Here is a 57,671-nt window from a genome sequence, read left to right as displayed (position 1 = left end):
ACAGGTAGTCGGCGTTGAACTCATAATTGTCGATGCGGATATCCTGTTGGTCGATGCAGTCGCCGGCCAGACGGGCGATCGGCGTGCCTTCCAACTGCTCGACGCTGAACAGGGTGACGCTGACTTCGCCCTGGGCGCAGGCGGACAGATCGCGCTGCAGGGTGCTGCGCACCGTTTCCCAATCGGCGAACGGCGTTTGGTTGAAGCTGTTGAGATACAGCTTGAAGCTTTTCGATTCGATCAGGTTCAGGCTGTCGGCATTGAGGCTGATCTCGCCGACCGCCACCTGCGGCAGCCCGTTGGCGTTCAGCCAGGAGAGTTCGTACAGCGTCCAGATGTCCGCGCCGTGGAAGGGCAGGTTGTCGGGATACAGCCCCAGCGGCTCGCGGTTCATGCTGCGCGGCACCGCCTGCAGCAGCGTGGCGTCGTAGCGATCGCGGTAGGCGGTGGGTTTGCCCAGCGTCAGCCCCGACAGGGCCTGGTGGTCTTGATATGAGGACATCTGCTGTCACCTCGGTCAGAGATAGGTACAATGGCCGTCAGTTTAACGTATGCGAGAAAGAATATGGACCATGATGTATCGCACGCCCTGCGTGAATTCACTCAACGCTATGTCGAGTTGTGGCAGCAAGAGCGCGGCCACGCGCCGGCCAGCGAGGCGCTGTACGGCGTGCCGTCGCCCTGCATCGTGGAGAATCGCGAGGACGACGTGCTGTGGTTGCCGCAGCCTTTCGAACCGGCGGCGACGCTGGAGAAGGTAGAGGCCGCGCTGGAGCTGCGTTTGCAGCCGGATGCGCATCGCTTCTACACGCAGCAATACGCGGGTGACATGAGCGCGCAATTTGGGGAACATCGCCTAAGCCTGCTGCAGGTCTGGAGCGAAGAGGATTTTATCCGTCTGCAGGAAAACCTCATCGGCCATTTAGTGACGCAAAAGCGCCTCAAATTGTCGCCGACCCTCTTCCTGGCGACCACCGAATCCGAGATGACGATGGTGTCGCTGTGCAACGTCAGCGGCAACGTGGTGCTGGAGCAGTTCGGCAGCGATAAGCGCACCTTGTTGGCGGCGACGCTCGGGAATTTCCTCGATGCGCTGCGCCCGGTGTTGGACTGAATCGCGACGGATTCGCCGTCGCCCGTGTGAGAGATCTCTCACACGGGCTGTGAGATATCGCTCTTAATTTTTCCCACCTTTTTCCAGGCTATGAGATTATTGTTATCCAGATCAATTGGTTAGAATTTCTTTAGGATAACTCTTAGTCTTAATTTAGTGTGAGACACCTCCCAAACCCTTGTGATTCCGGGGAATTTAAGCGATCTTATCGTTACCGGAACGGAACCGGCGGAGCAGGAAAGCATCAGGATGATGCAGCTTCAGGAAGAAGAAAGGGATGCGCTCAGGCACGAGCGAAGGATGGCGTCAGGAGATGCCCAGGATGTTTCAGGATAGAAACCAGGGACACCTCCAGGACGGAGATTGAGAGCCGGCACAGGACCGTCGGCGGGTCAGGAAGGCTGAGGAACCGCGTCAGGACGATGCTGCAGGATGATGCAAGGATCACTTGGTCAGGATGGCCGCAGGAAAAGTTTTCAAGGATTGAGCAGGGAGCACACTGTGTAGCGGGATAGCTATAAAACGAACCGGGGGCACTGTTAACGCAGTGCCCCCAACTTTTTGTTCTCTCCCGCCGTGCGTGCTCCTCTGCTTAATCCATCGCCAGCGTTAACCAATCGCGCCCAGCGTATCGCCTGCGCCCTGTTTTTTCGGCAGCAGGAACAGCGTGGCGTAGATATCCAGCAGGTAAATCGCCGCCAGCAGGCTGATGGCGGCGGTAAATGACACCTGCGTCACCAGCGCACCGATCACCAATGGCCCCAGGCCGCCGACGCCGCGCCCCAGATTGAACAGGATGTTTTGCGCGGTGGCGCGCGCCTGTACCGGGTAGGTATCGGAAATCAATGCGCCGTAGCCGCCGATCATGCCGTTGACGAACATGCCCATCACGGCGCCGGCGAACAGCATCAGCATCGGATCGCTCAACTGGGCGTAACCGATCACCATCACTACCGCGCCTACCTGATACAACACGAAAATCTTCCAGCGGGCGAAGCGATCGGCCAGAACGCCAAACAGCCAGATACCGAACGTCATGCCGACCACCGTCACCGCCGTCCACAGGCCGGACTTGGTGAGTGAGAAGCCGAAGTTTTTCGCCAGGTAAGTCGGCATCCAGATCATCAGCCCGTAGTAACCGAAGTTCTGCACCGAACAGAGAATGAAGATGCCGATGCTGGCCTTGCTGGTAGTGCGATCCTTAAACAGCAGGCGCAAACGCTGCAGGAAGGAGAGCGGCCGCCCGGCGTCTTTCTGCCGCACGAACGCCTCCGGCTCGCCCAGCGTGCGGCGGATCAGGAATGACGCCAGCGCCGGCAGCAGACCGACCAGGAACATACCGCGCCAGCCGATGTGTTCCAGCAGCAGCGGCGTCAGGAAGGCGGCTGCCAGCACGCCCAATTGCCAGCCCATGCCGACGTAAGCCGAAGCGCGGTTGCGTTTCTCCGCCGGCCAGGCTTCGGCGATCAGCGCCATGCCGATGCCGAATTCGCCGCCCAGCCCGATGCCTGCCAGGGTGCGATAGGCCAGCAGATCCCAATACCCTTGCGCCACGGCGCACAGGCCGGTGAACAGGGAAAACATCAGAATGGTGATGGTCAGCACCCGGATTCGGCCGAAACGATCGCTAAGGTGGCCGAAGATCACGCCGCCCAGCACCGCGCCGATCAGCGTCCAGGTGACCAGTGAACCGGCGGCCGATGAGGTTAATCCTAATTCGATGCTGATAGCCGGCAGCATAAAGCCGAGGATCAGCAGGTCAAACCCGTCCATGGCATACCCGGTGACCGAAGCCAGCATGGCTTTACCGGGCGTCGCGTGGTTTTTTTTCTCTGTTATTACGGACATGAATCTTTATCTGTGTGGTGAATTCGGTGGCCCTATTGTGCCGCGCGGCGGCGATCGCCACCAGATAAAAACGGCAGCCGGTCTCGGGCGCGCCAAATTTGGGCTATAAAAATGCTATGCTTTGCCGCCTTTCAGCCAGCGAGCTGAATACCATAATGAAAAGAGATCGGGAATGCAGATGAGTATACATAACCAGGTGCGCCGCAGTTTGCAGGCGATTGAACAATCCATGCGCGATCTGGCGCTGTGGCAGGCCGCGCCGCCTGAGCATGAGGCTTTTTCCAGCACCGAGCCGTTCTGTATCGACAGCATGTCGGCCGAAGCCTGGCTGCAGTGGGTGTTTCTGCCGCGCATGTATGCGCTGCTGGATGCCCAAGCGCCGCTGCCGACGCGCTTCGCCATCACGCCTTATTTCGAAGAGGCGCTGAAAGATCGTGAGCCGAGCAGCCTGCCGCTGCTGGTGCTGCTGCAACAGCTGGATTTGATGTTGAATAAAGAGCCGTAATCCGCCGGCGGCGCGCAGATTTTTGCCGTCCGGCAGTGTAGAGTACTCGCGCGGATGCCGGGCAGGAGAGCCGACGGTGTCTTTCGGCTCGGTTGAACCGCGACGGTTGACCGGGGGCTGCATTAGGATGATGAGGTGCTGCAATAATGGATTTATTAAGGTTTATCCTGCGTTTGCCTTTTACCCTGGTTAAGGGCGTTTGTCGCCTGCTGGGTGGGGCGTTGTCGCTGTTGGGACGGTTGCTGAGACCGCTGGTCGGCAACCTCAGCTGGCGCGCGCCGGCCTGGTGGGCTGCGCTGCCGCGCGGTTTTTTGCGGCTCGAAAGCGGCGTGGATAAACACCCGAAAGCGATCGGTCTGGGCCTGCTGCTGCTGGCGGGGGCCGCGGGCGGCGCGTTTTACGGTTGGCACTGGTGGCAAAATCGGCCCCAGCCCATCGAGCCGGCGCCGTTGGTGGTTCAGGAGATCAGTGCCGAGGTGGCCAACCCCGAGCCGATAGATTACGCCGCCGCCCGGCAGGCGCCGCAAACGGTGAGCCTGACCTTCAGCGGCTCGGTCGCGCCGATCGCCGTGGTGGGTAAAACCGTGAGCGCCGGTATCACCCTCAAACCGACGGCGGAAGGGCAGTGGGCGTGGAGCAATGAATCAACGCTGGTGTTCTCGCCGAAAAAACCGCTGCCGATGGGAGCGAAATATGAGGTGGCCCTGGAGCCCGCCACCTTGCTGGCGCCGCAGGTCAAGCTCGCCAAAACCCGCTATGCCTTCACCGTGCCCGCGTTCGATTACCGTCTGGGGCAGGCCGAGTATTACCGCGATCCACAGAATGCGCAGAAACGCAGCGCGATTTTCAATCTGCAGTTCAACGCGCCGGTCGACGTCGCCAGCTTTGAAAAACAGATTTCGCTGGGATTGAAGGAAGGCAGCACGTCCTCCGAGAAAAAGCTGAACTTCTCTCTGGTCTATGACGAGAAAAAACTGAACGCCTGGGTGCATTCCGAGCCTCTTCAGGCGCTGGATCAGGGCGGCGCGGTGCATCTGACCGTCGGTAAGGGCGTTAAATCGACGGCGGCCGGCAACGCTGTCGAAGAGGCGAAAAGCAACTGGGTCAAGGTACCCACCCTCTACAGCCTGGCGCTGAGTGACGCCAGCGCTCAGGTCGTGGACACCGACGGCGGCCAAGGGCAGCGTGCGCTGGTGGTCGGTTTCAGCGATGCGGTGAAGGATAAAGAGTTGGTGCGGGCCACCAAAGCCTGGCTGCTGCCGCAGCACGATCCGAGCGATGCCGAGGCCGCCAACGATGCCGAAGACTTCTATCAATGGACGGTCGACAGCGTCGGCAAAAACGTGCTGGCGCAGGCGACGCCACTGCCGTTGACGCTTAACGAGGCGGAAGAGGCCTATCAACCGCAGTTCAGCTTCCGTTTCGACGCTCCGGCGCACCGCTTTGTGTTGCTCGAGATAGACAACCAGCTGGTCTCTGTCGGCGGTTACAAGATGCCGAAGAAGGTTTATCGGGTGGTCGAAGTGCCGGAGTTCCCGAAATCGCTGCAGTTCATGTCGCAGGGCTCGCTGCTGTCGGTTAACGGCGACAAGCAGATCAGCGTGGCGGCGCGTAACGTGGCGGGCCTGCGGCTGGACATCAAACGGGTGATCCCGAGCCAGCTGCAGCACATTGTCTCCTTCAAAAGTCGGGACTACTCGTCCACGGAATTCAACCGTCTCAACGACGAATATTTCACCGAGCATTTCAAATACCAAACGGCGCTCAACAACGAGCGGCCGGGGGAAGTGAACTATCAGGGCATCGATCTCTCCCGTTATCTCTCCACCAACGCCAGCTCCCATCGCGGGGTATTCCTGCTGACGCTGTCCGAATGGCAGCCGAACCGAAAACCGGCGGCGGAAGAGGCGGGCACCGAGCAGGATCAGGAACAAGATGAAAGCGAAGGGGAAGAGCAGCCCGACGTCGGCGATTCGCGCTTTGTGGTGGTGACCGATCTGGGCATCGTCGCCAAGAGCTCGCAGGATAAGACGCGCGATGTCTTTGTGCAGTCGATCCAAAGCGGCGCACCGGTCAGCGGCGCCACCGTGTCGGTAGTGGCCAAAAACGGCGTGACGCTGCTCAGCCAAACCACCGGTGCCGACGGCCACGTGCGTTTCCCGGCGCTCGATGTATACACCAACGAGCGCCAGCCGGTGATGTTCCTGGTGGAAAAGGAAGGGGATGTCTCCTTCCTGCCGACCGGTAGCTATAACGATCGCGGGCTGGACTTCTCGCGCTTCGACGTCGCCGGTGAACAAACGCCGACCGATCCGCGCACCCTCAGCAGTTATCTATTCTCCGATCGCGGCGTTTATCGGCCGGGGGATACTTTCAATATTGGCCTGATCACCCGCGCCGCCGACTGGGGCGTTGGCCTGGCCGGCGTGCCGGTGCGTGCCGAAATTCGCGATCCGCGCGACAAGCTGATGTCCACCGTACCGCTGACGCTGGGCGCCAGCGGTTTCAACGAGCTGAGCTATACCACCGATGAAAACTCACCGACCGGCGAGTGGAACGTCTATCTGTATCTGATCGGCAAAAACAACGATACCTCCACGCTGCTCGGCCATACCGCGGTCAATGTGAAGGAGTTCGAACCGGATCAGCTGAAAGTGAAGCTGGCGTTGACGCCGGACCGCCAGCAAGGCTGGGTAAAACCGTCTGAGCTGAAGGCCAGCATCGACGTGCAGAACCTGTTCGGCACCCCGGCGCAAGATCGCCGCGTGACCACCAGGTTGACGCTGCGGCCGATGTATCCGAGCTTCGATCGCTTCCCGGATTATGCGTTCTACGAAAACCGGCAAAACAGCGACGGGTTCGAAACCGAGCTGGAAGATCGCACCACCGATGAGCATGGCGCGGCCGATATTCCGCTCGATCTGAAATCCTACGCCGACGCGACCTATCAGCTGCAGCTGTTGTCGGAGGCGTTCGTCGCCGGCGGCGGGCGTTCGGTGGCGGCTACCGCCCGTACGCTGGTTTCGCCTTACGATTATCTGATTGGGGTGAAGGCCGACGGCGATCTGGGCTACATCAATCGCGACGCGGAGCGGCATCTGAATGTGATCGCTATCGATCCGGCCCTGAAACAGATCGCCATGCCGAATCTGAAGCAGGTGCTGATCGAACAGAAATACATTTCGGTGCTGACCAAACAGGATTCGGGCGTTTACAAATACCAGTCGAAGATGAAGGAAGTGCAGCTGTCGGAACAGCCGCTGGCGCTGAGCGAGCAGGGCGCGGATCTGCGGCTGACGACTGATAAGCCGGGCGACTTCGTGCTGGTGATTGAAGATGCGCAGGGCAAGACGCTCAACCGCGTCGCCTACAGCGTGGCCGGCAACGCCAACCTGAGCCGTTCGCTGGATCGCAACGCTGAACTGAAGCTGAAACTGAACCAGGCGGAATACCAGCCGGGCGAGGAGATCGAGGTGGCGATTAACGCGCCCTATACCGGCAGCGGTTTGATCACCATCGAGAAGGACAAGGTTTACGCCTGGCAGTGGTTCCACAGCGATACCACCAGCTCGGTGCAGACGATCCGCGTGCCGGCCGGCATGGAGGGCAACGGCTACATCAACGTGCAGTTCGTGCGCGACATCAACTCCAGCGAGATCTTCATGAGCCCGCTGAGCTACGGCGTGATGCCGTTCAAGATCAGCACCAAGGCGCGCCAAAACAGCCTCGAGGTGACGGCGCCGGCGGTCATCAAGCCGGGTGAAAACCTGACGATGACGGTCAAGACCGATGCGCCGCAGCAGGTGGCGCTGTTCGCCGTCGATGAGGGCATTCTGCAGGTGGCGCGTTACCGCCTGAAGGATCCGCTGGAGTTCTTCTTCAGCAAGCGCGAACTGAACGTGAGCAGCTCGCAGATCTTGGATCTGATCCTGCCGGAGTTCAGCAAGCTGATGGCGCTGACCGCGGCGCCGGGCGGCGATGCGGGCGAAGGGTTGGATCTCAACCTCAACCCGTTCAAACGCAAGCGTGACAAGCCGGTGGCCTACTGGTCCGGCATTACCGAAGTCAGCGGCGAGAAGCAGTTCGTCTACCCGGTGCCGGACTACTTCAACGGCAAGATCCGCGTCATGGCGATTTCGGTGACGCCGGAGAAAATCGGCAAGGCGCAAACCGCCGCCACGGTGCGTGACAGCTTCATCATGACGCCGAACGTGCCGGCGATGGTGGCGCCGGGCGATGAGTTCGACGTCAGCGTGGGCATCAGCAACAACCTCGAAGGGCTGAACGGCCAGTCGGCAGCCATCAACGTCCTGCTGACGCCGCCGCCGCAATTGGAGGTGGTGGGCAACGCGACGCAAAGCCTGACGCTGGCGGAAAAACGCGAGGGCGTGATCGCTTTCCGCCTGCGCGCCAAAGCCGTTTTGGGCGATGCGCCGCTGGTGTTCGACGCCCGTTACGGCGACCAGGCCAGCCGCCGCACCGTCAGCACCTCGGTGCGGCCGGCGGCGCCGTACCGCACCCAGTCGGTGATGGGGCGCATGAGTGGCAGCAGCCAGAACGTCGATGGCCTGCGCCAGATGTTCGATGCTTTCGCGCAGCGCCGGGCTGCGGTGTCGAATTCACCGCTGGTGCTGACCAATGGGCTGGCGCAATACCTGGCGGATTACCCATATTACTGTTCCGAGCAGATCGTCAGCCGTTCCATTCCGCTGATGCTGCAGAGCCGCCACCCAGAGATGAAAAGCAGCCTGAGCCAGGCGGAAGTCAGCAAGCAGCTGCGCAATCTGCTTGGCGTGCTGCGCGCCCGCCAGAACGACAGCGGGGCGATCGGCGCCTGGCGTTCATCGCCGGATGCCGATCCTTTCGTCACGCCTTATGTGGTGCAGTATCTGCTCGAAGCCAAAGCGGCGGGCTACGCCCTGCCGGAAGGCATGCTGGATGAAGCCAACGGCGCGTTGCGCGAGCTGGCGGCCAGCGGTTTCGACGATCTGTATCTGCTGCGCCTGCGCAGCTGGGCGGTTTACCTGCTGACGCTGCAGGGCGAAGTGACCACCAACTCGCTGGCGGCGGTGCAGGATACGCTGCAAAAACGCTATGGCGAGGGCTGGAAAACCGACCTGAGCGCGCTGTATCTGGCCTCTTCCTATCGCCTGTTGAAGATGGACGACGAAGCCGCCGCGCTGTTGCAACCGAGCTGGCAGCAACTGAGCAAAGCCTATGACAGCGCCTGGTGGACGCAGAACTATTTCGATCCGCTGGTGCTGGATGCGACGCGGCTGTATTTGATTACCCGTCACTTCCCTGAGAAGGTGGCGTCGATTCCGCCGCAGGTGCTGGAGAATATGGTCAAGGCACTGAAAGAAGAGCGTTACACCACGTACTCCTCTGCAATGAGCATCCTGGCGCTGGAAAGCTATTCGACTGAGGTGGCGGCGCAATCCGCCAATGCGGACGCGTTAGGCATCGTGCAGGTGGGCAAAAGCGGCGGCGAGCCGCAGCGCATCAGTGAGCTGCAGGGGCTGTTCGTTCAGGGGCAGTTCAACGCCGATGCCACCGCCGTGCGCTTCACCAACGGCGGCAATGCGCCGGCCTGGTATGTGGTGACGCAGGCCGGTTACGATCTGAATGCGCCGCAAAAAGCGCTGTCGCGCGGCATTGAGATTGTCCGCGATTACACCGACGAGCAAGGCAAAGCGGTGACGCAGGTGACGCTGGGGCAGAAGATCAATGTCCATCTGAAGGTGCGCGCCAACTCGAAAGAGGGGCAGAGCAACCTGGCGATCGTCGATCTGCTGCCGGGCGGGTTCGAAGTGGTGCAGCAGACGCCGCCGGAACCGGCCGATACCGGCGAGGAGAGCGACGATCGCGGCGGCTGGCAGTCGCCGCTGGCCGCCACCGGCTCCACCTGGGCGCCGGATTACAGCGATATCCGCGAAGATCGGGTGATTATCTACGGCAGCGCTGGCACCGAGGTGCAGGAGTTCGTCTATCAGATCAAGGCCACCAATACCGGCAGCTTTATTGTTCCACCGGCCTACGGCGAAGCCATGTACGACCGTGAAGTGCAGGCCATGTCGGCCGGCGGCGGCAAGCTGGTGGTGGTGCCGGCGGGCAACGACTAGGCCATATCCGGCGCCAGGCCAGCGTCTGGCGCCGGAATGCTGAGAACGTATGAAGATCCTGACCGGGCGCGTGCTGCAAAACGGCTTGATGGCGGTGTTTTTACTGGCGCTGCTGTTGGCCGCGATTCGGCTGTGGCCGCATCCGCCCCTGTGGCAGGGGCTGCCGCAGTCTTCCGTTTATTACGACAGGCACGGCGCGTTGCTGCGCATCACGCTGGCCAACGACGATCGCTACCGGCTGTGGACCCCGCTGGAGCAGGTGTCGCCGTTGGCGGTGCGTGGGCTGCTGCTGCACGAAGATCGCTGGTTCTACTACAACCCCGGCTTTAACCCCGTCAGCCTGATGCGCGGCTTCTGGCGCAGCTATGTCGCCGGCGGCAAAATGCAGGGCGGATCGACCATCAGCATGCAGCTGGCGCGGATGCGCTGGCATCTCAATACCCGCACGCCGGGCGGCAAGCTGCTGCAGGTGCTGCGCGCGGTGCAGCTGGAGCTCAGCTATTCCAAGCGCGATATCCTGGAAGCCTATTTGAATTACGCGCCCTACGGTCGCAACATTGAAAGCATCGGCGCCGCCAGCCTGATCTACTTCGCCAAGTCGCCGAAGGCGTTGACCCTGCCGGAGGCGCTGACGCTGGCGGTGCTGCCGCAGTCGCCCAGCTACCGTCTGGAGCCAAAAACCGGCGTGCTCGGTGCCGCATTGACGCAGGCGCGCAACCGTCTGTTCCAGCGCTGGCAGCAGGTTTACCCGACCGACGCCAGCCAGCAAACGCTGTTCCGCCTGCCGCTGGCGCTGCGGCAGCCTGAACAAGTGCCTTATATTGCGCCGCACTTTATCGAACAGCTACGCCTGCAGACGCAGCAACTGGTGCAGCGCGACACTCGCGTCGACACTACGCTGGACGCCGGGTTGCAGCGGCTGGTCGAGCGGCAGGTTAACGCCTTTATCGCCCGCAACCGCAGCCGCGGCATTCAAAACGCCGCGGTGCTGCTGGTGGACAGCCGCGATATGGGGGTGCGCGCGCTGGTAGGATCGGCGGACTATTACAATCGGCCGATCCAGGGGCAGGTGAACGGCACCAACGCCAAGCGTTCGCCGGGATCGACGCTGAAGCCGTTCATCTACGCGCTGGGCATGGAGCAGGGCGTGCTGCATCCGATGACTATCCTCAAAGACGTGCCTTCGTCGTTCGGCGCCTATGCACCGGAAAATTTCGACCGGCGCTTTCTCGGCCCGGTGACCGCCACCGACGCGCTGAACTTCAGCCGTAACATCCCGGCGGTATATGTCGCCTCGCAGCTGCGCCAGCCGACTTTTTATCAGTTCTTACGCCTGACCGGCGTCGCCAATATGGCCAATGAGAGCCACTACGGGCTGTCGCTGGTATTGGGCGGCGGTGAGGTGACGGCGCAGGAATTGGCGAAGCTGTATGCGCTGCTGGCGAACCGCGGCGAGCTGCGGCCGCTTCGCATGCGATTGAACGAGGCCGAATCGACGCCGGTGCGGCTGCTGAGTGAGGAGGCCAGTTTCATCACGCTGGATATGCTGCGCCAGCACCGGCGGCCGGGCGATACGCTGGCACAGCGTTCTTCTTCGCTGCCGGCGTATTGGAAGACCGGGACTTCATGGGGCTTTCGCGACGCCTGGAGCGTCGGAATCTTCGGCCCTTACGTGCTGGTGGTGTGGGAAGGCAACTTCGACGGGCGCGGCAACAATGCGTTGGTCGGCGCCGAGGCGGCCGCGCCGCTGTTTTTCAATATCATCGACAGCGTCAACGCCAGCTACCCTGGCCTGCGGGAACCGAAACATCCGTTCCCCCAACGGCTGCGGCGGGTGGAGATTTGTCTCGCCAGCGGCGATCTGCCGACGCCGTGGTGCCAGCAAAAGGGCAAGACCTGGTTCATTCCCGGCAAGTCGCCGATCAAGGTGGACAGCGTCTATCGGCCTGTGGTGCTGGATATTCACAGCGGCGAGGTCGTTTGCCCGCCGTATGACGCGGCGCAGACTCGTACCGAAATCTTTGAATTCTGGCCTTCCGATTTGGCCAACGTGTTCGCCCAGGCCGGGCTGCCGAAACGGACGCCGCCGGTTAACCGCTGCAAGGATAACGGCATCGCCGTCGGCGGCAACGCACCGCGCATCACTTCGCCGCTGAAAAATACCACCTATACCCTGCGCCAGTCGCAGCAGGGGCGGGACAAAATCGCCTTCAATGCGGTGACGGATGCCGACAGCAAGACGGTGTACTGGTTTGTCGACGATATCTATCTCGGTAGCAGCGCCAGCAAAAAGCCGATCGACTGGCGGCCGATCAACAACGGGCGTTATCGCATTCGGGCGGTGGACGATCGCGGCCGCGCCGATACGCGCCTGGTGACCATCGAATGGGTAAACTAGCGCTGAGCCGCACGCCTGTTATACTCGCGCCCGAAACGGCTATTGACCTGGGAAAGCGATGTGATTGAGATTTTGTATCAGGATGAACACCTGGTGGCGGTGAACAAACCGTCGGGCTGGTTGGTACACCGCAGTTGGCTGGATCGTCATGAAACACGTTTTATGATGCAAACGGTGCGCGATCAGCTCGGGCAGCACGTCTTTACCGTGCACCGTCTCGATCGCCCGACCTCCGGCGTGCTGCTGATGGCGCTTTCCAGCGAGGTGGCGCGCCTGCTGTCGCAGCAGTTCGAGCAGCATCAGGTGCAGAAAACCTACCATGCGGTGGTGCGCGGTTACGTGCAGGAGGGGGCGACCCTCGACTACCCGCTGACGGCGGAGCTGGACAAAATCGCCGATAAACATGCCGATGCCGACAAGGGGCCGCAGCCGGCCGTCACGCACTACCGGCCGTTGGCGCAGGTAGAGATGCCGGTGGCCGTCGGCCGCTACGACAGCGCGCGTTACAGTCTGGTGGAACTGCAACCGGAAACCGGCCGCAAGCACCAATTGCGGCGCCACATGGCGCATCTTCGCCATCCGATCATCGGTGACAGCAAGCACGGCGATCTGCGGCAGAACCGTGGGATGGCGCAGCATTTCGGCTGCCCGCGCCTGATGCTGCACGCCAGCCATCTGCAGCTGACGCACCCGGTGAGCGGCGAGCCGCTGCAGGTGACGGCGCGCTGGGACGAAGACTGGCAAGGGGTGATGGCGCAGTTCGGCTGGGCGGGGGTATTCCCTGAACTTGCCGGGGTTGAGTTTAGCGCGGCTAACGGTCAGGATAGCTGACAATTTTTAAAGGTAATGAAGGGAGTAGGAGCCATGGCTCAGGTTGGTATCTTCGTGGGAACGGTCTACGGCAATTCGCTGCTGGTGGCGGAAGAGGCGCAAAACATCCTCAGCGAGCAGGGCCATGAGGTCAAACTGTTCGAAGAGGGCACGCTGGAGGCCTGGCAGTTTTATCGTCAGCATTACGCGCTGGTGATCACCTCCACTACCGGGCAGGGCGATTTGCCGGACAGCATCGCGCCGTTGTTCCACGCCATTCGCGATCAGGTTGGCTATCAGCCGGAGCTGCGCTATGGGCTGATTGCCCTCGGCGACAGCAGCTATGACAACTTCTGCGGCGCCGGGCGCGCGTTTGACGCGCTGCTGCAGGAGCAGCGCGCCACCCGCGTTGGCGAAGTGCTGGAAATCGATGCGATGGAACAGCCGGAGCCGGAAGTGGCCGCCTGCCCGTGGGTCGAGCAGTGGGGCACGCTGCTGCAGTCATAACGTAAAAAGGCGCCGCAAAAGGGCGCCTTAACGATGATGCGGGTCAACCGATCCGCATTATTTGCCGCGGGTGAGTTTTTCCAGATCGGCTTCGATCTCGGCAATCTTGTGCGACACCACGCCCTCGAGATGGCGCAGGTCGTCGAGGATTTTACGCTTCAGATCCACTTCCACCTGATCGCGCTGGCACAGCTGATCCAGCTCGTCGATCACGTAACGCAGGTTCGGGTTGATCTCGTGAATTTCCTTGTAGCCCTGGCCGGCGTTGTCCGCCACCACGGTTTTACGCTGGCGCGGATACTTGAACTTCACGCTCTTGGCGAAGAACTCGCCCTTGTCCTTGCGGAAATAGATCTTGAGGATGTCGTTGTTGGCCTCTTGACGCAGGCTATAGCGATCGACGTCTTCCGGTTGATTGATGCCCAAACTCTTCAAGTTATCGTACATACTGCGCCCTCTTTAGATGTGATCGTTATATTCCACGACTGCGATTATGGCGGAAAGCGAGATCTGCGACTGTGACTGCCAGCGAAACGCAGACAAAAAAATAGCGGGTGAATCACCCGCTATTTCAATTTAGTCGATAGTACGCAATAACTCATTAATGCCGACTTTACCGCGCGTTTTGGCGTCGACTTTCTTGACGATCACCGCGCAGTACAGGCTGTAAGAACCGTCTTTCGACGGCAGGTTACCGGAAACCACCACCGAACCCGCCGGCACGCGGCCGTAATGGATTTCGCCGGTCTCGCGGTCATAGATGCGGGTGCTCTGGCCGAGGTAGACGCCCATCGAAATCACCGAGCCTTCTTCCACGATCACGCCTTCCACCACTTCGGAGCGTGCGCCGATGAAGCAGTTGTCTTCGATGATGGTCGGGTTGGCCTGCAGCGGCTCCAGCACGCCGCCGATGCCGACGCCGCCGGACAGGTGAACGTTCTTGCCGATCTGCGCGCAAGAACCGACGGTGGCCCAGGTGTCGACCATGGTGCCTTCGTCGACGTAGGCGCCGATGTTAACGTAAGACGGCATCAGCACGGTGTTGCGAGCGATGAACGCGCCCTGGCGCACGGTGGCCGGCGGCACGACGCGGAAACCTTCCTTCTGGAAGCGCGCTTCGTCGTAGTCGGCGAATTTCATCGGCACCTTGTCGTAGTAGCGGGTTTCCGCGCCGTCCATTACCTTATTGTCGTTGATGCGGAAAGAGAGCAGCACGGCTTTCTTCAGCCACTGATGGGTGACCCATTGACCGTCGATCTTCTCGGCAACGCGCAGGGCGCCGCTGTCCAACAGGCCGATCACCTGGTTTACCGCTTCGCGCGTTACGGTGTCTACGTTCACCGGGGTGATGTCCGCACGGCGTTCGAAGGCGCTTTCAATAACGTTCTGTAATTGCTGCATGCTGTTCTCTTTCCTGATGTTGTCGGTAAAAAGTTACTTGTATCACATTTTATCGTTCGGGGTGAGGGCCTCTGTCAACCGTTGCTCCAACTTTCTGCGCGTTTCTTGGTCGAGCGCGCGCCGCTCGCCGTCGGCCAGAATAAACAAATCCTCGACCCGCTCGCCGATGGTGGAAATGCGCGCGCCGTGCAGCGACAGCCCCAGGTCGGCGAACACTTCGCCCACCCGCGCCAGCAGGCCGGGTTGGTCGAGCGCCGTCAGCTCCAGGTAGCTGCGGCGATCGGTGTGGGTCGGCAGGAAGGTGACCTCGGTCGGCACGCTGAAGTGGCGCAGCTTGGAAGAGGGGCGGCGCACACGCGGCGGCTGATACTCTCGTTGGGTGATGGCCTGTAGCAGCGCCTGACGGATCGCCGCGTGGCGATCCTGCGCCAGCGGGCTGCCGTCCGGTTCCAGCACGATAAAGGTGTCCATCGCCATACCGTCGCGGTTAGTGAAGATCTGTGCGTCGTGCACGCTCAGGTTGCGGCGATCCATCTCCCCGGCGACGGCGGCGAACAGATAAGGACGATCCGGGCTCCAGATGAAGATCTCGGTGCCGCCGCGCGTCGCCTGGCGGCTGACCAGCACCAGCGGCTGGGTGGAATCGTGGGCAAGCAGATGGCGGGCGTGCCAGGCCAGCTGATTCGGCGAGTGGCGCAGGAAATAGTCGGCGCGGCAGCGGCTCCAGATGCGGTGCAGCGCCTCTTCGTCGATGTTGTCCATGCGCAGCAGAGCCAGCGCCTGCAGCCGATGGTGGCGCACGCGTTCGCGCAGATCCGGGCTGTTTTGCATGCCGCGGCGCAGCTGTTTCTCGGTGGCGAAATACAGCTCGCGCAACAGGCTCTGCTTCCAGCTGTTCCACAGGGTTTCGTTGGTGGCGCAGATATCCGCCACCGTCAGGCATACCAGGTAGCGCAGGCGAGTTTCGCTCTGCACTTCGCTGCTGAACTGCTGGATCACCGTCGGATCCTGGATATCGCGGCGCTGCGCGGTGACCGACATCAGCAGGTGGCAGCGCACCAGCCAGGCCACCAGTTGGGTTTCTCGCGAGTTGAGACCGTGCAGCTCGGCGAACTCGACCACGTCCTCCGCGCCGAGGATCGAGTGATCGCCGCCGCGCCCTTTGGCGATATCGTGGAACAAGGCCGCCAGCAGCAGCAGTTCCGGGTGCGGCAGGCGCGGATACAGCTCCACGCACAGCGGATGGCGCGGCCGGGTTTGCGCATCGGCGAAGCTCTCCAGCTTCTGCAGCACCCGGATAGTGTGCTCGTCGACGGTATAGGCGTGGAACAGATCGAACTGCATCTGCCCGACGATCTTGCCCCACTGCGGCATATAAGCCCATAGCACACTGTGACGGTGCATCGGCACCAGCGCGCGCGACACCGCGCCGGGGTGGCGCAGGATGGCCATAAACAGATCGCGCGCTTCCGGGATGGTGCACAGCGGCTGTTTCAGGTGACGGCGCGCGTGGCGCAGCTGGCGCACGGTGGTGGAGTAAATGCCTTTGATCTCGCGGTTGCGCACCATCAGGTAGAACATGCGCATGATGGCTTGCGGCTCGCGGATGAACAGCGTTTCGTCACGCAGATCGATCAGATCGCCGCGCAGCTGGAAATCGTCGTTCAGCGGACGCGGTTTCTCGGTGGCGTCCAGCGCCAGGATGGCCTCGTCGAACAGCTGCAGCAGCATGTGGTTCAGCTCGCTGACGCGCCGCGTCATGCGGTAGAAGTCTTTCATCATGCGCTCGACCGGCTCGTTGCCTTCACCTTCATAGCGCAGCAGCTGCGCCACGTTGAGCTGACGATCGAACAGCAGACGGTTGTCGTAACGCGGCAGCACCAGATGCAGCGCAAAGCGGATGCGCCACAGGAAGCTCTGACATTCGTTCAGTTCGTTGCGCTCGGCCTGGGTGAGGAAACCGAAACCGACCATTTCGTCCAGCGAGGTGGCACCGAAGTGGCGGCGCGCCACCCACAGCAGCGTGTGGATATCGCGCAGGCCGCCGGGGCTGCTTTTGATATCCGGTTCCAGGTTATAGCTGGTGCCATGGTAGCGCTGGTGGCGTTCCTGCTGCTCGTTGATCTTGGCGTGGAAAAACTGCGGCGAAGGCCAGAAGCCGTCGCTGAAGATGTGTTTTTGCATTTGCAGGAACAGCGCGACGTCGCCGCAGATCATGCGCGATTCGATCAGGTTGGTGGCCACGGTCAGATCCGCCAGCCCTTCCAGCAGACACTCTTCCAGGGTGCGCACGCTGTGGCCCACCTCCAGCTTGAGATCCCACAGCAGGGTGATGAATTCGCCGACCCGCTGCGACTGCTGTTCCGTCAGCCGGCGCTGGCTGAGCACCAATACGTCGATGTCCGACAGCGGATGCAGCTCGCCGCGGCCGTAGCCGCCGACCGCCACCAGCGCGGTTTCCGGGATATCTTCGAAGCCGTAGAAGGTCCACAGCCGGCGCAGCAGGCGATCGATGAAGTCGCTGCGCGCCGCCACTAGGCTTTCGGCGCTGGAGCCGGCGTCGAACGCCGCCGCCAGCCACAGCTGAAACTGCTCCAGCCGCTGTTTCAGCACCAGGCAGGTGAGGTCGTCGTCGCCGTAGGCGCTGGGAGAGACGGGTGGCATCGGCACGGCCGGGGCCGCCTGTTGAAGAAGATTGTCAGACATAGTGCGCAGCCCATAAAAAAGGCCGGCATAAGCCGGCCTGGTGATATTCTGCACGCGGCGTTCGTCGCGGTGCTTACATCTCGTGCGTAATGATGTTGGGGATGGTGTCATCCTTGCGCAACGTCATTATTTCGCAGCCGTTATCAGTGACCACAATAGTATGCTCATACTGCGCCGACAAGCTGCGATCTTTGGTTTTTACCGTCCAGCCGTCTTTCATGGTGCGGATGCGGTAGTCGCCGGCGTTGACCATCGGTTCGATGGTGAAAGCCATGCCTGCCTGTAGCACCACGCCGCCGTCGTCCGCGTCATAGTGCAGCACCTGCGGCTCTTCGTGGAACACTTCGCCGATGCCGTGGCCGCAGTACTCGCGCACCACGGAGAACTTCTCGGCTTCGACGAATTGCTGAATAGCCTTGCCCAGGGTGCGCAGACGGATGCCCGGTTTGACCATCTTCAGCGCCAGATACAGGCTTTCCTGAGTGACGCGGCACAGGCGCTCGCCCAGAATGGTCGGTTTGCCGACGATGAACATCTTAGAGGTGTCGCCATGGAAACCGTCTTTAATCACGGTCACGTCGATATTGACGATGTCGCCGTCTTTTAGCGTTTTGTCGTCGCTCGGGATGCCGTGGCACACCACTTCGTTCACCGATATACACACGGATTTCGGGAAGCCGTGATAGCCGAGGCAGGCGGAAATGGCCTGCTGCTCGTTGGTGATGTACTCGTGACAGATACGGTCCAGCTCGCCGGTGGTCACGCCAGGTTTGACGTGCGGCTCGATGATCTCCAGCACTTCGGCGGCCAGGCGGCCGGCCACGCGCATTTTTTGGATGTCATCAGGTGTTTTAATTGAGATTGCCATGAAATTTGTCCGCAGGTGTCGTTATCGTCGACAATAAGAAGCAGTGACTTATGGTATCAGCCCGGCCGGAGGCTGCCAAATTTCATTTCCCGACGCCCGGCGAAAAGCAACAAAAGTTGGTGTCGGCAGCGGGTTTATGGTATAAAGCGCGCCGGCGATCCGCGACTTGGTTCTTGTGACCTGGCAGGAATTGGCCGAAAATACTTTAACTGCACTCATTTTGTGTAAATAACACACACGTATCGGCACATCCGCCGGGGTGCCCTGAGGTGACTTGTCGCCGCCAGGGTCGGCGTTATGGGATACGTGGAGGCATAACCCCAATTAATCTATAGAGGTTTAATCATGGCAACTGTTTCCATGCGCGACATGCTCAAGGCTGGTGTTCACTTTGGTCACCAGACTCGTTACTGGAACCCGAAAATGAAGCCTTTCATCTTCGGCGCTCGTAACAAGGTTCACATCATCAACCTGGAGCAGACCGTACCAATGTTCAACGCCGCTCTGGCTGAACTGAGCAAGATCTCTTCCCGTAAAGGCAAGATCCTGTTCGTTGGTACCAAACGCGCAGCAAGCGAAGCGGTAAAAGACGCTGCGAACAGCTGTGACCAGTTCTTCGTGAACCACCGCTGGTTGGGTGGCATGCTGACTAACTGGAAAACCGTTCGTCAGTCCATCAAACGTTTGAAAGATCTGGAAATCCAGTCTCAAGACGGCACCCTGGACAAGCTGACCAAGAAAGAAGCGCTGATGCGCACTCGTGAACTGGCCAAGCTGGAAAACTCCCTGGGCGGTATCAAGGATATGGGCGGTCTGCCAGACGCACTGTTCGTTATCGATGCCGATCACGAGCACATCGCGATCAAAGAAGCCAACAACCTGGGTATCCCGGTATTCTCTATCGTTGATACCAACTCCAACCCAGACGGCGTTGACTTCATCATCCCTGGTAACGACGACGCAATCCGTGCAGTAAACCTGTACCTGACTGCTGTTGCTGCCGCTGTGCGTGAAGGTCGTTCTCAAGATCTGGCCGTTCAGGCGGAAGAAGGCTTCGTAGAAGCTGAATAATAAGGCAAGCTCGTCACTGAGCCCTTATTAACCAGGTATTGACATATGTTGGTTAGGGGGGCCTGTAAAGGCCCCCTTTGCTTATCTGAATGAGAACTGTCTCCACGCGAGATAACCGAGGAAAAATAAATGGCTGATATTACCGCTGCCCTGGTAAAAGAACTGCGCGAGCGTACCGGCGCTGGCATGATGGATTGCAAGAAGGCGCTGGTTGAATCCAACGGCGACATCGAACTGGCAATCGAAAACATGCGTAAGTCCGGTGCGATCAAAGCCGCTAAAAAAGCAGGCAACGTAGCTGCTGACGGCGTGATCAAAACCAAGATCGAAGGCAACTACGGCATCATTCTGGAAGTTAACTGCCAGACTGACTTCGTCGCGAAAGACGCCGGTTTCCAGGCGTTCGCCGACAAAGTGCTGGATGCCGCTATGGCCGGCAAAATCACTGACGTTGACGTGCTGAAAGCACAGTTCGAAGAAGAGCGCGTAGCGCTGGTGGCAAAAATCGGTGAAAACATCAACATTCGCCGCGTTGCTTCCCTGGAAGGCGACGTGCTGGGCAGCTACCTGCACGGCGCGCGTATCGGCGTTCTGGTTGCGGCTAAAGGCGCTGACGACGAGCTGGTCAAGCAAATCGCAATGCACATTGCGGCGAGCAAGCCAGAGTTCGTGAAGCCAGAAGACGTGTCTGCTGAAGTGGTAGAAAAAGAGTACCAGGTTCAGCTGGACATCGCCATGCAGTCAGGCAAGCCGAAAGAAATCGCAGAGAAAATGGTTGAAGGCCGCATGAAGAAATTCACCGGTGAAGTTTCTCTGACCGGTCAGCCTTTCGTTATGGATCCGAGCAAATCTGTTGCTCAGGTGCTGAAAGAGCACAACGCTGACGTGACCAACTTCATTCGCTTCGAAGTGGGCGAAGGCATCGAGAAAGTCGAAACCGACTTCGCTGCTGAAGTTGCCGCGATGAGCAAACAGTCTTAATGACTGTCGATGGAACCGCCGTCTGGCGGTTCCATACTATCCAGCCAGAATTACACCGGTGGCAGGCCCTGCAGCGTGATACTCACCTCAGGCGCGTTTCATCGGCTGAAATCCCCAATACTAATACTGCTTCTTAGGACAGAACACCATGGCAACCAATGCAAAACCCGTATATCAGCGTATTCTGCTTAAACTGAGTGGCGAAGCCCTGCAAGGTGCAGAAGGTTTTGGTATCGACGCCAGCGTTTTGGATCGCATGGCTCAGGAAGTGAAAGAGCTGGTCGAACTGGGAATTCAGGTCGGTGTAGTTATTGGCGGCGGGAACTTGTTCCGCGGCGCGGGCCTGGCGCAAGCCGGCATGAACCGCGTAGTGGGCGACCACATGGGAATGCTGGCTACCGTGATGAACGGCCTGGCTATGCGTGATGCACTGCACCGTGCCTATGTGAACGCCCGCCTGATGTCGGCGATCCCGCTGAACGGCGTGTGTGATAATTACAGCTGGGCAGAGGCGATCAGCCTGCTGCGCAACAACCGCGTGGTGATCTTCTCCGCCGGTACCGGCAACCCGTTCTTCACCACCGATTCCGCCGCTTGCCTGCGCGGTATCGAGATCGAAGCGGACGTGGTGCTGAAAGCCACCAAAGTGGATGGCGTATACTCCGCCGATCCGGTGAAAAACCCGGATGCGACGCTGTATGAACAATTAACCTATCAGGACGTGCTGGAGCGCGAGCTGAAAGTGATGGATCTGGCGGCGTTTACGCTGGCCCGCGATCACGGTCTGCCGATCCGCGTGTTCAACATGAACAAGCCTGGCGCACTGCGCCGCGTGGTGATGGGTGAGAACGAAGGTACGCTGATCAGCAAGTAAGGCTGTTCGCACCCCTTTTTCGGAGCGCGTGACGCCAGGCGCCGCGCGCTCTTCGAGTACGATTACGGGCTATACTTGAGTATCGCCTGCCAAGTAACCAGCTTCCAAGGGTTTGCAACGTGACTAATGAAATCAGAAAAGATGCTGATTCACGCATGGAAAAAAGCGTAGAAGCATTCAAAAACCAAATCAGCAAGATCCGCACCGGCCGCGCTTCTCCAAGCATTCTGGACGGCATCATGGTGGAATACTACGGCGCCGCTACGCCGCTGCGTCAGCTGGCCAACGTAACCGTAGAAGACTCCCGCACGCTGAAAATCAACGTGTTCGACCGCAGCCTGAGCCAGGCCGTTGAGAAAGCGATCATGAGCTCCGATCTGGGCCTCAACCCGTCTTCCGCCGGTTCTGACATTCGCGTTCCGCTGCCTCCGCTGACCGAAGAGCGTCGTAAGGATCTGATCAAGATCGTGCGCGGCGAAGCCGAGCAGGGCCGCGTAGCGGTGCGTAACGTGCGTCGTGACGCCAACGACAAGGTCAAGGCGCTGCTGAAAGACAAAGAGATCAGCGAAGACGAAGAACGTCGCTCACAAGACGAGATTCAGAAAATGACCGACGCTTACATCAAGCTGGTCGACGCCGCGCTGGCGGAGAAAGAAAAAGAGCTGATGGATTTCTAATCAGCATCGCGCAGAAAGAAAGCGTCGCCTGGGCGGCGCTTTGTTTTTTGTGGCGCAGATCCCGTTTCATCGTACTGAAAGATCATGGACAAGCGGTGTCCAAGGTTCCACACTGGAACACCTCCGATCTCATCAGACAGTTATTCAGAGTGAACTCATGAAGCAACTGACCATTCTTGGCTCGACCGGCTCGGTAGGGACCAGTACCCTGGCCGTGGTCAGGGCGAATCCCGACCGTTTTGCGATCAAAGCGCTGGTGGCCGGCCGTAACGTCGCGGTCATGGCGCAGCAATGCATGGAATTCCGGCCCGCCTTCGCCGCGATGGCGGATGAAAACGCCGCGCGCGAGCTGCGCGCTGTCCTGGCGGAAAACGGTGTCGCTACCGAAGTCTTGGCCGGAGAACAAGCGGCCTGCGAGCTGGCAGCGTTGGATGACGTCGATCAAGTGACGGCGGCCATCGTCGGCGCTGCGGGGCTGTTGCCGACGCTGGCGGCGATCCGCGCCGGCAAACAGGTACTGCTGGCCAACAAAGAATCGCTGGTCACCTGCGGCCGTCTGTTTATGGACGCGGTGCGGCAAAGCCAGGCGCAACTGCTGCCGCTCGACAGCGAGCACAACGCAATTTTTCAGAGTTTGCCTGAGAACATTCAGCGTCAGTTGGGATACTCTTCATTGGACAGTCATGGTGTTTCGCGCATCGTGCTTACCGGTTCCGGCGGCCCGTTCCGCACCACGCCGTTGGAACAGTTCGCCGCGATGACGCCGGATCAAGCCTGCGCCCACCCGAACTGGTCGATGGGCCGCAAGATCTCGGTGGATTCCGCCACCATGATGAACAAAGGTCTGGAATACATTGAGGCCCGCTGGCTGTTTAACGCCTCGGCCGAGCAAATGGAAGTGATCCTGCACCCGCAGTCGGTGATTCACTCGATGGTGCGCTATGCCGACGGCAGCGTGCTGGCGCAGTTGGGGACGCCGGATATGCGCACGCCGATCGCCCACGCGATGGCGTATCCGCAGCGCGTGAACTCCGGCGTGGAAGCGCTGGACTTCTGCCGCATCGGTTCGCTGACCTTCGCCGAACCGGAACGCGAACGTTATCCTTGCCTGTACTTGGCGATCGAGGCGTTCGAGGCCGGTCAGGCGGCGACCACCGCGCTGAACGCGGCCAACGAAATCGCCGTGGCGGCATTTTTGCAGCAGCAGATCCGCTTTACCGACATTGCCGCGGTCAACCGCCAGGTGGTGGAACGTCTCGCGCTGCAGGAACCGACCTGCATCGACGCGGTCTTAGACATTGACCGTCAGGCGCGCGCCGCTGCCGAGGAGCGCGTTCGCGCGTTGTGCGGCTGATCACGGCGATTATCCGATTTTGCTCGTAATTCGCGCGTGCCGCAGCGGGGCCGTTTGTTCATGCCCCGCTGAGGTGGTATAGTCTGCGCCACCTGTCAGCGGTTATACCGTTGAATTATGGCCCGATTGGCGCTCTGTGCGCCAATGGCGGCCCGGCTGTGCCGGGTATCGCGAGGGCAGGCTGAAAGCCGTGTCGGGCACACGGCTTTTTTTGCGCGTAAGGGCCTGATGTTCCGGAAAGGCAGTTATATTTCTACTGAGGAAATAAGTACGAGTTATGTCGTCCGCAAACCAACAAGAGGCTAATCCATCTTCCCAGGGGCCGCGCCATGTCGCCATTATCATGGACGGTAACGGACGCTGGGCCAAACGTCAGGGCAAGTTACGTGTCTTCGGTCATAAAGCAGGGGTGAAATCGGTTCGCCGCGCGGTCAGTTTTGCCGCCAGCCACCATTTAGATGCACTCACGCTTTATGCCTTCAGCAGCGAAAACTGGAACCGTCCGGTGCAGGAAGTCTCTGCCCTGATGGAGCTTTTTGTCCGCGCTTTGGATAGTGAAGTAAAAAGCCTGCATAAACATAACGTCAGGCTGCGAGTGATCGGCGATATCAGCCGATTCAGCGCGCGTTTGCAGGAGCGGATCCGCCGCTCTGAAGCTCTGACGGAAAATAACGATGGCCTGACGCTCAATATCGCTGCCAACTACGGCGGCCGTTGGGATATCATTCAGGGAGTAAGGGAACTGGCCGAACAGGTACGGGTAGGCGAGTTGCACCCGGATCAGATCAGCGAGGAATTATTGAACGAGCGGGTTTGCATGAGCGACCTGGCGCCGGTGGATCTGGTTATCCGCACCGGTGGCGAGCATCGCATCAGTAATTTCCTGCTGTGGCAAATCGCCTATGCTGAACTTTACTTTACTGATGTGCTCTGGCCTGATTTCGATGAACTTGTCTTTGAAGGTGCGCTGAATGCATTTGCACAACGTGAGCGCCGCTTCGGGGGAACAACACCTAACGGCGCCGATGCGTCCTAGGGAGAACTTTTGCTGAAGTATCGCCTCATAACTGCTCTGATTTTAATCCCGATCGTTATCGCGGCGCTGTTCCTGTTGCCGCCGTTGGCCTTTGCTCTGGTAACGCTCGTCGTGTGCATGTTAGCTGCCTGGGAGTGGGGCCAATTGGCCGGTTTTACCTCCCGTTCGCAGCGCATCTGGTTGGCGATACTGTGCGGTTTTCTGCTGGCGTTGATGATGCTCAGCGTCCCCGCTTACCATCAATCCGTGCCGCAGATAAGCGGCTCGCTGTGGCTGTCGCTGGCCTGGTGGCTGGCGGCGTTGCTGCTGGTGTTGTTCTATCCCGGCTCGGCCTCTATCTGGCGCAATTCGCGCCCGCTGCGCCTGCTGTTCGGCTTGCTGACCATCGTGCCGTTCTTTTGGGGCATGCTGGCGCTGCGCCAGTTCGGCTACGAGCAAAATCCGTTTACCGGCGCCTGGTGGCTGCTGTACGTGATGCTGCTGGTGTGGGGCGCGGATTCCGGCGCCTACATGTTCGGCAAGCTGTTCGGCAAGCATAAACTGGCGCCGAAGGTCTCGCCGGGTAAAACCTGGGAAGGGTTGATCGGCGGGCTGCTGACGTCGGCGGTCATTTCCTGGCTGTTCGGCCGCTACGCGCCACTGAACGTGGTGCCGACCACGCTGTTGGCCTGTTCGGTGCTCGCCGCGCTGGCTTCGGTGCTGGGCGATTTGACCGAAAGCATGTTCAAACGCGAAGCGGGCATCAAGGACAGCGGGCATTTGATTCCCGGTCATGGCGGCATACTGGATCGTATCGACAGCCTGACCGCGGCGGTGCCGGTGTTTGCCTGCCTGATGCTGTTGGTGTTTTAATCCGTCGATGACGGAAAGTGAGGGATGATGGTCAGCGTGCTTTGGAACCTGGTGGCGTTTCTGATTGCGCTCGGTATCTTGATTACCGTGCATGAGTTCGGACACTTTTGGGTTGCCCGTCGTTGCGGCGTGCGCGTTGAACGCTTTTCCATCGGCTTCGGCCGGGCGCTGTGGCGCCGTACCGATCGCCAGGGCACCGAGTACGTCATCGCCTTGATCCCGCTTGGCGGTTACGTGAAGATGCTGGACGAGCGCGTGGAGTCGGTGGCGCCGGAAATGCGCCATCAGGCCTTTAACAACAAAACCGTCTGGCAGCGCGCGGCCATCATCAGCGCCGGCCCCATCGCCAACTTCCTGTTTGCTATCCTTGCCTATTGGCTGGTGTTCATCATCGGCGTGCCGAGTTTCCGCCCGGTGATCGGCGAAATCGCGCCGCAATCCATCGCCGCCAAGGCCGAAATTTCGTCTGGCATGGAACTAAAGTCGGTTGACGGCATCGAAACGCCTGATTGGGAATCAGTTCGTCTGGCGCTGGTGGCGAAGATTGGCGATGCGCAAACCGAAGTCGGCGTCGCGCCGTTCGGCTCTTCGCAGGTGGTGACCAAAACCCTGGATTTGCGCCAGTGGAACTTTGAACCGGACAAGCAGGATCCCGTTGTCGCGCTGGGCATTATGCCGCGCGGCCCGCAGATCGAATCCGTGTTGGCGGAAGTGCAGCCTAACTCGGCGGCGCAAAAGGCGGGTTTACAAGCGGGGGACAGGATCGTTAAAGTCGATGGTCAGCCGTTGGGTCGTTGGCAGACGCTGGTGAAGCGTATCCACGATGGCCCGGGGCAACCGCTGGCTTTGGAGATTGAAAGAAACGGCGCCCCCTTGTCTTTGACGCTGATACCGGATACAAAGCCGGTGGGAAAAGACAAATCGGTGGGGTTTGCAGGCATCATTCCAAAAGTGCTGCCGCTGCCGGAAGAGTATAAGACGATTCGCCAGTATGGACCGTTCCCGGCGCTGTATCAGGCCGGCGACAAGACCTGGCAGCTGATGCGGCTGACGGTCAACATGCTGGGCAAATTAATAACCGGTGATGTAAAGCTGAACAACCTGAGTGGCCCGATCTCGATTGCACAGGGAGCTGGGGCGTCAGCCGGAGTCGGATTCGTGTATTATCTGATGTTCCTGGCGTTGATTAGCGTCAACCTGGGGATCATCAACCTGTTCCCATTACCGGTGTTAGATGGTGGGCATCTCCTCTTCCTGGCGATAGAAAAGCTGAAGGGTGGGCCGGTTTCCGAGCGAGTACAGGACTACAGCTACCGCATAGGTTCGATCGTGCTGGTGTTGTTGATGGGTCTTGCACTTTTCAATGATTTTTCCCGCCTCTAGGGGCGGGGATAGGTTAGGAAGAACGCATAACAACGATGGCGATGAAAAAGTTGCTCATAGCGTCGCTGCTGTTTGGCAGCGCCACCGTATACGGTGCAGACGGGTTCGTAGTGAAAGACATTCATTTCGAAGGCCTGCAGCGAGTTGCCGTCGGTGCGGCGTTACTCAACATGCCGGTTCGCGTCGGCGATACCGTCACTGACGATGACATCAGTAATACCATTCGTGCCTTGTTTGCCACCGGCAACTTCGAGGACGTGCGCGTACTGCGCGATGGTAATACCTTGATCGTGCAGGTGAAGGAACGTCCTACCATCGCCAGCATCACTTTCTCCGGCAACAAGTCGGTGAAAGATGACATGCTCAAGCAGAACCTGGAAGCCTCCGGCGTCCGGGTGGGCGAGGCGCTCGACCGCACCACGATCTCCAGCATTGAAAAAGGGCTGGAAGACTTCTACTACAGCGTCGGTAAATACAGCGCCTCGGTGAAAGCCGTAGTCACGCCGTTGCCGCGCAACCGTGTCGACCTGAAACTGGTGTTCACGGAAGGGGTCTCCGCCAAGATTCAACAAATCAACATCGTCGGCAACCATGCTTTCACCAACGACGAACTGATCTCACGCTTCCAACTGCGTGACGAAGTGCCGTGGTGGAACCTGGTCGGCGACCGCAAATACCAGAAGCAGAAACTGGCGGGCGATCTCGAAACCCTGCGCAGCTTCTATCTGGATCGCGGCTATGCCCGCTTCAACATCGATTCTACCCAGGTGAGCCTGACGCCGGATAAAAAAGGCATCTACATCACCATCAACATCACCGAAGGCGAGCAGTACAAGCTTTCCGATGTTGTCGTGAATGGCAACCTGGCCGGCCACTCGGCGGAAGTCGCTCAGATCACCAAAATTGAGCCAGGCGAGCTGTACAACGGCAGCAAGGTGACCAAAATGGAAGACAACATCAAAACGATGTTGGGCCGTTATGGTTACGCCTACCCGCGCGTCGGCACTCAGCCTGAGATCAACGACGCGGATAAAACCGTCAAGCTGCACGTCAACGTTGACGCGGGCAACCGCTTCTACGTGCGTCGCATCAAGTTCGAAGGTAACGACACCAGCAAGGATTCCGTACTGCGTCGCGAAATGCGCCAGATGGAAGGCGCCTGGCTCGGCAACGAGCAGGTCGAGCAGGGTAAAGAGCGTCTGAACCGTCTGGGCTATTTCGAAACGGTTGACGTGGAAACCCAGCGCGTGCCGGGCACCGCCGATCAGGTCGACGTGACCTATAAGGTGAAAGAACGCAACACCGGTACCTTTAACTTCGGCGTCGGTTACGGCACCGAGAGCGGCGTCAGCTTCCAGGCCGGCGTGCAGCAGGATAACTGGTTGGGTACCGGCTACTCGGTCGGCATCAGCGGTACCAAGAACGACTACCAGACCTATACCGAACTGTCGGTCACCAACCCGTACTTCACCGTTGACGGTGTGAGCCTGGGCGGCCGCATCTTCTACAACGACTTTAAGGCGGATGACGCGGATCTGTCGGACTATACCAACAAGAGTTACGGTATCGACGGCACGCTGGGCTTCCCGATCAACGAAAACAACTCGTTGCGCACCGGCCTGGGCTACGTCCACAACGGTCTGTCGAACATGCAGCCGCAGATCGCCATGTGGCGTTACCTCGACTCGATGGGCGTGGATGCGAACAAGACCGACCGCGCCAGCTACTCGACGGACGACTTTACGCTGAACCTGGGCTGGACCTATAACAACCTGGACCGCGGCTACTTCCCGACCTCGGGTAACCGCACCACGTTGAACGGCAAGGTCACCATTCCGGGCTCGGACAACGAATACTACAAGGTGACGCTGGACAGCGTACAGTACGTGCCGATCAACGACGACCGCACCTGGGTGCTGTTGGGTCGCGGCCGTCTGGGTTACGCGGATGGGCTGGGCGGCAAGGAAATGCCGTTCTATGAGAACTTCTATGCCGGTGGTTCGAGCACCGTGCGCGGCTTCCAGTCCAACACCATTGGTCCGAAGGCGGTGTACTACAACTCCAACTCGTACCAGTGTCAGTTCAACGCCGGCAGCACGACCGATCGTCAGAGCATCTGTAGCTCGGATGACGCGGTAGGCGGTAACGCCATGGCGGTCGCCAGCCTGGAGCTGATCACCCCGACGCCGTTCATCAGCGAGAAATACGCCAACTCGGTGCGGACGTCGCTGTTCATCGATGCCGGTACCGTGTGGGACACCAAGTGGAAGAATAGCAACGAAACGCTGATGTACGGCGTGCCGGACTACAGCAAAGCCAGTAATATTCGTTCTTCCGCCGGTATCGCGCTGCAGTGGATGTCGCCACTGGGGCCGTTGGTGTTCTCTTACGCCAACCCGATCAAGAAATACGAAGGCGACAAGTCCGAACAGTTCCAGTTTAACATCGGTAAGACCTGGTAACGGGTCTCGCCTCTGGGCATAACAGTTATTAAGAATCGCAATGGCCAGGCGCCCGCCGGCAGAGGGAGATGATTCTCATTGTTTGGTGGGACAAGTCTGGCAAATTGTGTACTTCAGTGTCATATGACACAAATGGGTGATGGTAAGGAGTTTATAGTGAAAAAGTGGTTGTGTGCCGCAGGCCTCGGTTTAGCAATGGCTGCTTCAGCTGGCGTTCAGGCAGCAGATAAGATCGCTGTCGTTAACGTCTCCAGCATTTTCCAACAGCTGCCGGCCCGCGAAACGGTCGCTAAACAGCTGGAAAACGAGTTTAAAGGCCGTGCAAGCGAACTCCAGAACATGGAACGTAGCCTGCAGACCAAAATGCAGCGTCTGCAGCGTGACGGCGCTACCATGAAAGCCAGCGATCGCAGCAAGTTGGAAAAAGACGTGATGGCGCAGCGCGAGCAGTTCTCTCAGAAAGCGCAGGCTTTCGAGCAGGACAACCGTCGTCGCCAGATGGAAGAGCGTAACAAGATCCTGAGCCGCATTCAGGACGCGGTGAAATCTGTCGCCAGCAAAGGCGGTTATGACGTGGTGATCGACGCCAACGCCGTTGCCTATGCAGACTCTTCCAAAGATATCACTGCTGACGTGCTGAAACAGGTTAAATAACACATGCTTTCAATTCGACTGGCTGATTTAGCGCAGCAGTTGGATGCACAATTGCACGGTGATGGCGATCTCGTCATCACCGGCATTGCTTCTATGCATTCGGCACAGCCTGGCCAAATCACGTTTTTGTCAAACAGCCGCTATCAAGAGCAGCTGTCTTCCTGCCAGGCAAGCGCCGTGGTGCTTACCGAAGCGGATTTACCACACTGCCGTGCTGCGGCGCTGGTGGTTAAGAACCCTTACCTGACCTATGCGCGCATGGCGCAGCTGATGGACACCACGCCGTCGCCGGCCCAGGATATCGCGCCAAGCGCGGTGATCTCACCTGAAGCGCAGCTGGGGCAGAATGTCGCCATTGGGGCGAACGCGGTGATCGAGTCGGGTGCGGTGCTTGGCGATAACGTGGTTATCGGCCCGGGCTGCTTCATCGGCAAACACGCACGCATCGGCGCGGGAACGCGTCTGTGGGCGAACGTCACGATTTATCATGCGGTCGAAATCGGCCAGCGTTGCCTGATCCAGTCGGGCACCGTGATCGGCGCAGACGGTTTCGGCTATGCGAATGAGCGCGGCGAGTGGATCAAAATCCCTCAGTTGGGCACGGTGATTATCGGCGATCGCGTCGAAATCGGCGCTTGCACCACCATTGACCGCGGCGCTTTGGATAACACCCAAATCGGGAATGGTGTTATCATCGACAACCAATGCCAGATTGCACATAACGTCGTGATTGGCGACAATACCGCCGTCGCCGGCGGTGTGATCATGGCCGGCAGCCTGAAAATCGGCCGCTACTGCCAGATTGGCGGTGCCAGCGTGATCAACGGTCACATGGAAATTGCCGACAAGGTGGTTGTCACCGGAATGGGAATGGTTATGCGACCAATCACCGAACCTGGGGTATACTCTTCGGGCATTCCGTTGCAGCCTAACAAGGTTTGGCGTAAAACCGCTGCGTTGGTGATGAATATCGATGAGATCAGCAAACGCTTGAAAGCTGTCGAACGTAAAGTCGGAAAAGACTAATCATTGCCGCCCGCCCTAGCGGGTACAAAACGAAACGCGTTGGTCGTGAGACCAAAAGCGCAAAGAGATGTTAATTTGCGGCCTGCATGATGATCTCCTTTTGGGGTCAGCGCAGGCCGTGTTGTTGATGCCATCAGTTTTTAGAGACAGGAAGAGTATTTTGACTACTGACACTCATACTCTGGATATTGCAGAAATTTTGGATCTGCTTCCTCACCGTTACCCGTTCTTGCTGGTCGACCGCGTCCTCGAGTTTGAAGAGCACAAATATCTGCGTGCGGTGAAGAACGTATCGGTGAACGAACCGTTTTTCCAGGGCCACTTCCCTGGCAAACCGATTTTCCCAGGCGTATTGATCCTGGAAGCCATGGCGCAGGCCACCGGTATCCTGGCGTTTAAAAGCGTCGGTAAACTGGAGCCGGGCGAGCTGTATTACTTCGCCGGTATCGACGAAGCACGCTTCAAGCGCCCTGTGGTGCCAGGCGATCAGATGGTCATGGAAGTCACCTTCGAGAAAACTCGCCGCGGTCTGACTCGCTTCAAAGGCGTGGCGACCGTTGACGGTAAAATTGTCTGCGAAGCAACCATGATGTGTGCCCGCAGCCGGGAGGCTTAATCCGTGATTGACCAAACCGCCTTTATCCATCCTAGCGCGATAGTCGAAGAGGGCGCCGTGATCGGCGCCAACGTGCATATCGGCCCTTTCTGCTACGTCGGCTCCCAGGTGGAAATCGGCGCCGGCACGGTGATAAAATCCCACGTGGTGGTGAACGGTATTACCAAGATTGGCTGCGATAACCAGATTTATCAGTTCGCTTCCATCGGTGAAGTGAACCAGGATCTGAAATACGCAGGCGAACCGACGCGCGTTGAAGTGGGCGATCGCAACCGCATCCGCGAAAGCGTCACCATTCACCGCGGCACCGCGCAGGGCACCGGCCTGACCAAAGTGGGCAACGACAACCTGCTGATGGTCAACGTGCACGTTGCCCACGACTGTGTGGTCGGCAATTCTTGCGTGTTGGCCAACAATGCCACGCTGGCGGGGCATGTGGAAATCGACGATCACGCCATCATTGGCGGTATGACGGCGATCCACCAGTTCTGCATTATCGGCGCGCATGTGATGGTAGGCGGTTGTTCCGGCGTCGCTCAGGACGTGCCTCCTTTCGTCATCGCGCAGGGCAACCACGCGACGCCGTTCGGCGTCAACGCGGTCGGCCTGAAGCGTCGCGGTTTTGATAAGGATGAAATGCAGGCGATCCGCAACGCCTACAAAATCCTGTATCGCAGTGAAAAAACGCTGGATGAAGCGAAGGCGGAAATCGAAGCCCTGGCCAAAGAGCAGCCGGTGGTGCAGCAGTACCTCGATTTCTTCACCCGTTCCACCCGCGGCATCATTCGCTGAGCTATGTCGAATCGTCCATTGACTATCGGACTGGTCGCCGGAGAAACCTCCGGTGACATTCTCGGCGCCGGTTTGATCCGCGCGCTCAAGGCGCAGATCCCCGACGCGCGTTTCGTTGGCGTCGCCGGTCCGCTAATGCAGGCCGAAGGCTGCGAAGCCTGGTACGAAATGGAAGAGCTGGCGGTCATGGGCGTGGTGGAAGTGCTCGAGCGCTTGCCACGCCTGTTGAAGATCCGCAAGGATCTCACTCGCCGCTTCGGTGAGCTGCGGCCGGACGTGTTTGTCGGCATCGACGCGCCGGACTTCAACATCACGCTGGAAGGCCGCCTCAAGCAGCGCGGCATTCGCACCATCCACTACGTCAGCCCGTCCGTGTGGGCCTGGCGGCAAAAGCGCGTTTTCAAAATAGGCAAAGCCACCGATTTGGTGCTGGCCTTTCTCCCTTTCGAAAAAGCGTTTTACGATCGTTTCAACGTCCCCTGCCGGTTTATCGGCCACACCATGGCGGACGCCATGCCGCTGCAGCCCGATCGGTTGGCGGCGCGCGCTCAGCTTGGCATCGCTCCGCAGGCGCGCTGTTTGGCCTTGCTGCCGGGCAGCCGCGGCGCCGAAGTCGAGATGCTGAGCGCCGACTTCCTCAAAACCGCGCAGCTGCTGCGCACGCGTTATCCCGAGCTGGAAGTGGTGGTGCCGCTGGTTAACGCCAAACGGCGCGAGCAGTTTGAGCGCATCAAGGCCGAGGTTGCGCCGGATCTGACGGTACATCTGCTGAACGGCCAGGGGCGCGAGGCGATGATCGCCAGCGACGCGGCGCTGCTGGCATCCGGCACGGCGGCGCTGGAGTGCATGCTGGCCAAGTGCCCGATGGTGGTGGGCTATCGCATGAAGCCGTTCACTTTCTGGCTGGCGCAGAAGCTGGTGAAAACGCCTTACGTTTCGCTGCCGAATCTGTTGGCGGGGCGCGAAATTGTCACCGAGCTGCTGCAGCATGACTGCGTGCCGGACAAACTGGCCGCCGCCGTGATGCCACTGTTGGAAGAGAGCCCGGAAACCGACGCGCTGAAACAAACTTTCCTTACCTTGCACCAAAGCATTCGTTGCGGTGCGGACGAACAGGCCGCTCAGGCTGTGTTGGAGCTGGCGAAAGCATGATTGAACCCTTTATCTATCCCGCTGCCACGCTGATTGCCGGTGTGGACGAAGTGGGCCGCGGCCCGTTGGTCGGCGCGGTGGTCACCGCTGCCGTGATCCTCGATCCGGCGCAGCCGATCGTCGGTCTGGCGGACTCCAAGAAACTCAGTGAAAAACGCCGCCTGGCGCTGTATGACGAAATCGTCGCCAAGGCGCTCTCCTGGAGCCTGGGGCGCGCCGAACCGGCGGAAATCGACCAGCTGAATATTTTGCACGCCACCATGTTGGCGATGCAGCGCGCGGTGGCCGGGTTGCATATCGTGCCGGACATGGTTTTAATCGACGGTAACCGTTGCCCGAACCTGCCGATGCGTTCGCAGGCGGTGGTGAAGGGCGACAGCCGTGTGGCGGAGATCAGCGCGGCGTCCATTCTGGCGAAGGTCACGCGCGATCGCGAAATGGCCGAGCTGGACAGCGAGTTCCCGGACTACGGTTTCGCGCAGCATAAAGGCTACCCGACCGCCCTCCACCTGGAGCGGCTGGCTGCGTTGGGCGCCACCGAGCATCATCGCCGCAGCTTCGCGCCGGTGAAAAGAGCGCTGGCGCTGTAGTCTGCGGGCCTGACCGGGCTCGACGATAGCATTAACCCGGGCTCAGCCTGCTGAGCCCCTTCAATCAGGTATCTGGAGATGGCCGAACCTCGTTTTATTCACCTGCGCGTCCACAGTGACTACTCCATGATTGATGGATTGGCCAAGACGGCGCCGCTGGTGAAAAGAGCCGCCGCGTTAGCCATGCCTGCTCTGGCAATCACTGATTTCACCAACCTGTGCGGGCTGGTGAAGTTCTACGGCAGCGCGCACGGCGCCGGGATCAAACCGATCATCGGCGCGGATTTCCATGTGCAAAGCGATGAGCTGGGCGACGAACTGGCTCAGCTGACGGTGCTGGCCAGCAACAACGAAGGCTACCAGAACCTGACGCTGCTGATTTCCCGCGCCTATCAGCGTGGCTACGGCGCCGCCGGCCCGACCATTGATCGCGACTGGCTGATTGAACATCGCGAAGGGCTGATCCTGCTTTCCGGCGCGCGTCAGGGCGACGTCGGCAAGTTCCTGCTGCGCGGTAACCAGGCGCAGGTGGATCAATGCCTGGACTTCTACCAACAGTATTTCCCGGACTGTTACTACCTGGAACTGATCCGCACCGGCCGCCCGGACGAAGAGAACTATCTGCATGCGGCGGTGGCATTGGCCACCGAGCGCGGCTTGCCGGTGGTGGCCACCAACGACGTGCGCTTCCTGGTGGAAGACGATTTTGACGCTCATGAAATTCGCGTCGCCATTCACGACGGATTTACGCTGGACGATCCCAAGCGGCCGCGCAACTACAGCCCGCAACAATACATGCGCAGCGAAGACGAGATGTGCGAGCTGTTCGCCGACATCCCGGAAGCGCTGCTGAACAGCGTCGAAATCGCCAAACGCTGTAACGTCACCATTCGCCTCGGCGAATACTTCCTGCCGCAGTTCCCAACCGGCGATATGAGCACCGAGGACTTCCTGGTGCTCAAATCGAAAGAGGGCCTGGAAGAGCGTCTCGAGTTCCTGTTCCCCGATCCTGAAGTGCGCGCGCAGCGCCGCCCGGAATACGACGAGCGTCTGGACGTTGAGCTGAAGGTGATCAACCAGATGGGGTTCCCCGGCTACTTCCTGATCGTGATGGAGTTTATCCAGTGGTCGAAGGACAACAACGTGCCGGTAGGCCCAGGGCGCGGCTCCGGCGCCGGTTCTCTGGTGGCCTATGCGTTGAAAATCACCGACCTCGATCCGCTGGAATTCGACCTGCTGTTCGAACGCTTCCTGAACCCGGAACGTGTTTCGATGCCCGACTTCGACGTCGACTTCTGCATGGAGAAGCGCGACCAGGTGATCGAGCACGTGGCGGAGATGTACGGCCGCGAAGCGGTATCGCAGATCATCACCTTCGGGACCATGGCGGCGAAAGCGGTTATCCGCGACGTAGGCCGGGTGCTGGGGCACCCGTACGGCTTCGTGGATCGCATCTCCAAACTGGTGCCGCCGGATCCGGGCATGACGCTGGAGAAAGCCTTCGCCGCCGAACCGCAGCTGCCGGAGATTTACGAGGCCGACGAAGAGGTCAAGGCGCTGATCGACATGGCGCGCAAGTTGGAAGGGGTAACGCGCAACGCCGGTAAACACGCCGGGGGCGTGGTGATCGCGCCGACCAAGATCACCGACTTCGCGCCGCTGTACTGCGATGCCGAAGGGCACCATCCGGTGACCCAGTTCGACAAGAACGACGTGGAATACGCCGGGCTGGTGAAATTCGACTTCCTCGGCCTGCGTACTCTGACCATCATCGACTGGGCGCTGGAAATGATCAACGCCCGGCGCGCCAAGACCGGGCTGGAACCGATCGACATCGCCGCCATTCCGCTCGACGACAAGAAAAGCTTCGACATGCTGCAGCGCTCGGAAACCACGGCGGTGTTCCAGCTTGAATCGCGCGGCATGAAAGATTTGATCAAACGCCTGAAGCCCGACTGCTTCGAAGACATGATCGCACTGGTGGCGCTGTTCCGTCCGGGGCCGCTGCAGTCGGGGATGGTGGATAACTTCATCGACCGCAAGCACGGCCGCGAAGAGATCTCCTACCCGGACATTCAGTGGCAGCACGAGTCGCTCAAGCCGGTGCTGGAACCGACCTACGGCATCATCCTGTATCAGGAACAGGTGATGCAGATTGCCCAGGTGTTGGCCGGCTACACCTTGGGTGGCGCGGACATGCTGCGTCGTGCGATGGGTAAAAAGAACCCGGTCGAAATGGCCAAGCAGCGCGGCGGCTTTGAAGACGGCGCGAAATCGCGCGGCATCGACGGTGAACTGTCGGTGAAAATCTTCGACCTGGTGGAGAAATTCGCCGGTTACGGCTTCAACAAATCGCACTCCGCCGCCTATGCGCTGGTGTCGTATCAGACGCTGTGGCTGAAGGCGCACTACCCGGCCGAGTTTATGGCGGCAGTCATGACTGCCGATATGGACAACACCGACAAAGTGGTTGGGCTGGTGGACGAATGTTGGCGCATGGGGCTGAAGATCCTGCCGCCGGACATCAACAGTGGCCTGTATCACTTCCACGTCAACGACGATGGCGAGATCGTTTATGGCATCGGCGCGATCAAGGGCGTGGGGGAAGGGCCGATCGAGGCCATTATCGAGGCGCGCAATAGCGGCGAACAAGGTTACTTCAAAGACCTGTTCGACCTGTGCGCGCGCTCTGACATCAAGAAACTGAACCGCCGCATTCTGGAAAAACTGATCATGTCCGGGGCGTTCGATCGCCTTGGGCCGCACCGCGCCGCGCTGATGAATTCGCTCGGCGACGCGTTGAAAGCGGCGGATCAGCATGCGAAAGCCGAAGCTATTGGCCAGGTGGATATGTTTGGCGTACTGGCGGAAGCGCCGGAGCAGGTGGAGCAATCCTACGCCAATATTGCGCCCTGGCCAGAGCAGGTGGTGCTGGACGGTGAGCGGGAGACGCTGGGGCTCTACCTGACTGGCCACCCGATCACCCAGTACCTGAAGGAAATCGAACGTTACGCCGGTGGCCAGCGTTTGAAAGACATGCACCCGACGGATCGGGGCAAAATGACTACCGCCGTCGGGTTGGTGGTCGCCGCGCGGGTCATGGTGACCAAGCGCGGCAACCGTATCGGCATTTGCACGCTGGATGACCGTTCGGGCCGTCTGGAAGTGATGCTATTCACCGAAGCGCTAGAAAAATACCAGCATTTGTTGGAAAAAGACCGTATCCTTATCGCCAGTGGACAGGTCAGCTTTGATGACTTTAGCGGCGGGCTTAAAATGATGGCCCGCGAGGTAATGGACATCAGTGAAGCCCGGGAAAAATACGCTCGCGGGCTTGCTATCTCGCTGACTGACAGGCAAATTGATGACCAGCTTTTGAACCGTCTCCGTCAGTCGTTGGAACCCCATCGCTCGGGGACGATTCCAGTGCATCTCTACTATCAACGGGAAGATGCACGAGCCAAGCTGCGTTTTGGCGCAACCTGGCGCGTGACGCCCACCGACCGCTTGTTGATCGATTTGCGGACGTTGGTAGGCAATGAGCAGGTGGACTTGGAATTTGACTAAAATAGGAATGCTATGAGTCTGAATTTTCTTGATTTTGAACAGCCGATTGCAGAGCTGGAAGCGAAAATTGACTCGCTGACTGCAGTCAGCCGTCAAGACGAAAAATTAGATATTAATCTGGACGAAGAGGTTCAGCGCCTGCGTGAAAAGAGCGTTGAGCTGACGCGCAAGATTTTTGCCGATCTTGGGGCCTGGCAGATTGCCCAATTGGCACGCCACCCGCGCCGTCCTTATACCCTGGATTATATCAAACACATCTTTACCGACTTCGAAGAGTTGGCGGGCGATCGCGCTTACGCTGACGACAAAGCGATCGTCGGTGGCATTGCGCGCCTGGATGGCCGCCCGGTGATGATCATCGGGCACCAGAAAGGCCGTGAAACCAAAGAGAAGATCCGCCGCAACTTCGGCATGCCGGCGCCGGAAGGTTACCGTAAGGCGCTGCGCCTGATGGAAATGGCCGCCCGCTTCAAGATGCCGCTCATCACCTTTATCGATACTCCGGGCGCTTATCCGGGCGTGGGTGCGGAAGAACGCGGCCAGTCAGAAGCCATCGCGCGCAACCTGCGTGAGATGTCGCGTCTGAACATCCCGGTCATCTGCACCGTCATCGGCGAAGGTGGCTCCGGCGGCGCGCTGGCGATCGGCGTGGGCGATAAAGTGAACATGCTGCAGTACAGCACCTACTCGGTGATTTCGCCGGAAGGCTGTGCCTCCATCCTGTGGAAGAGTGCCGACAAGGCACCGCTGGCCGCAGAAGCGATGGGCATTACCGCACCGCGTCTGAAAGAGTTAAAGCTGATCGATTCGGTAATCCCGGAGCCGCTGGGTTCCGCGCACCGCGACGTGCCGGCGATGGCTGCCGCGCTGAAAGCGCAGCTGCTGGCCGATCTGAAAGATCTGGATGGTCTGAACGACGAAGAGTTGCTCAACCGTCGCTACCAGCGTCTGATGAACTACGGCTACTGCTGAGTTCTGTTCTTCGCTGCAAGAAACCGCCTCCGGGCGGTTTTTTTTTGGCTACACACCGCCGGATTTTCGTGGTGTTATAGAGACTTGGCCGTTAACTGACAGGAGCTGCCGATGAATATCATCGCCATCATGGGCCCGACGGGCGTCTACTACAAAGATGAGCCGATCCGCGAGCTCCACGCTGCGCTGGCCACCATGGGATTCCAACTGGTGTACCCCAAAAACAGCGGTGACCTGCTGAAGCTGATCGAAGCCAATGCCCGCATCTGTGGGGTGATCTTCGACTGGGACGACTACAGCCTGGAGCTGTGCAGCGAGATCAACGAGCTGAACGAATACCTACCGCTGTACGCCTTTATCAATACCCACTCCACCTTCGACGTCAGCCTGCATGAAATGCGCATGGTGCTCTATTTCTTCGAGTATGGCCTGAATGCGGCGGACGATATCGCGCAGCGCATCCAGCAGTACACCGCAGAATATATTGATACCATTACGCCGCCGCTGACCAAGGCGCTGTTCAACTACGTGCGTGAAGGGAAGTACACCTTCTGCACCCCGGGCCACATGGCCGGCACCGCGTTCCAAAAAAGCCCGGTGGGCTGCCTGTTCTATGACTTTTTCGGCGCCAATACCCTGAAGGCCGACATTTCGATTTCGGTCACCGAGCTCGGCTCGCTGTTGGATCACACCGGGCCGCACCTCGAGGCCGAAGAGTATATTGCGCGTACTTTCAACGCCGAGCAGAGCTATCTGGTTACCAACGGCACCTCCACCGCCAACAAGATCGTCGGCATGTATTCGGCGCCGGCGGGCAGCACGGTGCTGATCGACCGCAACTGCCACAAATCGCTGTGCCACTTGCTGATGATGAGCGATATCGTTCCGATCTATCTGCGCCCGCTGCGCAACGCCTACGGCATCCTTGGCGGCATTCCGCAGCGCGAGTTCACCCGCGCCAGCATCGCCGCTCGGGTGCAGGAGACCCCGAACGCCACCTGGCCGGTGCATGCGGTGATCACCAATTCCACCTATGACGGCCTGCTGTATAACACCGACTACATCAAGCAGACGCTGGCAGTGCCGTCGATCCACTTCGACTCCGCCTGGGTGCCTTACACCAACTTCCATCCGATTTACGACGGCAAGAGCGGCATGAGCGGCGATCGGGTGCCCGGAAAGGTCATCTACGAAACCCAGTCTACACATAAACTGCTGGCGGCCTTCTCTCAGGCCTCGATGATTCATATCAAGGGCGACTACGACGAGAGCACCTTCAATGAAGCCTACATGATGCACACCACCACCTCGCCGCACTATGGCATTGTGGCATCGATGGAGACCGCCGCCGCCATGCTGCGCGGCAACCCGGGGCGCCGCTTGATCAATCGATCGGTGGAGCGCGCGCTGCATTTTCGCCGTGAAGTGCAGCGGCTGCGCGAGGAGAGCGACAGTTGGTTCTTTGACATTTGGCAGCCGGAGGAGATCGATGAGGCGCAGTGTTGGCCATTGGATCCTGACGATAACTGGCACGGCTTCGGCCAGACCGATCGCGATCACATGTACCTCGATCCGATCAAGGTGACGATCCTGACGCCGGGCATGAATGAGCTGGGGGCGCTGGAGGAAGAGGGGATCCCGGCGGCGCTGGTGGCGAAGTATCTCGACGAGCGCGGCATCGTGGTGGAGAAGACCGGGCCGTACAACCTGCTGTTCCTGTTCAGCATCGGCATCGACAAAACCAAGGCGATGAGCCTGTTGCGCGGCCTGACTGATTTCAAGCGCGCCTACGATCTCAACCTGCGGGTGAAGAATATGCTGCCGGATCTGTACGCCGAGGATCCGGATTTTTATCGCCATATGCGTATCCAGGATCTGGCCGCCGGCATTCATCGGCTGATCCGCCAACACGATCTGCCGCGCCTGATGCAGCGGGCGTTCGACGTGCTGCCTGAAATGAAGCTGACGCCGCACCAGATGTTCCAGGAGCAGGTGCGCGGCAATGTGGAAACCTGCGAGCTGGATCAGTTGGTGGGCAAGGTGGCGGCCAATATGATCCTGCCTTATCCGCCGGGCGTGCCGCTGGTGATGCCGGGAGAAATGATCACCGAAGAGAGCCGGGCGGTGCTCGATTTCCTGCTGATGCTGTGCTCTATCGGTGAGCGCTATCCCGGTTTTGAAACCGACATCCACGGCGCCAAACTGACGGAGGACGGGCGCTATCTGGTGAAGGTGTTGAAAGCGCCAGCATAATCGTTTAGGCGAATTCTCGGCAGATCAGGTTCACGCTGTCGAGCGGCAGCGGTTCCTGTGTCAGGCCGCAAAACGGTTGGCCATTGCGCTGCTGGTGATAGCGGCAGCGGTGGCATTCGCCGAACAGCGCCACATTTTCCTGCCGCTGCAGTTGGCGCAGCAGTTGGGTTAACAGCGCCTGCAACTGTTCGCCGTCCTGCTGCATGGCGTCTTGCGCCTGCTGCAGATAGGCAGGAGGAAACAGAGTCTCCATTAAACTTCGCGATTTTTCTGTCAGCCGCAGCCGCACGCTGCGGCGATCCTTTGCGTCCGCCGTGCGGGCGATCATGCCGTTCAGCTCCAGCTTTTTCAGCGATTGGGACACCGTTCCCTTGGTCAGGCCAAGGTATTCCGCTACGGCCATCGGCGTGTTGGAGTAATGATTACAGCGTGCCAGATAGTAGAGCGCGCTCAGCTGCACCGGCGGCAGGCTTTCCAATTCTTCGTGGCTGCGCAGCCAGCTGCGTTGCAGGCTATTCAGGCGTTCAAGCAGATCAAACAGTTTTAGCATCGTATCCTCATCAGGCTGCGTAAATAGTATCGATTAAAAACTATATTGACAAGTCATTGGTGCTGACATACTGTTCACATTGTTTCGATTCGAAACAATGTGGGTAAGTAAACGTGCCCGAAACCGTCAATACCAAGGAGAATGAGGATGACTAAGGCCGTGTTTTATCATGCCGGCTGCCCGGTATGCGTGAGTGCCGAACAGCAGCTGTTGGGACTGTTGAGCGATAACGTGCAGGTGGAAGTGGTGCACCTGGGGGAACGCCCAACGCGCGTGGCGGAAGCTGAGCGCCTCGGCGTGCAGAGTGTACCGGCGCTGGTGGTCGATGGGCAGGTGCTGCACATCAACTTCGGCGCGGCGTTGGCGGATCTGAAGGCCTGAGACGCCGTGTGCTGAATCATGCCCCGCGGCAATCCGCGGGGTTTTTGCCGTTGACGTCATCGCCGCCGCCGGATACCGTGCCCCATCAGAATGAACAGGAGAGGGTTTCTATGCTGGGATTACGTCAGGTGCATCACATTGCGATCATTGGCGCGAACTACGCTGCCAGTAAGCATTTCTATTGCGATATTCTCGGTTTTACCCTGCTGAGTGAAGTTTACCGCGAGGAGCGCGACTCCTGGAAAGCGGATCTCGCGCTCAACGGACAATACACTATCGAACTGTTTTCTTTCCCTTCGCCGCCGGCCCGCGTCAGCCGCCCGGAGGCCTGCGGCCTGCGCCATCTGGCGTTCAGCGTTGACGACATCGATCGGGCCATCGCCCATCTGCAGGCGGCCGGCGTTGCCTGCGAACCGGTGCGCGTCGATCCCTACACCCAATCCCGCTTTACCTTTTTCAGCGATCCTGATGGTTTACCGTTAGAATTATACGAGAGTTAACGGCTTAATCGCCTCCCGGCGGCCACAGCCGGGGGCGGTTATGCTATGATCGCCCCCTTGCCCTACATGCCTACAGAGTTATTTCCGCCATGCAAGAGCCTGCTTTTCGCGTCGGGGAGTGGCTGGTTACCCCTGCCGACAACACCATCAGCCGAGACGGCCGCCAGAAAACGCTGGAACCGCGCCTGATCGACATGCTGTGCTATTTCGCCCGGCACCCCGATGTGGTGCTGAGCCGCGACGAGCTGATCGACAACGTCTGGAAGCGCAATATCGTCACCAACCACGTGGTGACCCAATGTATTTCAGAGCTGCGCAAATACCTGAAAGACGGCGACAGCGACAGCCCGGAATACATTATCACCGTGCCCAAGCGCGGGTATAAGCTGGCGACGTCGGTGATATGGTGTGAAGAGGGCGAGACGCAACCAGCTCCCGCACAGGCGCCGCAGATCGCGGTGATCATGCATGAGCCGGAAGACGGCAGCGATGACGACGACGAGACGCCGTACGTGCCGCCGAGCCGGCCCCGAACGCCGGTCGCCGCGCCTGGCGAAAAGAAGCCGCGCTTTTATCTCCGCTCGACGTTCTGGGTGTGGCTGGCGTTTCTGGCGGCGCTCAGCGTCTGCGTGGCGTTTGTCGGCATCGCCACGCTGTCGCAGCGCGTGCCGGTTTCGACCATGCCGGTGCTGCTCAACCCGCGCGATATCGATATTCGCATCCAGGGCGGCGAGAGCTGCAGCAACTGGATGCCGCAGCTCTCTTATGTGGTGGGCGTCAGCGAGCTGATCACCGATTCGCTCAACACCTACTCGACCTTCCTGGTGCACGACCAAACCAATTACAACTATTCCGGCCCCAGCAACTCGGGCAAGTCGCTGTATATCGAGTTCGTCAATCAGCGCCACTACCGCGCCCAGCAGTGTTTCCTGTCCGTGCGGCTGGTGGATAACGCCGACAGCTCAATCATGTTGGACAAGCGTTACTTCATTACCGCCGATAACCAGCTGAAGATCCAAAGCGATTTCCTCGCCAGCCTGTCCACGGCGCTGAAGCAGCCCTGGCCGCCGCAGTTGGAGCAGCGTCTGGCGCAGCTGCTGCCCGACAACGGGCCGCTGCTGCAGCGCTTCTACCAGGCACATCAATTGTTGATCCACGGTGATGCCGATTCGTTGACTCGCGCCAGCGCTCAGCTGAGCGAGCTGATTAAAAGCGCGCCGAATTTCCACTACCTGCTGGCGGAAAAGGCGCTGGTGGATGTGCTGCGCAATTCTTACCAACCGTTCGACAGCCAGGCCTTGGCACAATTGCGCGCCGATATCAGCCATCTGACGACGATCCCCGAATTGAAAAACACGCCGATCATGCAGCAAGTTCTGGCGGTCGATGCGTTGGCGCAGGGGCGCATTGACGAGGCGCACCGGGCGATCGATCTGGGGATTGAGTTGCAAATGTCGTGGCTGAATTATGTGTTGCTGGGCAAAGTGTATGAAATGCAGGGGCAGAATCATTTGGCGGCGGATTCTTATATTACCGCGTTCAATTTGCGCCCCGGTGAGGATACCTTGCATTGGATCACCAATGGCGTATTCCAGACGTCATTGACCAACGTGGTGCCTTATTTAAATAACTACCAGCACCAATAATTAACCGATACTACGCCGCCATTATTCTCCGGGAATGCTGTCGGCGTTATTTATTGGTGAAGACATGTTGCGCCATTGTGTTATTTTGCTGCGTAATATTGTTCCTTTTCTGTCGTTTGTTATTCATTATTAACCTGGGCATCATTATGTTTTTAAACGATGTTTATCTTTTCTTTAGCAAACCTTTTTATCTTGATGTGTTAATCAAAAACCTCAGGTTATCATTTGTATGATCATGAGCGTAATCTCACTTTATCTTTAGGACTTTATTCCCCCCGATGGTTAGCATCCTGACTATCAAGCCGGCTCATTAAAATCTTTTATTTATGGGTGTGGCTTATAAGAAACGTAAATCAGGAGAAACTGACCATGGCTTCACCCAAGAAAATAGGGCTTATTGCCTGCACCGGCGTCGTCGCCGGTAATATGATGGGGAGCGGGATTGCCTTATTGCCCGCCAACCTGGCGAGTCTCGGATCCATCGCCATTTGGGGGTGGGTGATCTCGATTATCGGGGCGATGTCGCTGGCCTATGTGTATGCCCGTCTCGCCACCAAAAACCCGCAGCAGGGCGGCCCTATCGCCTACGCCGGTGAAATTTCCCCGGCCTTCGGTTTCCAGACCGGCGTGCTTTATTACCATGCTAACTGGATCGGTAACCTGGCCATCGGCATTACCGCCGTTTCTTATCTCTCCACCTTCTTCCCGGCGCTGAACAACCCAATACCTGCCGGTATCGCCTGTATCGCCATCGTGTGGGTCTTCACCTTCGTCAACATGCTGGGCGGAACCTGGGTCAGCCGTTTGACTACCCTGGGCCTGGTATTGGTGTTGATCCCGGTGATCGTGACCGCCACCCTCGGCTGGCACTGGTTTGACGCCGCCACCTACCAGGCTAACTGGAATACCTCCGGCACCACCGACAGCCATGCGGTCATCAAAAGTATTCTGCTGTGCCTGTGGGCGTTCATCGGCGTGGAATCCGCAGCGGTCAGCACCGGCATGGTGAAAAACCCGAAACGTACCGTGCCGCTGGCGACCATGCTCGGCACCGGCCTGGCGGGCATCATCTACATTGCCGCTACCCAGGTGATCAGCGGCATGTTCCCGGCGTCTGAAATGGCCGCCAGCGGCGCGCCGTTCGCCATCAGCGCCTCGGCGATTATGGGCAACTGGGCGGCACCGATGGTTTCCGCGTTCACCGCCTTTGCCTGCCTGACCTCGCTCGGGTCATGGATGATGCTGGTCGGCCAGGCCGGGGTGCGCGCCGCCAACGACGGCAACTTCCCGAAAGTGTACGGCGAGCTGGATAAAAACGGCATTCCGAAAAAAGGCCTGCTGCTGGCCGGCTGCAAAATGACCGCGCTGATGGTGCTGATCACCCTGATGAGCTCCGCCGGCGGCAAGGCTTCCGACCTGTTCGGCGAGCTGACCGGCATCGCGGTGCTGCTGACCATGCTGCCTTACTTCTATTCCTGTGTAGATCTGATCCGCTTCGAAGGGGTCAACGTGCGCAACCTGCTGAGCCTGATCGCTTCGGTGTGCGGCTGCGGCTTCTGCTTCATCGCGCTGATGGGCGCCAACTCATTCGAACTGTCCGGCACCTTTATCATCAGCCTGATTATCCTGATGTTCTACGCCCGGAAAATGAATACCCGCCAGGCTGCCAACGCAGCGGCGGTCGATGAAAACACCACGGCCAAAGCGCACTGATTCGCGTCCGCTGACCGACTGAATTTACCCAGCCCCTTTCTTTCCGACCTGTCAGCCGCGACGGGAAGGGGCTTGCTTTGCCAGGAGAAATGCATATGAACGTTATCGCCATCATGAATCACATGGGTGTCTACTTCAAAGAAGAGCCTATCCGTGAACTGCATCAGGCGCTGGAAAGTCTGGATTTCCGCATCGTTTACCCTAACGATCGCGAAGACCTGCTGAAACTGATCGAGAACAACGCCCGCCTGTGCGGAGTGATCTTCGACTGGGACAAATACAACCTGGAGCTGTGCGAAGAGATCAGTCAGCTGAACGAATACATGCCGCTGTACGCATTCGCCAACACCTATTCCACGCTGGACGTCAGCCTGAACGATCTGCGCATGCAGGTGCGCTTCTTCGAGTATGCGCTTGGCGCGGCAACCGACATCGCCGCCAAGATCAAACAGAATACCGACGAATATATCGACACCATCCTGCCGCCGTTGACCAAGGCGCTGTTTAAATACGTGCGCGAAGGCAAATACACTTTCTGTACGCCGGGCCACATGGGCGGCACCGCGTTCCAGAAGAGCCCGGTGGGCAGCCTGTTCTACGATTTCTTCGGCCCGAACACCATGAAGTCGGATATTTCGATTTCGGTGTCCGAACTGGGGTCGCTGCTGGATCACTCCGGCCCGCACAAAGAGGCGGAGGAGTACATTTCCCGCGTGTTCAACGCCGAACGCAGCTACATGGTCACCAACGGCACCTCCACCGCCAACAAGATCGTCGGCATGTATTCGGCACCGGCGGGCAGCACGGTGCTGATTGACCGTAACTGCCACAAGTCGCTGACTCACCTGATGATGATGAGCGACATCACGCCGATCTACTTCCGCCCGACCCGCAACGCCTACGGCATCCTCGGCGGCATTCCGCAGAGCGAGTTCCAGCGCGCCACCATCGCCAAGCGCGTGAAGGAGACCCCGAACGCCACCTGGCCGGTGCACGCGGTGATCACCAACTCCACCTATGACGGGCTGCTGTACAACACCGACTTTATCAAGAACACCCTGGACGTGAAGTCGATCCACTTCGATTCCGCCTGGGTGCCTTACACCAACTTCCACCCGATCTATAAAGGCAAGTGCGGCATGAGCGGCGGCCGCGTGGAGGGCAAGGTGATCTACGAAACCCAGTCCACCCACAAACTGCTGGCGGCCTTCTCGCAGGCTTCGATGATTCATGTGAAGGGTGACATCAACGAAGAAACCTTCAACGAAGCCTACATGATGCACACCACCACCTCGCCGCACTACGGCATCGTGGCGTCGACCGAAACCGCCGCGGCGATGATGAAAGGCAACGCCGGCAAGCGCCTGATCCACGGCTCTATCGAGCGCGCGATCAAGTTCCGCAAAGAGATTAAACGCCTGAAAGTCGAGTCCGACGGCTGGTTCTTCGACGTCTGGCAGCCGGAGCATATCGATGAGCCGGAATGCTGGCCGCTGCGCTCCGACAGCGCCTGGCACGGTTTCAAGAACATCGACAACGAACACATGTATCTGGACCCGATCAAGGTCACCATTCTGACGCCGGGGATGAGCAAGGAAGGCGAGATGCAGCCGTTCGGTATCCCGGCCAGCATCGTGGCGAAATACCTCGACGAACGCGGCATCATCGTCGAGAAAACCGGGCCCTACAACCTGCTGTTCCTGTTCAGCATTGGCATCGACAAAACCAAGGCGCTCAGCCTGCTGCGCGCGATGACCGACTTTAAACGCTCGTTCGATCTGAACCTGCGGGTGAAAAACATGCTGCCTTCGCTGTATCAGGAAGCGCCTGATTTCTATGAAAACATGCGCATTCAGGATCTGGCGCAGAACATTCACCGCCTGGTGGAGCAACACAACCTGCCGGACCTGATGTACCGCGCGTTCGAAGTGCTGCCAACCATGGTGATGAATCCGTACCAGGCGTTCCAGAAAGAGCTGCACGGCGAAGTGGAAGAGGTCTATCTGGAAGAGATGGTCGGCAAGGTCAACGCCAATATGATCCTCCCATACCCACCGGGCGTGCCGCTGGTGATGCCGGGCGAAATGCTGACCGAAGAGAGCCGGCCGGTGCTGGAGTTCCTGCAGATGCTGTGCGAAATCGGCGCGCATTATCCGGGCTTTGAAACCGACATTCACGGCGCCTATCGTCAGGCGGACGGACGTTATCGGGTGAAAGTGCTGAAGGCGAAATAACCGCAGCCAATAAGAGGGGAGGCGCTCGCGCTTCCCCTTTGCCGTTCACCGACTGATGGGAGACCACCATGAAAACACCCTCACAGCCGCGCGCAATCTACTATGTCGTAGCGATACAAATTTGGGAATATTTCAGCTTTTACGGCATGCGTGCGTTACTGATCCTCTATCTGACCCACCAACTCGGCTATACCGACAGCCACGCCATCGATCTCTACAGCGCTTACGCTTCGTTAGTTTACGTCACTCCTATTCTGGGCGGCTGGCTCGCCGACCGCCTGCTGGGCAATCGCGTTGCGGTGATCGCCGGTGCGGCGCTGATGACCCTGGGGCATATCGTGCTCGGCCTGAGCGCGGTCTCCGCCCAGTCGCTCTATCTGGCGCTGGCCATCATCATCTGTGGCTATGGCCTGTTCAAATCCAATATCAGCTGCCTGCTGGGCGAGCTGTATCCGGCGCAGGACTCGCGCCGCGAAGGGGGCTTCTCGCTGCTGTACGCCGCCGGCAACGTCGGGTCTATTCTGGCGCCGATCGCCTGCGGGTTGGCAGCTGAGCGCTATGGCTGGCACGTCGGCTTTGCATTGGCCGGGATCGGCATGTTCGCCGGCCTGGTGATTTTCCTGCTCGGCGGGCGCCACTTCCGCCACACGCGTGGCGTGAATGTACCGCTGATGCGCGCCAGAAGCCTGGGCCTGCCGCACTGGGGTTGGCTGCTGGTGGTGCTGCTGGCGTCGCCGCTGTTCTTCATGCTGCTGTTTGAACGTGGCTGGGCCGGCTATTTGCTCGGGTTGGTGTGCGTGGCGGCGGTGGTGCTGGTGGCACGCATTATGCTGCGCGCGGACGCCGGCCAGCGCCGGGGGCTGTGGCAGATCGTTGTGCTGATGCTGCTAGGCACGCTGTTCTGGGCCTTTGCCCAGCAGGGCGGCAGCTCCATCAGCCTGTTTATCGATCATTTCGTTGACCGGCGCTGGTTCGGCTGGACGGTGCCGACCGCCTTGTTCCAGTCGGTTAACGCCTGTGCGGTGATGCTGGGCGGCGTGGCGCTGGCCTGGCTGGCGAGTGGCGATGGCGACCGCACGCTGCGCATCTGGTGCAAGTTCGCCTTCGGTCTGCTGTTGATCGGCGTCGGCTTTACGCTGATGGCGCTTAATACCCGGCTGAACGGGCCGGGATCGATGGGGCTTATGATCGCCGGTCTGGCGGTGATGGGCTTCGCCGAACTGTTTATCGATCCGGTGGCGATGGCGCAGATCACCCGGCTGAATATCCCCGGCGCCACCGGCGTGTTGACCGGTATCTATATGCTGGCGACCGGTTCGATCGCCAACTACCTGGCGGGCATCATCGCCAATCAGACCGCCGAAGACCACATCGAAGGGGCGGCGATGCAGGCGTATGGCCGCATTTTCGCCCAGATCGGCTGGGGAGCGGCCGGATGTGCGCTGGCGGTGATCGCGGTGCTGGGCGGCTGGTGGCTGCTGACGCGACGCCAGGCCCGGACGGTTAATGCTTGATTGATGGCGGTAGGCGGGGTTAACGTGCAGCTATGTAGAAGTGACAAAGCCTACCGATGGATACTGATCAATTAACGACGCAGGTGGCGGACCAGCTGGGCGCGCAGCAGCGGCTGCTGGTGGCGTTCAGCGGCGGCCTGGATTCCAGCGTGCTGCTGCATCTGCTGGCGGCGTTGCGCCGCCAACGTCCGGCGCTGCAGCTGCGTGCGCTGCACGTGCATCATGGCCTGAGCGCCTTTGCCGACCGTTGGGTTGAGCATTGCCGCAGCCGGTGTGCCGACTGGCAGATCCCGTTGACGGTGACGCATGTGCAGGTGGACGCCCGCCAGGGCGGCATCGAAGCGGCGGCGCGTGCGGCGCGCTATGCCGCCTTCAGCGCCGCCCTCACGGAGGGCGAAGCGCTGCTCACCGCGCAACACCTCGACGATCAAAGCGAAACCTTCCTGCTGGCGCTCAAGCGCGGCAGCGGGCCGGCTGGTCTGTCGGCGATGGCGGCGCGCGCGACGCTGGGCGAGCACCTGCTGTTGCGGCCGCTGTTGGGCTGTTCGCGTCAGACGCTGGAAAGCTACGCGCAGCGCCACGCCTTAACCTGGATAGATGACGACAGCAATCAGGACACGCGCTTCGATCGCAATTTCCTGCGGTTGCAGGTGTTGCCGCAGCTCAACCAGCGCTGGCCGCACTTCGCCTCGGCGGTAGCGCGCAGCGCCGGCCTGTGCGCCGAGCAGGAGCAACTGCTGGACGAACTGCTGGCGGAACCGCTGCAAAGCCTGTTGGCGGCAGATCGCTCATTGGCGATTGACGGCCTGACCGACTGTTCGCCGGTGCGGCGCTTCGCTTTGCTGCGGCGCTGGATCGCATTGTTTAACGTCACCATGCCGGCGCGTGAGCAGCTTCAGCGCCTGTGGGAAGAGGTGGCGCTCAGCCGGGAGGATGCCGAACCGCAGCTGCAGCTCGGCGCCTATCAGATTCGCCGTTTCCGCGGCCGATTGCACCTGTTGCCGCCGCTGGCGGCGCTGCGCGATGTGCATCTGCCCTGGCAGCCCGACCAGCCGCTGACGTTGCCGGACGGGCTGGGGCAGTTGATTGCCGGTGAGGGCGAGCTGGTGCTGCGCGCACCGCAGCCATCGCAACAGGTCAGCGTTCGGTTCGGCGGCGTGCAGGGTGCGGTGCGCATCGTGGGGCGCGTCCATTCGCGGCCGATAAAAAAACTGTGGCAGGAGCTGGGTATTCCTCCCTGGCAGCGTGAACGCATCCCGTTGATTTATTATGATGAGCAGTTGATCGCCGCGCTGGGCGTATTCGTCTGTGAGGCGGGGCAGGTGCCGGAAGGCGAACGCCCGTGGCGATTGCGCTGGGAAAAAAAATCATAATCGCGAGGAGCAATGATGAAGTTTATGGGGATCACGCTGTTGGCCGCCGGCCTGTTCAGCCTGCCGGCGTTGGCGGCGGGGGATGCGGCGGCCGGTCAGGCGAAAGCCGCCGCCTGTGCGGCCTGCCACGGCGCGCAGGGCAAGGTGACGGTGCCGATGTACCCGAATCTGGCCGGGCAGAACGCCATGTACCTGCAGCACGCGTTGCAGGCGTATAAGAAAGGGGAGCGCAACGGCGGCCAGGCCGAGGTGATGAAGGCCTACGTGTCGGGGCTGTCGGATGACGATATCGCCGATCTGGCGGCCTATTACGCCAGCCTGAAGCCTTAAATGACGAGGGCAGCCGTTGGGCTGCCCTGTTGGGATGGGGTTACCGCTGCTCAGTCCGACAGACTGACGACCACGGTACCGATTTCCGGATGACTGAAACTGCTGATATGGTCCAGGCGCAGGTCGCGCTGCTGGCCGTTCTGTTCGATGGTCAGATACTCAACGCGTTTCTTTTGCAGCAGGTCGATCGCCTTGGCCTCGATCACTTCTCCGTCGCGTAACTCCAGCTTCAGAATAAGTTTATGCTGACAGGCGAGTTCCAGGTTGTCGTAGTCATCGCAATTGATGGGTTGGTACTCATCATTCATCAACATAGTCGCTCACCAATAAGTTAGCGGCGGCAAAGGCCGCCTGTTCCCTAACGGAGGACGGTAGCGCATCGTTCGCTGCGACATCGTCCAATGCCTTTAACGCACAAGCCAGCGCATCAGGCACGTAGCCAAGATCTCCACTGCCAATCTCGGCGTAAGTACGGCGTACTAACTCACAGTATTGTTGCACAGTTTCCTCCCTTAAGAACCTCTGCATCATCAAGACTACTATCGCGATGAGGCGCAGGCTCTCGGAGTTTTATCCTATCCTAGACGACTATAGCACAGCTGTTATGGAGTTATCAGCACCCCGGCACGCCTTTCGCACTGCCGCGGCCTGGCCGCGCTGGCGGGGTTTGGCCCTGATCAAGTACACTGTCGCCGGATAATAACGAGGTCACCCATGGCGCTGAAAGCAACCATTTATAAAGCCGCGGTCAATATTGCTGATATGGATCGTCACTTCTACCACGACGCCACGCTGACGCTGGCGCAACACCCGTCCGAAAATGAGCAGCGCATGATGCTGCGCCTGTTGGCCTGGATCTGTCATGCCGACGAGCGGTTGGTGTTCACCAAAGGGCTGAGCGCCGACGACGAGCCGGAGATCTGGCAGCGCAACGACCACAACGGGCTGGAAATGTGGATCGAGATGGGATTACCCGACGAAAAACGCATCCGCAAGGCCTGCAACCAGTCGCCGCGCGTGGTGTTGTACGCTTACGGCGAGCGCGCTGCGCACGTGTGGTGGCAGGGAATGCAGGGTAAGGTGGCCGGCTACAAGAACCTGAGCGTGCGTTTCCTTGACGACGAGCAGTTGGCGCGCCTGACGGCATTGGCCAGCCGCACCATGACGCTGCAGGCAACGCTGCAGGAGGGAACTATTTGGCTGTCCGATGCTCAGAATAGTCTGGAAATCCAGTTTGCCGAGTGGCAGCAGGCACAGGTGTAACCGGTGCTGGAACTGTCAAGAAACGTAGCCATACCGGATAATGAACTGGAATTGACGGCGATCCGCGCACAGGGCGCGGGCGGCCAGCACGTGAACAAAACCTCAACGGCGATCCATTTGCGCTTTGACATCCGGGCATCCAGCCTGCCAGAGTATTATAAGGAAAGGCTGCTGGCGCTGAATCATCATCTCATTACCGCTGATGGCGTAGTGATTATCAAGGCGCAAGAGTATCGCAGTCAGGAATTGAATCGCGAAGCGGCGTTGGCCCGGCTGGTCGCGCTGATTCAGCAGGCGATGGTGGTGGAAAAAACGCGCAAGGCGACCAAGCCGACGAAAGGAGCGAAACTGCGTCGCCTGGAAGGCAAGACGCGTAAAGGCGCCACCAAGGCGCTGCGTGGCAAGGTTCGCACTTAGGAATACATGAACACAGTAGGAGAATAACTGTGAAGAAAATTACGATAGCCCTGTTCTTGGCGGCAGGCGCACTCTCGTTGTTGGGATGCAACAATCATTATCAGCCGAAGGAACAACCGCTGCAGGCGATGCCGCAGAGTTATCAAGGATTGTTGCCTTGCGCCGATTGCGGCGGTCTGGACACGGCGCTGTTCCTGGATGAGGACGGCACCTTTGTGCTGCAGGAAACCTACCGCGACACCAAAGACGGCGATCAGACATTTGCCGACTACGGCAAATGGGCGCGCACTGCGGATAAGCTGGTGCTGACCGACAGCACCGGTGAAAAACGCTACTTCCGCCCGGTGGGCAAGAGCCTAGAGATGCTGGATCGCAGCGGCGTGCCGATCGCCTCCAAGCTGAACTATCGCCTGGAGCCGATTGAAAAACCGTTGCCTAAAACGCCGATGGTGATGAAAGGCAGTTACACCTATATGGCGGATGCGGCAGTTTTCAAGGACTGCGCTACCGGCATCACGTTCCCGGTGGATAACAACATCGCGCTGGAGCAAGGTTACGCCAAAGCCAACAAAAATGCCGGCGAGCCGGTGTTCCTGACCTTCAATGCGCATTTCAGCGTGCAGCCATCGATGGAAGAAGGGCAGATAGAGAAGGCGGTGGTACCGGACGGCAAAATCGCGTTCGACCGCAGCAAAAACTGCAGCAGCAAGTAAGCGTTTTCGGATATAAAAAAACCCGCCTAGGCGGGTTTTTTATTTTCTGGCGTTCGTCGCTCAGCGTTTGATCTGGCCCAGCAGGAAATCAACGATTTCGCCGGTTTTGATCATTTGCTTCTCGCCGACGCGGCGGTTCTTGTACTCGATCTCTTCGTTGTCGAGGTTACGGTCACCGATAACGATAGAGTGCGGCACGCCGATCAGTTCCATATCCGCGAACATCACGCCCGGACGCTCTTTGCGGTCATCGAGGATCACGTCGATGCCATGGGAGCGCAGGGTGTTGTACAGCTCTTCGGCGAGCGCCTGCACGCGGAACGACTTGTGCATGTTCATCGGCAGAATAGCGACCTGGAACGGCGCGATAGCGTCCGGCCAGATGATGCCGCGTTCGTCGTGGTTCTGCTCGATGGCGGCGGCCACAACGCGCGTGACCCCGATGCCGTAGCAACCCATGGTCAGTACCTGGTTACGGCCATCTTCGCCTTGCACGGTCGCTTTCATCGCTTCCGAATACTTGGTGCCGAGCTGGAAGATATGGCCCACTTCGATGCCACGTTTGATCAGCAGCGTACCCTGACCGTCCGGGCTGGCGTCGCCTTCCACCACGTTACGGATATCGGCCACCTGCGGCAGCGGCAGATCGCGCTCCCAGTTGATGCCGAAGTAGTGTTTGCCGTCAACGTTGGCGCCGGCGCCAAAGTCGCTCATCGCCGCCACGCTGCGGTCAGCTACCACCGGCATCGGCAGGTTGACCGGGCCGAGTGAACCCGGGCCGGCACCGACGATGGCGCGAATTTCTTCTTCGGTGGCGAAGGTCAGCGGCGTGGCAACCAGCGCCAGCTTCTCTGCCTTGACTTCGTTCAGCTCGTGATCGCCGCGCACCAGCAGAGCGACCAGCTTGTGGCCGCTCTCTTCGGTGGCGCGTACCATCAGCGTCTTCACGGTTTTTTCCACTGGCAGCGCGAATTGCTCGACCAGCTCGGCGATGGTTTTTGCGTTCGGGGTATCTACCAGGCGCAGCGCTTCGCTGGCCGCCGCGCGCGGAGCCGCCGGCGCGACCGCTTCCGCCAGCTCGATGTTGGCGGCGAAGTCGGAACCGGTGGAGAACACGATATCGTCTTCACCGCTGTCTGCCAGCACCTGGAATTCGTGCGACGCACTGCCGCCGATCGAGCCGGTATCGGCCTGCACCGGGCGGAAATCCAGGCCCATGCGGCTGAAGATTTTGCTGTACGCTTCGTACATCGCGTCGTAAGTCTCCTGCAGAGACTCCTGCGAGGTATGGAAGGAGTAGGCATCCTTCATCAGGAACTCACGGGAACGCATCACGCCGAAACGTGGGCGCACTTCATCACGGAACTTGGTCTGGATCTGGAAGAAGTTCAGCGGCAGCTGCTTGTACGAGCTGATCTCGTTGCGGATCAGATCGGTAATCACTTCTTCATGCGTCGGGCCCAGCACGAAAGGACGGTCACCGCGGTCGACGAAGCGCAGCAGCTCGGGGCCGTATTGCTCCCAACGGCCGCTTTCCTGCCACAGGTCGGCAGGCTGAACCACCGGCATGGACACTTCGATCGCATTAGCATTGTTCATTTCTTCGCGAACGATGTTTTCAACCTTCTTCAGAACGCGCAGGCCGGTCGGCAGCCAGGTGTAAAGACCGGAGGCCAGCTTGCGGATCATCCCGGCGCGCAGCATCAGCTGGTGGCTGATCACTTCGGCGTCGGCAGGTGTCTCCTTCAGAGTGGAGAGCAGATATTGGCTAGTACGCATGGTGTTTTGGTTCCGTTAGAACTGCAAATTGCATCGGGCTGCCAGAGTGGCGGCCAAAAAGTGATTTAGTTTACCAGCGCGAGCGGGTCGCCAAAAGAGAGGCGGCGGAATTTTAACGCGGGTCGAGCGACAGCACTTCGGTGTGGCCGTCTACGACGCGCCAGCGCACGTTGAAATCCAGCAGCCAGACGGCGTAATCCCGTTCGACGTCCTCTCCTTTACGATAGGCGGGACGGGGGTCCTGTGCCAGCACCTGGCTGATAAAACGCCTTAATTGCGGGTAGCGCGCCTGATGTTGCTGCAGCTGCTGTTCCGCCTGCGGCGCGAAACGCACCGGCATATCGCCGGCGGGCGCGGCCTGGGCAAAGCCGGCGCGGGCCTGCGGTTGGCTCTCGGCGAACGGCAGATAAGGCTTGATGTCCACCACCGGGGTACCGTCGACCAGATCGAGGCTGCCCAGTTCCAGCGCCACTTCCCCGTTTTTCACCCGTACGCCTTTGAGCTCAATGAGCGACATGCCGAGCGGGTTGGGGCGGAAGGTGGAGCGGGTGGCGAACACGCCCATGCGGGCATTGCCGCCTAAACGCGGTGGGCGTACCGTCGGGCGCCAGCCGCCTTCCATGGTTTGATGGAAAATGAACATCACCCACAGATGGCTGAAATCGCTGAGACCGCGAACCGCTTCCGCCTGGTTGTAGGGCGGTAGCAACAGCAGTTCGCCGCCACCGTCTTCGACCAGCCCCGGTTGGCGGGGCACGGCGAATTTCTCTTTATACGGCGAGCGGATCACGCCGATCTGCTCGAAAACGAATTCGGTCATTTGGACGAGACGTTAAGCGCCGAGCCCTGGCAGACGGCCTGCTGATAACAACCGGCGACGCCGCTGACAATCTGGCAGTCGTGCAGCAGCACGGCGTTGGCCTTCATGTAAGACGCGCGGATTTGCATGCGTTTACGGGCGGTAGCCAGATTCGGTGGGGAGTCTTGTACGGTGGTTTGGCACGATTCGCCGGACACTTCACCCAGATCGCGGAACGGTTTACCCACGAGTTCTTCTGCACTTTTATACAGTTTTACCGGAGCGGGGCGGGCGGCCGGCGTGGTCTTGGCCGGGGCGGTCGTGGTCGGCTTGCTGGTGCTGTTTGTTGAGGATGGCGCGATACGTTGCGATGAACATCCGGCCAGCGCGAGCGCTAACAAACAGAGAGGTAAAACACGCATTGAGATTCCTCTGCCTTAATGAAAGTGGCGCTATTGAAGCAATCTATGGCGGAAATAACAAGACGGGCCTTGGCCCGTCTTGCAATTATAGGAATAAAATTGGTGAATAAGCGCTTACCAGCCTTTCACCGCACCGCCGTTGAAGATTTTGTTGGCGGCGGCGTCAACTTCGTCAGACTGATAGGCCTGCACGAATTTCTTCACGTTTTCCGCATCTTTGTTATCTTCGCGCGCAACCAGCAGGTTGACGTAAGGCGAGTCTTTATCTTCCACGAACAGACCGTCTTTCGCCGGCGTAAGGCCGATCTGGCTGGCGTAGGTGGTATTGATCACCGCCAGCGCGATCTGCTGATCGTCCAGAGAACGTGGCAGCTGAGGCGCTTCCAGCTCAACCAGCTTCAGGTTTTTCGGGTTCTCGGTCACGTCCAGCACGGTCGGCAGCAGGCCAACGCCGTCTTTCAGCTTGATCAGGCCGACTTTCTGCAGCAGCAGCAGCGAGCGGCCCAGGTTGGTCGGATCGTTCGGCAGTGCGATCTGAGAACCCTCTTTCAGTTCGTCCAGCGATTTGATTTTCTTGGAGTAACCGGCGATCGGGTAAACAAAGGTGCTGCCGACCGGCACCAGCTTGTAGCCGCGATCTTTGATCTGCTGATCCAGATAAGGCTTGTGCTGGAAGGCGTTCAGGTCGATATCGCCTTTGCTCAGCGCTTCGTTTGGCAGCACGTAATCGTTGAAGGTGACCAGCTCGACGTCCAGACCGTATTTCTCTTTCGCCACTTTCTGCGCCACTTCAGCCACTTGCTGCTCTGCGCCGACGATCACGCCGACCTTGATGTGGTTTGGATTCTTTTCATCCTGGCCACAGCCCGCCAGAGCCAGAGTGCCGATCAGTGCGCCAATTGTCGCGATGGATTTAAATGTTAACGACATATCCCTTCCTCATTAGACTCGCATTAATATGCTGTGAAACTATTTATGGGTAACGGCTTTGACGATGCGATCGCCGCAGAATTGGATCAGATAAACCAAAACTACCAGTAATACTAATACGGTATTCATAACTGTGGCGTTATAACCGATATAACCGTATTGGTAACCGATTTGGCCCAGACCGCCGGCACCGACCGCGCCGCCCATGGCGGAGTAACCCACCAGGGTGATTAGGGTGATGGTCGCGGCGTTGACCAGGCCAGGCAGGGCTTCCGGCAGCAACACTTTCTTGATGATCTGCATCGGCGTGGCGCCCATGGCGCGCGCCGCTTCCACCAGACCGGACGGGATCTCCAGCAGGGCGTTTTCCACCATGCGCGCGATGAACGGCGCGGCGCCCACGGTCAACGGCACGATGGCCGCCTGAAGACCGATCGAGGTACCGACGATCATGCGGGTAAACGGAATCATCCAAACCAGCAGGATAATGAACGGGATGGAACGGAAGATGTTCAC

At 59.3% G+C, this 57,671-nt stretch carries 49 protein-coding genes (2 of these 49 running past the window's edge); 35 read left to right on the top strand and 14 right to left on the bottom strand.

What is annotated here, in order from left to right:
- Nucleotides 1-502: the 5' portion of an NADPH-dependent 7-cyano-7-deazaguanine reductase QueF gene (gene queF / locus GUC32_RS19600; RefSeq protein ID WP_025304046.1), read on the bottom strand. 344 nt of this gene lie to the left of the window's left edge; 502 of the gene's 846 nt are visible here — the first part of the coding sequence; its start codon is at nucleotides 500-502; the stop codon falls past the left edge of the window.
- 63 nt (nucleotides 503-565) lie between these two features.
- Here queF and syd point away from each other — a divergent pair, with 63 nt between their 5' ends.
- Entirely contained in the window at nucleotides 566-1,114 is a 549-nt protein-coding gene (gene syd, locus GUC32_RS19595) for a SecY-interacting protein (protein ID WP_033644866.1), read from the top strand.
- Between the two features lie 609 nt (nucleotides 1,115-1,723).
- Here the strand turns inward: syd and GUC32_RS19590 are convergent.
- Nucleotides 1,724-2,962 carry an MFS transporter gene (locus tag GUC32_RS19590; RefSeq protein WP_147823292.1) on the bottom strand — a complete coding sequence of 413 codons (1,239 nt, stop codon included), beginning with the start codon at nucleotides 2,960-2,962 and terminating at the stop codon, nucleotides 1,724-1,726.
- Between the two features lie 178 nt (nucleotides 2,963-3,140).
- Here GUC32_RS19590 and GUC32_RS19585 point away from each other — a divergent pair, with 178 nt between their 5' ends.
- From GUC32_RS19585 to GUC32_RS19565, 5 genes are all read left to right on the top strand, one after another.
- Nucleotides 3,141-3,467 carry a YqcC family protein gene (locus GUC32_RS19585; RefSeq protein ID WP_025304043.1) on the top strand — a complete coding sequence of 109 codons (327 nt, stop codon included), beginning with the start codon at nucleotides 3,141-3,143 and terminating at the stop codon, nucleotides 3,465-3,467.
- A 146-nt stretch (nucleotides 3,468-3,613) separates the two neighbouring features.
- A complete protein-coding gene (locus GUC32_RS19580) occupies nucleotides 3,614-9,589 on the top strand; it encodes an alpha-2-macroglobulin (RefSeq protein WP_151428119.1) in 5,976 nt (1,991 codons plus the stop codon).
- A gap of 49 nt (nucleotides 9,590-9,638) precedes the next feature.
- On the top strand, nucleotides 9,639-11,987 hold the full coding sequence (gene pbpC / locus GUC32_RS19575; protein ID WP_025304041.1) for a penicillin-binding protein 1C: 2,349 nt from the start codon (nucleotides 9,639-9,641) through the stop codon (nucleotides 11,985-11,987).
- A gap of 60 nt (nucleotides 11,988-12,047) precedes the next feature.
- On the top strand, nucleotides 12,048-12,818 hold the full coding sequence (truC, locus tag GUC32_RS19570; RefSeq protein WP_025304040.1) for a tRNA pseudouridine(65) synthase TruC: 771 nt from the start codon (nucleotides 12,048-12,050) through the stop codon (nucleotides 12,816-12,818).
- A 33-nt stretch (nucleotides 12,819-12,851) separates the two neighbouring features.
- On the top strand, nucleotides 12,852-13,304 hold the full coding sequence (locus GUC32_RS19565; protein ID WP_342122499.1) for a flavodoxin: 453 nt from the start codon (nucleotides 12,852-12,854) through the stop codon (nucleotides 13,302-13,304).
- A 57-nt stretch (nucleotides 13,305-13,361) separates the two neighbouring features.
- Here the strand turns inward: GUC32_RS19565 and GUC32_RS19560 are convergent, their stop codons facing one another.
- The 4 genes from GUC32_RS19560 to map form a co-directional block, all read right to left on the bottom strand.
- Nucleotides 13,362-13,751 carry a DUF3461 family protein gene (locus GUC32_RS19560; RefSeq protein WP_004931929.1) on the bottom strand — a complete coding sequence of 130 codons (390 nt, stop codon included), beginning with the start codon at nucleotides 13,749-13,751 and terminating at the stop codon, nucleotides 13,362-13,364.
- Nucleotides 13,752-13,880: 129 nt separating this feature from the next.
- On the bottom strand, nucleotides 13,881-14,705 hold the full coding sequence (gene dapD, locus GUC32_RS19555) for a 2,3,4,5-tetrahydropyridine-2,6-dicarboxylate N-succinyltransferase (RefSeq protein WP_025304039.1): 825 nt from the start codon (nucleotides 14,703-14,705) through the stop codon (nucleotides 13,881-13,883).
- A gap of 42 nt (nucleotides 14,706-14,747) precedes the next feature.
- Nucleotides 14,748-17,411, bottom strand: coding sequence for a bifunctional uridylyltransferase/uridylyl-removing protein GlnD (gene glnD / locus GUC32_RS19550; protein ID WP_043139899.1), 2,664 nt, complete (start codon nucleotides 17,409-17,411; stop codon nucleotides 14,748-14,750).
- 73 nt (nucleotides 17,412-17,484) lie between these two features.
- Nucleotides 17,485-18,279, bottom strand: coding sequence for a type I methionyl aminopeptidase (gene map / locus GUC32_RS19545; protein ID WP_004931936.1), 795 nt, complete (start codon nucleotides 18,277-18,279; stop codon nucleotides 17,485-17,487).
- Between the two features lie 345 nt (nucleotides 18,280-18,624).
- Here map and rpsB point away from each other — a divergent pair, with 345 nt between their 5' ends.
- The 18 genes from rpsB to GUC32_RS19455 all read left to right on the top strand — a co-directional run bounded on the left by rpsB (nucleotide 18,625) and on the right by GUC32_RS19455 (nucleotide 40,591).
- A complete protein-coding gene (gene rpsB, locus GUC32_RS19540; RefSeq protein ID WP_016929891.1) occupies nucleotides 18,625-19,350 on the top strand; it encodes a 30S ribosomal protein S2 in 726 nt (241 codons plus the stop codon).
- A gap of 129 nt (nucleotides 19,351-19,479) precedes the next feature.
- Complete coding sequence (gene tsf / locus GUC32_RS19535; RefSeq protein WP_025304037.1) at nucleotides 19,480-20,331, top strand: translation elongation factor Ts; 852 nt, start codon at nucleotides 19,480-19,482, stop codon at nucleotides 20,329-20,331.
- 148 nt (nucleotides 20,332-20,479) lie between these two features.
- On the top strand, nucleotides 20,480-21,205 hold the full coding sequence (gene pyrH, locus GUC32_RS19530) for a UMP kinase (RefSeq protein ID WP_004931940.1): 726 nt from the start codon (nucleotides 20,480-20,482) through the stop codon (nucleotides 21,203-21,205).
- A gap of 119 nt (nucleotides 21,206-21,324) precedes the next feature.
- Nucleotides 21,325-21,882 carry a ribosome recycling factor gene (gene frr / locus GUC32_RS19525; RefSeq protein ID WP_004931943.1) on the top strand — a complete coding sequence of 186 codons (558 nt, stop codon included), beginning with the start codon at nucleotides 21,325-21,327 and terminating at the stop codon, nucleotides 21,880-21,882.
- A gap of 157 nt (nucleotides 21,883-22,039) precedes the next feature.
- Complete coding sequence (gene ispC, locus GUC32_RS19520) at nucleotides 22,040-23,236, top strand: 1-deoxy-D-xylulose-5-phosphate reductoisomerase (RefSeq protein WP_049296151.1); 1,197 nt, start codon at nucleotides 22,040-22,042, stop codon at nucleotides 23,234-23,236.
- Nucleotides 23,237-23,513: 277 nt separating this feature from the next.
- Entirely contained in the window at nucleotides 23,514-24,272 is a 759-nt protein-coding gene (gene ispU, locus GUC32_RS19515; RefSeq protein ID WP_049206172.1) for a (2E,6E)-farnesyl-diphosphate-specific ditrans,polycis-undecaprenyl-diphosphate synthase, read from the top strand.
- 9 nt (nucleotides 24,273-24,281) lie between these two features.
- Nucleotides 24,282-25,124, top strand: a complete 843-nt coding sequence (gene cdsA, locus GUC32_RS19510) for a phosphatidate cytidylyltransferase (RefSeq protein ID WP_043139905.1) — start codon at nucleotides 24,282-24,284, stop codon at nucleotides 25,122-25,124.
- A gap of 27 nt (nucleotides 25,125-25,151) precedes the next feature.
- Nucleotides 25,152-26,507 (top strand): sigma E protease regulator RseP, encoded by a 1,356-nt coding sequence (rseP, locus tag GUC32_RS19505; protein WP_025304033.1) that lies wholly within the window; start codon nucleotides 25,152-25,154, stop codon nucleotides 26,505-26,507.
- A 35-nt stretch (nucleotides 26,508-26,542) separates the two neighbouring features.
- Nucleotides 26,543-28,969, top strand: a complete 2,427-nt coding sequence (gene bamA, locus GUC32_RS19500; protein WP_148123717.1) for an outer membrane protein assembly factor BamA — start codon at nucleotides 26,543-26,545, stop codon at nucleotides 28,967-28,969.
- A gap of 156 nt (nucleotides 28,970-29,125) precedes the next feature.
- Nucleotides 29,126-29,623: a molecular chaperone Skp gene (gene skp / locus GUC32_RS19495; protein WP_025304031.1), complete on the top strand. Its 498-nt coding sequence runs from the start codon at nucleotides 29,126-29,128 to the stop codon at nucleotides 29,621-29,623.
- A 3-nt stretch (nucleotides 29,624-29,626) separates the two neighbouring features.
- The gene (lpxD, locus tag GUC32_RS19490; protein WP_025304030.1) at nucleotides 29,627-30,649 is read left to right on the top strand and encodes a UDP-3-O-(3-hydroxymyristoyl)glucosamine N-acyltransferase; all 1,023 of its coding nucleotides are present in this window, start codon (nucleotides 29,627-29,629) and stop codon (nucleotides 30,647-30,649) included.
- Nucleotides 30,650-30,809: 160 nt separating this feature from the next.
- Nucleotides 30,810-31,265, top strand: a complete 456-nt coding sequence (gene fabZ / locus GUC32_RS19485) for a 3-hydroxyacyl-ACP dehydratase FabZ (protein WP_004931962.1) — start codon at nucleotides 30,810-30,812, stop codon at nucleotides 31,263-31,265.
- A gap of 3 nt (nucleotides 31,266-31,268) precedes the next feature.
- Entirely contained in the window at nucleotides 31,269-32,057 is a 789-nt protein-coding gene (gene lpxA / locus GUC32_RS19480) for an acyl-ACP--UDP-N-acetylglucosamine O-acyltransferase (protein WP_369435388.1), read from the top strand.
- Between the two features lie 3 nt (nucleotides 32,058-32,060).
- Nucleotides 32,061-33,209, top strand: a complete 1,149-nt coding sequence (gene lpxB, locus GUC32_RS19475; RefSeq protein WP_004931967.1) for a lipid-A-disaccharide synthase — start codon at nucleotides 32,061-32,063, stop codon at nucleotides 33,207-33,209.
- On the top strand, nucleotides 33,206-33,799 hold the full coding sequence (gene rnhB / locus GUC32_RS19470) for a ribonuclease HII (protein ID WP_369435387.1): 594 nt from the start codon (nucleotides 33,206-33,208) through the stop codon (nucleotides 33,797-33,799). Before lpxB ends, rnhB begins: the two co-directional genes overlap by 4 nt.
- Nucleotides 33,800-33,877: 78 nt before the next feature.
- Entirely contained in the window at nucleotides 33,878-37,366 is a 3,489-nt protein-coding gene (gene dnaE, locus GUC32_RS19465) for a DNA polymerase III subunit alpha (protein WP_025304027.1), read from the top strand.
- Nucleotides 37,367-37,378: 12 nt separating this feature from the next.
- Nucleotides 37,379-38,338 (top strand): acetyl-CoA carboxylase carboxyl transferase subunit alpha, encoded by a 960-nt coding sequence (gene accA, locus GUC32_RS19460; RefSeq protein ID WP_019455765.1) that lies wholly within the window; start codon nucleotides 37,379-37,381, stop codon nucleotides 38,336-38,338.
- A 111-nt stretch (nucleotides 38,339-38,449) separates the two neighbouring features.
- Nucleotides 38,450-40,591, top strand: a complete 2,142-nt coding sequence (locus GUC32_RS19455) for a lysine decarboxylase LdcC (protein WP_025304026.1) — start codon at nucleotides 38,450-38,452, stop codon at nucleotides 40,589-40,591.
- A 4-nt stretch (nucleotides 40,592-40,595) separates the two neighbouring features.
- Here the strand turns inward: GUC32_RS19455 and GUC32_RS19450 are convergent, their stop codons facing one another.
- Nucleotides 40,596-41,141, bottom strand: a complete 546-nt coding sequence (locus GUC32_RS19450; RefSeq protein ID WP_049203371.1) for a MarR family winged helix-turn-helix transcriptional regulator — start codon at nucleotides 41,139-41,141, stop codon at nucleotides 40,596-40,598.
- Nucleotides 41,142-41,288: 147 nt separating this feature from the next.
- Here GUC32_RS19450 and GUC32_RS19445 point away from each other — a divergent pair, with 147 nt between their 5' ends.
- From GUC32_RS19445 to GUC32_RS19410, 8 genes are all read left to right on the top strand, one after another.
- Nucleotides 41,289-41,522, top strand: coding sequence for a glutaredoxin domain-containing protein (locus tag GUC32_RS19445; RefSeq protein ID WP_025304024.1), 234 nt, complete (start codon nucleotides 41,289-41,291; stop codon nucleotides 41,520-41,522).
- A 110-nt stretch (nucleotides 41,523-41,632) separates the two neighbouring features.
- Nucleotides 41,633-42,022, top strand: a complete 390-nt coding sequence (locus tag GUC32_RS19440; RefSeq protein WP_025304023.1) for a VOC family protein — start codon at nucleotides 41,633-41,635, stop codon at nucleotides 42,020-42,022.
- Nucleotides 42,023-42,111: 89 nt separating this feature from the next.
- Nucleotides 42,112-43,668, top strand: a complete 1,557-nt coding sequence (gene cadC / locus GUC32_RS19435) for a lysine decarboxylation/transport transcriptional activator CadC (RefSeq protein ID WP_089181232.1) — start codon at nucleotides 42,112-42,114, stop codon at nucleotides 43,666-43,668.
- Between the two features lie 369 nt (nucleotides 43,669-44,037).
- Nucleotides 44,038-45,381: a cadaverine/lysine antiporter gene (gene cadB, locus GUC32_RS19430; protein WP_025304021.1), complete on the top strand. Its 1,344-nt coding sequence runs from the start codon at nucleotides 44,038-44,040 to the stop codon at nucleotides 45,379-45,381.
- Between the two features lie 95 nt (nucleotides 45,382-45,476).
- The gene (cadA, locus tag GUC32_RS19425) at nucleotides 45,477-47,615 is read left to right on the top strand and encodes a lysine decarboxylase CadA (protein WP_016929874.1); all 2,139 of its coding nucleotides are present in this window, start codon (nucleotides 45,477-45,479) and stop codon (nucleotides 47,613-47,615) included.
- Between the two features lie 68 nt (nucleotides 47,616-47,683).
- Entirely contained in the window at nucleotides 47,684-49,129 is a 1,446-nt protein-coding gene (gene dtpD / locus GUC32_RS19420; protein ID WP_197811434.1) for a dipeptide permease DtpD, read from the top strand.
- Nucleotides 49,130-49,185: 56 nt separating this feature from the next.
- Entirely contained in the window at nucleotides 49,186-50,502 is a 1,317-nt protein-coding gene (tilS, locus tag GUC32_RS19415) for a tRNA lysidine(34) synthetase TilS (RefSeq protein WP_060435090.1), read from the top strand.
- Between the two features lie 15 nt (nucleotides 50,503-50,517).
- Nucleotides 50,518-50,832 (top strand): c-type cytochrome, encoded by a 315-nt coding sequence (locus GUC32_RS19410; protein ID WP_060435092.1) that lies wholly within the window; start codon nucleotides 50,518-50,520, stop codon nucleotides 50,830-50,832.
- A gap of 50 nt (nucleotides 50,833-50,882) precedes the next feature.
- Here the strand turns inward: GUC32_RS19410 and rof are convergent, their stop codons facing one another.
- On the bottom strand, nucleotides 50,883-51,146 hold the full coding sequence (rof, locus tag GUC32_RS19405) for a Rho-binding antiterminator (RefSeq protein ID WP_004931991.1): 264 nt from the start codon (nucleotides 51,144-51,146) through the stop codon (nucleotides 50,883-50,885).
- On the bottom strand, nucleotides 51,133-51,333 hold the full coding sequence (locus GUC32_RS19400; protein ID WP_004931993.1) for a YaeP family protein: 201 nt from the start codon (nucleotides 51,331-51,333) through the stop codon (nucleotides 51,133-51,135). Before GUC32_RS19400 ends, rof begins: the two co-directional genes overlap by 14 nt.
- 213 nt (nucleotides 51,334-51,546) lie before the next feature.
- Between GUC32_RS19400 and GUC32_RS19395 the strand changes: the two genes are divergently transcribed.
- Genes GUC32_RS19395 through nlpE form a run of 3 tightly spaced genes read left to right on the top strand, consistent with a single transcriptional unit; the run spans nucleotide 51,547 to nucleotide 53,225 of the window.
- Nucleotides 51,547-52,095 carry a YaeQ family protein gene (locus GUC32_RS19395; RefSeq protein ID WP_025304016.1) on the top strand — a complete coding sequence of 183 codons (549 nt, stop codon included), beginning with the start codon at nucleotides 51,547-51,549 and terminating at the stop codon, nucleotides 52,093-52,095.
- A gap of 3 nt (nucleotides 52,096-52,098) precedes the next feature.
- On the top strand, nucleotides 52,099-52,512 hold the full coding sequence (gene arfB / locus GUC32_RS19390; protein WP_004931997.1) for an alternative ribosome rescue aminoacyl-tRNA hydrolase ArfB: 414 nt from the start codon (nucleotides 52,099-52,101) through the stop codon (nucleotides 52,510-52,512).
- 29 nt (nucleotides 52,513-52,541) lie between these two features.
- Nucleotides 52,542-53,225: an envelope stress response activation lipoprotein NlpE gene (gene nlpE / locus GUC32_RS19385; RefSeq protein WP_260516161.1), complete on the top strand. Its 684-nt coding sequence runs from the start codon at nucleotides 52,542-52,544 to the stop codon at nucleotides 53,223-53,225.
- A 60-nt stretch (nucleotides 53,226-53,285) separates the two neighbouring features.
- On the opposite strand, the gene proS is transcribed toward nlpE, so the two are convergent.
- From proS to GUC32_RS19360, 5 genes are all read right to left on the bottom strand, one after another.
- Nucleotides 53,286-55,004: a proline--tRNA ligase gene (gene proS / locus GUC32_RS19380; protein ID WP_089196204.1), complete on the bottom strand. Its 1,719-nt coding sequence runs from the start codon at nucleotides 55,002-55,004 to the stop codon at nucleotides 53,286-53,288.
- 112 nt (nucleotides 55,005-55,116) lie between these two features.
- Nucleotides 55,117-55,824 carry a tRNA (N6-threonylcarbamoyladenosine(37)-N6)-methyltransferase TrmO gene (tsaA, locus tag GUC32_RS19375; RefSeq protein ID WP_033644898.1) on the bottom strand — a complete coding sequence of 236 codons (708 nt, stop codon included), beginning with the start codon at nucleotides 55,822-55,824 and terminating at the stop codon, nucleotides 55,117-55,119.
- Entirely contained in the window at nucleotides 55,821-56,225 is a 405-nt protein-coding gene (rcsF, locus tag GUC32_RS19370) for an Rcs stress response system protein RcsF (RefSeq protein ID WP_025304011.1), read from the bottom strand. Before rcsF ends, tsaA begins: the two co-directional genes overlap by 4 nt.
- 114 nt (nucleotides 56,226-56,339) lie before the next feature.
- Nucleotides 56,340-57,155 carry a MetQ/NlpA family lipoprotein gene (locus tag GUC32_RS19365; protein WP_025304010.1) on the bottom strand — a complete coding sequence of 272 codons (816 nt, stop codon included), beginning with the start codon at nucleotides 57,153-57,155 and terminating at the stop codon, nucleotides 56,340-56,342.
- Between the two features lie 39 nt (nucleotides 57,156-57,194).
- Nucleotides 57,195-57,671: the 3' portion of a methionine ABC transporter permease MetI gene (locus GUC32_RS19360; RefSeq protein ID WP_004932010.1), read on the bottom strand. Its footprint extends 177 nt past the window's final position; only the last 477 of its 654 coding nucleotides appear in the window; its start codon lies off the right edge, out of view; its stop codon occupies nucleotides 57,195-57,197.

It is taken from the genome of Serratia sp. NGAS9 (assembly GCF_009905295.1).
Lineage (GTDB): Bacteria > Pseudomonadota > Gammaproteobacteria > Enterobacterales > Enterobacteriaceae > Serratia > Serratia bockelmannii.
This window is presented reverse-complemented; position numbering and strand designations above follow the sequence as displayed.

Excerpts from the sequence above, each read along its gene's own strand:
- syd (WP_033644866.1), top strand. The coding sequence starts at position 566 with ATGGACCATGATGTATCGCACGCCCTGCGTGAATTCACTCAACGCTAT.
- GUC32_RS19590 (WP_147823292.1), bottom strand. The coding sequence starts at position 2,962 with ATGTCCGTAATAACAGAGAAAAAAAACCACGCGACGCCCGGTAAAGCC.
- GUC32_RS19585 (WP_025304043.1), top strand. The coding sequence starts at position 3,141 with ATGAGTATACATAACCAGGTGCGCCGCAGTTTGCAGGCGATTGAACAA.
- GUC32_RS19580 (WP_151428119.1), top strand. The coding sequence starts at position 3,614 with ATGGATTTATTAAGGTTTATCCTGCGTTTGCCTTTTACCCTGGTTAAG.
- pbpC (WP_025304041.1), top strand. The coding sequence starts at position 9,639 with ATGAAGATCCTGACCGGGCGCGTGCTGCAAAACGGCTTGATGGCGGTG.
- GUC32_RS19565 (WP_342122499.1), top strand. The coding sequence starts at position 12,852 with ATGGCTCAGGTTGGTATCTTCGTGGGAACGGTCTACGGCAATTCGCTG.
- GUC32_RS19560 (WP_004931929.1), bottom strand. The coding sequence starts at position 13,751 with ATGTACGATAACTTGAAGAGTTTGGGCATCAATCAACCGGAAGACGTC.
- dapD (WP_025304039.1), bottom strand. The coding sequence starts at position 14,705 with ATGCAGCAATTACAGAACGTTATTGAAAGCGCCTTCGAACGCCGTGCG.
- glnD (WP_043139899.1), bottom strand. The coding sequence starts at position 17,411 with ATGTCTGACAATCTTCTTCAACAGGCGGCCCCGGCCGTGCCGATGCCA.
- map (WP_004931936.1), bottom strand. The coding sequence starts at position 18,279 with ATGGCAATCTCAATTAAAACACCTGATGACATCCAAAAAATGCGCGTG.
- rpsB (WP_016929891.1), top strand. The coding sequence starts at position 18,625 with ATGGCAACTGTTTCCATGCGCGACATGCTCAAGGCTGGTGTTCACTTT.
- tsf (WP_025304037.1), top strand. The coding sequence starts at position 19,480 with ATGGCTGATATTACCGCTGCCCTGGTAAAAGAACTGCGCGAGCGTACC.
- pyrH (WP_004931940.1), top strand. The coding sequence starts at position 20,480 with ATGGCAACCAATGCAAAACCCGTATATCAGCGTATTCTGCTTAAACTG.
- ispC (WP_049296151.1), top strand. The coding sequence starts at position 22,040 with ATGAAGCAACTGACCATTCTTGGCTCGACCGGCTCGGTAGGGACCAGT.
- ispU (WP_049206172.1), top strand. The coding sequence starts at position 23,514 with ATGTCGTCCGCAAACCAACAAGAGGCTAATCCATCTTCCCAGGGGCCG.
- rseP (WP_025304033.1), top strand. The coding sequence starts at position 25,152 with ATGGTCAGCGTGCTTTGGAACCTGGTGGCGTTTCTGATTGCGCTCGGT.
- bamA (WP_148123717.1), top strand. The coding sequence starts at position 26,543 with ATGGCGATGAAAAAGTTGCTCATAGCGTCGCTGCTGTTTGGCAGCGCC.
- lpxD (WP_025304030.1), top strand. The coding sequence starts at position 29,627 with ATGCTTTCAATTCGACTGGCTGATTTAGCGCAGCAGTTGGATGCACAA.
- lpxB (WP_004931967.1), top strand. The coding sequence starts at position 32,061 with ATGTCGAATCGTCCATTGACTATCGGACTGGTCGCCGGAGAAACCTCC.
- rnhB (WP_369435387.1), top strand. The coding sequence starts at position 33,206 with ATGATTGAACCCTTTATCTATCCCGCTGCCACGCTGATTGCCGGTGTG.
- dnaE (WP_025304027.1), top strand. The coding sequence starts at position 33,878 with ATGGCCGAACCTCGTTTTATTCACCTGCGCGTCCACAGTGACTACTCC.
- accA (WP_019455765.1), top strand. The coding sequence starts at position 37,379 with ATGAGTCTGAATTTTCTTGATTTTGAACAGCCGATTGCAGAGCTGGAA.
- GUC32_RS19455 (WP_025304026.1), top strand. The coding sequence starts at position 38,450 with ATGAATATCATCGCCATCATGGGCCCGACGGGCGTCTACTACAAAGAT.
- GUC32_RS19450 (WP_049203371.1), bottom strand. The coding sequence starts at position 41,141 with ATGCTAAAACTGTTTGATCTGCTTGAACGCCTGAATAGCCTGCAACGC.
- GUC32_RS19445 (WP_025304024.1), top strand. The coding sequence starts at position 41,289 with ATGACTAAGGCCGTGTTTTATCATGCCGGCTGCCCGGTATGCGTGAGT.
- GUC32_RS19440 (WP_025304023.1), top strand. The coding sequence starts at position 41,633 with ATGCTGGGATTACGTCAGGTGCATCACATTGCGATCATTGGCGCGAAC.
- cadC (WP_089181232.1), top strand. The coding sequence starts at position 42,112 with ATGCAAGAGCCTGCTTTTCGCGTCGGGGAGTGGCTGGTTACCCCTGCC.
- cadB (WP_025304021.1), top strand. The coding sequence starts at position 44,038 with ATGGCTTCACCCAAGAAAATAGGGCTTATTGCCTGCACCGGCGTCGTC.
- cadA (WP_016929874.1), top strand. The coding sequence starts at position 45,477 with ATGAACGTTATCGCCATCATGAATCACATGGGTGTCTACTTCAAAGAA.
- dtpD (WP_197811434.1), top strand. The coding sequence starts at position 47,684 with ATGAAAACACCCTCACAGCCGCGCGCAATCTACTATGTCGTAGCGATA.
- tilS (WP_060435090.1), top strand. The coding sequence starts at position 49,186 with ATGGATACTGATCAATTAACGACGCAGGTGGCGGACCAGCTGGGCGCG.
- GUC32_RS19410 (WP_060435092.1), top strand. The coding sequence starts at position 50,518 with ATGAAGTTTATGGGGATCACGCTGTTGGCCGCCGGCCTGTTCAGCCTG.
- rof (WP_004931991.1), bottom strand. The coding sequence starts at position 51,146 with ATGTTGATGAATGATGAGTACCAACCCATCAATTGCGATGACTACGAC.
- GUC32_RS19395 (WP_025304016.1), top strand. The coding sequence starts at position 51,547 with ATGGCGCTGAAAGCAACCATTTATAAAGCCGCGGTCAATATTGCTGAT.
- proS (WP_089196204.1), bottom strand. The coding sequence starts at position 55,004 with ATGCGTACTAGCCAATATCTGCTCTCCACTCTGAAGGAGACACCTGCC.
- tsaA (WP_033644898.1), bottom strand. The coding sequence starts at position 55,824 with ATGACCGAATTCGTTTTCGAGCAGATCGGCGTGATCCGCTCGCCGTAT.
- rcsF (WP_025304011.1), bottom strand. The coding sequence starts at position 56,225 with ATGCGTGTTTTACCTCTCTGTTTGTTAGCGCTCGCGCTGGCCGGATGT.
- GUC32_RS19365 (WP_025304010.1), bottom strand. The coding sequence starts at position 57,155 with ATGTCGTTAACATTTAAATCCATCGCGACAATTGGCGCACTGATCGGC.